The sequence below is a fragment of the Paenibacillus sp. KS1 genome, assembly GCF_001680695.1.
In the GTDB taxonomy this organism is placed as follows: domain Bacteria; phylum Bacillota; class Bacilli; order Paenibacillales; family Paenibacillaceae; genus Paenibacillus_B; species Paenibacillus_B suaedae.
In genome coordinates, this window is sequence record NZ_MAIS01000008.1 from 57,672 (window position 1) to 100,652 (window position 42,981).

Sequence of the window (42,981 nt, forward strand, 5' to 3'; positions counted from 1 at the left end):
CTGCGAGACTTATGAATATACACAAGGCACCGTACCTTGTCCCATCGTTGCATTAGGGGGACAAGACGACGAATTTCTGTCCGAACAATCGCTGACATCCTGGCGCAGCTTGACCAATTCCGATTTTTCAAGCAAGCTGCTCCCGGGAGGGCACTTTTTCTTGCACTCTCATCCGGAGCAACTATTGTCGGCAATTCGAAAAGAAATCGAATGCGTCAATACCGGATCTATTTACGCAAGTAAAACATGAATGGAGGAACATGGGGAGTCTGCTGAATTTTTTCAGCAGACTCCCCTTTTTATCCCCGCTGGTTTATCACCTATAAAATTGGAAGAAAGAAAAAGTCGTTTTCTGTCCCAACGATAAGCATACGACTTTTAACCTTCGGTACACGACGTGCCACTGCATATATAGAGGATGCTGAATAAAAATCGTACATAAGATGAACTCTACACATGCGTCATCCAATTTCTAGGTGTTCAGGTCGAAGCCCAGAAATATTGATTTTAACAAACAACAGTTATTTGGAGGCTTGAAAATGATCTTATTCGTGACCCGCTCCATGATATTCCTTCTCCTCCTTACCTATTTTTCTGATAGCAGCATGATTGTCCATGCTGACTACAAGGCGCCATCTGCTGAAATGAACATAAGTGTACGGACAAGCCCCTCCGCAACATATGAACATAAATTGGATTTGAAAAATAAGGAAGCCATTCGTTTATATCAGGATAGCAAGGAAGAACAAATAGAATATCGCCCTGTACTCTCCGACATTTATGTAACGATTACAAAAAATAATGGAACTAAGAATTTCCGTATGGATCAATCCGGTTCCTTATGGAACGAGGCTGAATCAACACGTCTTATCCTTACACCTAAAGCGACCAAGCAGTTACTGGTACATGCAAATTTTCTAAGAAAACATCATTATGGGACGATTGTTCCTTGGAGTGAAGCGAAAGCCTTGCTTCCTAGAAAAAGTACTTTCTCAATTATTGATTTGGAGAAAGGGTTGAAATTCCATGTTCAGCGTCGTGCGGGAAGCAGGCATGCCGATGTACAGCCGCTAACCAAAGAGGATACGAAGACGATGAAGCAGATGTATGATAATCATTGGAGCTGGAATCGGAAAGCGATAATCGTCGTTACTGATGACAATAGGAAAATCGCTGCTTCTATGAACGGGATGCCACATGGCGGCGATGGAATCCCAGACAATGGATTTTCCGGACACTTCTGCGTACACTTTCTTGGCAGCAGTACGCATCGATCCATGCAGCCAGACTTATTGCATCAGGTGATGGTTTACACGGCGGCTGGAAAAAGAGAGGCGTTTTTACATAGCTTGTCGCCCGAGATGCTCTCGGAACTATTTATTGGAGCATTGTCTCAGCGAGATAATAATTTACTTATAGCAGTGTCTGAAGGTGCACATTCTGAAACGGTAAACTACTTTCTTAAGCAGATGGAGAACGGAACGACATATCGGATGATGAAAAGAAAAGAAATTCCCGATCCAGACAACAGGCATCGATTAACTACAGTCTTAGAACTACCTGTTTTCATGAAACAGAAGAACATGTCGGAAAAAAGCGTAGCCATTCGATTTGAATTTGCAAGGGAATCGGTTCTTTCTCCATGGAAAATAAGGAATGTGAGCCCCAGAAAGAAATGAAGAGAGCGAACTGCGCTCTCTTCAACTGTACTGATTTTTTTATGCAATCTAACCGTTCGATTTTAATACTAATTAACCATGTAAGCGGATCAGGTCTATACATATCATAAATTTCATTTGTTCAGTTCTCCAGTTCGAGTGGCATGCTTTTTCCGTATGATACGAATCGTACTTAGTATAATGAGTGATACAATAATGCTGCCGATTTGCATCATGCCGATAGCGAATAGACCGGTGAGTCCAGGTTCTGATTCTTGGTAGGTTAAGATTGGTGGCACTCTATATTGATTCGGCCAGATGACAAACCGCAAAATTTCTAAATATGTAAGGTGAAAACCAATTGACGCCCAGAGGCTTCCGGTCCATAAACGAAGTAACTGCAAGCCTATTCCAAAACAAAAAATGATAACGATATATGAGATGTCAAGCGATACTCCGGGTGTAAGTCCTACGAACGCTTGAATTAGGGCAACCGCTGTCGTGAGGCATACAAATAGCATTGTTTGAAGGAATACGGACAGCCAAGCTGGAAATCGATGCCGTAAGACGTCATACAGAAACCCTCTTAACCCTAGCTCTTCTGGCAAAGCTTCATAGAAAACGGCAAAACAAACATTGATGAGCAGCGCAGCAACCCACTGATCAGGGGTGTGCCATTTTTCTATGACAATCAACCCTTGAGAACTGGCAATAATGAGAGTCAATGCAGCCAAAGCAATTGCCAAGAGAGCCCCCGTAATAAAGTGATATCCCCTTTTCCAGGAATATACCGGCGTCTTGGGTTTCACACCAGTCATTCGATAGAGACGCTGATATAAATACAAAATAATAGGAACAATGAGCCCGCTCATTACAAGACCTTTAACCACATATTGAGCATACATTGATGGGCCGAACAACTGTACAGTAACATCACCGGAAGATGAAGCTAGAAACAGAGCACCGACTAATGTTGCCCATCCGGCGAACAATAAACCTAACCATTTCATATTCTGATTTTCTCTCTTTATCATTACATTACAGTCCTTTCATTCCTAACATAAGTCGATTTATTTTCTGAAAAAAATACTCTTCATCGCGCCTATTAGCGCGGGCAGCAGTAAGGTTACGATTAAAAATGCAGTAATGACATTATTTATCGGTAAGTTATACGGAGTGAACCATTCTGTAAAAAGTTTAGAGTTCAAAATTCTGCCCATGATCGTTCCTGGATTGATTTCTCTGTTCGGGTTCCATGAAAATCGATCACAGGCAATAAAATAGAGTTGCGCAACAAGAAATCCCACAAGGGGCATTACCCAGCCTTTTATTCGACTAGGACGACCTTTTTGAGTATGCATCCTGTCCTATCTCCCTTTTTCGTATATCTTTTGATCATGCAACAGTTACGAACTCTTATAATTCCTTTTTCGTAAACAGAGCTGCAGCTATAAAGTAGGAAGCAATGAACAGCAATAAGATGCCGATCAGGATCAAATACAAGATTGGGTTACTATGTAATCCGTGCTCGTTGATCATTTGCATAAATATTGCCGTAGGCTGTGCCAGTGCAATTAGGATTAATGTGAACACCCCTTGAATAATAGACGTTCCTTTCTTACTAAGCGTATAAAACAGCGGCAAATAAATGGAAGCAAGGGCTAGCGTGATGGCTGCTGGTCCTAGTATATCCATGACCGTTAATTCTGGTTTGTTAAATGCCGGGAATACAGTTGTAACGAACAAGTGAATGCCATAAGATGCTAGGACACTGACAAGGCTAATAATAATGCCCGTTATGTATTTCGCTTTTACGATATTTTTACGGCTAATCGGCAGCGTGACCAGAAAATTGTGGTTATGATTCTTTATATCGATCAGCGTAGCGTGACTAAGCGTAGCGAAAGCCGTATAAATACCCACAAGGTGAACAGAGGATGAATGCCTTGGTATAAAAACAACACTGAATACAACAAAATACATGAGAGGTGTCCACAGCGAGCTCTTCAAAGCGATGAAATCTTTCCGAAGCAAGTTAAGCATGTACGCGTCCCCCCTTGGTTGTGAAATACACGATGTCTTCTAATGATGGTTTGTTGAGAACCGCATAATTTCCGAATAAATGTTCAGCTTCCTGCCGATTATCTACTAAGCCCTCAAAACCAACGGCTGTCTCACGAATTCCGATAAATTTTTTTCGAACATCGGAATCTAGCAGTTGGGAGTCACCTTTCACGATTACGTATCTATCGAGTACATCATCTTTCGCTTCATTGAATACGAGCTTTCCGCGATTGATGAAAGCAATGTAGTCGGCAATGCGATCCAAGTCTGTCGTGATATGAGTTGAGAAAATAATCGAATTTCGCTCGTTCTGCATCATGTCCGCAAGAATATCGAGCATTTCCCTTCTAAACACAGGATCTAGCCCGGAGGTTGGCTCATCCATGATGAGGAGCTCTGCCTCATGTGAAAAAGCAACGGCAAGGGCAAACTTCACTTTCATCCCCTTGGATAATTGTTCAATCTTCTTATTCGGGGACAGCTCGAACCGTTCCAGATAGTTGTTAAACTTCTGATCGTTCCATTTCTTATAGAAAGGCGCGATCACCTTCTTCATGTCACGAATCGTAAGGTGATCATAATAGAAGCAATCGTCTGACACGATGCCGATGCGCTGCTTGATGTCCACTTCTTGTGCAGGCATATCGCAGCCTAGTATCTTTACGCTCCCGGAGTCAGGGCGAGTCATGCCGAGCATCATTTTGATTAAGGTGCTCTTCCCAACTCCATTCGGACCTATGAGCCCGGTAATGTAGCCCTGCTTCACATCCAAAGATACCTGATCAATTGTAAATTCAGGATATGTTTTCGTTAAATTACGTATCTCGATTACATTCATGGTGTGTGCTCCTCCTCGAACAATAGCTTCATATGATCGATCACATCTTGTTGACTCATGCTTAATTCCTTACTTTCACGAATGATCTCTATCATTTTTTCTTCTAATTGTTTCATACGCTGCTCCCGAATGAAGTCTTTATTGGCACCTGATACGAACGATCCCTTCCCTACCACGGAGTCGATCAGTTTCTCTTTCTCCAGCTCTTCATACACACGCTTGGTTGTGATGACGCTGACCTGCAAATCCTTAGCCAGCTGCCGAATGGAAGGAAGACTGTCACCTGCACACAATTCCCCGCTCAGAATGCTCTGTCTGATTTGGTTCAATATTTGCATGTATATCGGATCGCTCGAGGCGTTGGAAATAATAATTTTCAGCTTGTATCACCTCATTGCTGTTAATATCCATATAGTGTACATATACAATATATACACTGTTGCAGTAAGTGTCAATAGAGTATTTAGTGTATATATATATTATATACATTCGTTACCCTGCAAACAGAAGGGATGCCTCGAAGGAATTAATCGACTATTTAGAAAAGAATGTGGTGAAATAATAAAACGGCCGAGCGTCAATATCGACTGCTCGGCCGTTTTTGCTGTGAAAGGCATAATTTTTCGAGTTCAGTTGTTCAATGCAGGAAATTGGTCACCCTACGATGAATTTGTTCCGCTTTGCTACGCTCCTTGGTTATCGTTGATGAGTGATTTCGCTACTGTGTCCCAGCGCCACGGTACAGATTGCCCTGTCAGGTGAACACCACCAAGCCACATATCGATGCCGTTCAGAGCTACCCGGTCTGCTTGACCTTCCAGAACTTGTTTCCCCTCTTTCGTTAACGCCACCGTACGTTCACGGAATGAAGGCGGTGTGCCTTGGAAGTTCGGGAAGGTCTCTACTCCCTCAACATGCAGAAGCGGATGGGTACCGCTAGTCAGCTTGTCCAACACATGCCAGTATTGCAAATCCCCCATTCCAAGTTCATGCAGCCTATTGCAGACATGCTTAAATAATTCATACGGAGAAGCAATGCCACAATCAATCTGCTCCAATGTGAATTGCTCGACAATGCCGAGCCCATTGTGGACAGATGGGAAAAGGGCAAGATGCTGCTGGAATGCTGCATTCGCATAGGGCAATGCCGACGTATCCTCTCGCAGAAGCTGTACGAGCTTGCTAGGATCAGGAGACGTATAAGCCTCCCATAATGCTGACCCTAGATCGAGCTGTTCACGACCGACAGTTTGCCACGTCCCTGATAGTGACGCCAACTGCTCTTCATTTAATTGGCCGAGCCCACGGAATAATTCAATGCCTGGGAATGACCCAACGCATAGCAAACTTAGTTTCGTATGTCCAAGCGGCCGCTGTGCAAACCAATGGAGCAAGTAGCAGAGCATTGTCTGGTCAAATAAATCATGCTCGAACCATAATACCACCTCTTCATATTCGGAAAAGCGAGTGATCTGCTGTTCTTGTTCGCCAGAGAGACGTGTGAATTCTGCTGCGGGAATGCCGAGCGCCTGCTCCAAGTATTGAGCCCGTACTCGCCTATTGGAGGCTTCTGTGGGATTGGCGAAGTTCGGTCCTTCCGAATAAACTTCCCTCCACACGAGAATATCCCCTTCTGGTATAACCTTACGCAATGTGTTCGCTACGTGATCTCCGTTTACAATATGCAGCATATGTTGTCCCCCTTCATATAAGCCGTTGCATACATGGGCAAAATCAGCAACTGGCAGGATTCCTTTTAGTTTGCGTCGTGCGTCGAATAACCGTTTTTTCAATACAGGGATGGAAATGCCTAAGTACGCAGAGATTTCCTGTAATGAATAGCCGTAAAAATAAAACAACTGGACCGCCACACGCATATTCGATGACAAGGACGATACGGATTCATGAAGCAGCAGTCTCAGTTCTTTTTGCTCGACAATGTCGGGGATGCTCTTCCCGCTTTCGGCTAAGCCGATCATATCATCCAACGGGACAGACGGATGACGTTTGCGCCGAAGAATGCGGTTTGCTTGGCGAACGACAATCACCTTGAACCAACCCGGGAATGCTTCGGTTTCATGCAGCTTATCGAGGTTAATGAATGCTTCCGCGAATGCTTCCTGCACGGCATCTTCCGCCAACTGAACATCTTGCAGCCGTTCATAGGCTACAGCATAAGCCATTGAAGTGAACTGTCGGACGATGGGATCGAACGCTTCGCGGTCTCCTTGCTTCGCTGCCTCTATCCAATGGTGCACGCCCCCAACTCCTTTCTATCTATCCATCTATACACTAGTGCCATGTAACGACCAAAAGGTTACTTCAAATGAGATATATCCATCATAAATTCATGAAACTATGGTTCATTCCCTACTCGTATATGTTCGTACGTAATGAAAGCAAAACATTATAATCCCGATTGTAAAAGAAAGAAGACTACCGTTTCAAGAGTGAATGGCAGCCACTGGGAAACGTCAGCTGAGGAACGAAAAAGTAGAAGTCCCAAAATTAAAAATCCGCCTATCCTCAGACAGGCGGGAACTATAGACTTTCGTAGTCATCTTTAACTTCTTTAAGCGAAGCATTTTAAACCCTGATGATCAAGGGATAAAAACTATCTAAGTCAGCTAATTAAGTCAGCTAATAATGCTGTGTTCTCTTCTCAGACACTTTTGTTTCAAAAGCAGTGCATGACGTATAACAGTTCTGCAGAGTCTTGCTCGTTGCAATGAAGATTCTTCAGCGAAAAAATCATCATTTGAGCTCAACTCCAGCAGGGCTGCTTTGGCCGCATCCAAAGCAAGTTCTTCCTCTTGCAGCAGATAATGCGCTACTTGATACCCGTACGTCTCCACCCCTCTTAAAACATGTACTTTATGCCCAAAGCTCACCGTTCGATTCATCGGGCTGTACCTCTTTTCTAAATAGCCGTCTCTCGAATATTCAGGTTATTTAGCCGCAGGAGTCCCAACTCTTTATCACGTTCAGATTCAGGTCCTTCGTAGGTTACTTGACCCACGTAGCGTGTTTTTCCATTGGATGCATCCACAATCACTACGAGATGTGTTGAGCCTTTCTTCATCAAGATGCTGACTCGATTATTAGTTTGAACAACCGTTTGTATCCTATCAGCGCCAAGCTCAGAAGCTTCGATTTTAACATAATCTCGCTCTTCAAGACCTGTGCTTAAGTTATAACGTGATAACTGAATTGCATTTTCATCGAAATTTGCGTAGACCAACGAATTGCTCTCTAGATAATAGGGCTTGTTAGAATTAATTTTCTGCTTTGGGTCTAGCTGCTTTGGGTCTGGCAAGGCAGACAGCTTGCCTGTTCGATATGAATAAACATAGAGATGAACGGCAATGGGATCAGAAGAATACGTATAATCTCCTCTCGATGTGACCTTATTCTCTTGAACTTGAAAGACTGTATATTCATTCGGAGCAATGTAATTACTTAATAAGCTGACCTCAATTTCTATATCTTTATTTGCGCTATTCTTCTTCCAATGGGTTACTTGCTTACCCTCTATGAGTGTGCCGCTCTTCATGTCCAGCACATAGTCAAAATATTGCGACGATTCATCCCTCTTATCCTGCATGATTAGTACATGAAGCTGATCATTGATGCGTTGTACATCATTGACATAGATATAATCAAATGTACTGTCAGTAGGAATTTCTGTGACATACTGCTGCTCCTCATTCGTCTTCAGATTCAACAGGTCAACATGCAGCTGATATTGCTTCTGTGGGGACTGACCTTGAACGATATTTCCTTTGGCATAAATCAACCATTCAGCATCCTTATAAAATCCATTAGGAACACTCTTGCCCCGCATAAATTGACGATGATCCCGAATGAGCTGCCCCATGCCTTCTGAAAAATCCCTCCATGATCGTACGGAAAAGATCTGATCGCGAAACGTCTCCCGACTCCGATATTTGCTTCCTTCCATATTAATGGATAATGATTCTGATCCTATTCCTCCGTAATTACCGGAAAGCTCGATACCCGCTCCCTCCTTCCGGTCGCCTTGAACCGTTACAAGCTTGTATGCCGGCAGATGATCCGCCGCACCGTAAGTATAATAGGTACACAATATCCCTAACGTACAAAGTCCGAGAATGATCGAAAATAAGTAACGTTTCATCTTAATCCTCCTTTACACCGTGATCTTCTTGCGAAGAAGCCAGAATCCGAGCCAGCCGGAGATCACGGCAACGAGCAAGCAGACACCAAGCTGCATTCCGTATATTTCATTCGAATACCAATATTCATCCATGCGTAGGAAAGACACTGGATACACAGCCGAAACTACACAACCTGCGAAATACGCAATTGCGTATAGAACACCGATCCTCCGATAGCTTCGCTCAAGTAGAACCGCAGTAAAGATAACCATTACAGCAACGATGCCTAAACCATAGTAATATATAAATTGCTCAAACTGTGTGGGCAGTAGCATTTTTAATGCATCATTCATCGAAATCGCTTCGACGAATGTCGAATCCGTCCGCAGTTCTGCCGGAACCATCGCCTTGAAGATCATATTCTCACCGACGAGCAGCACCAATTGAAATGCAATCATACTAAATACAAACATAATAATAGCTGTAAGCTTCGATACGTATAGCAGCCATCTCTTCGATGGAAGCATCAGCAGCCGATAGATGAACGTCGATCGCCCGAACCAATCCCGATACCAGATAAGGAGGGTATATAACACCAGAACCGTTATGCTAAGCAAAATCGGAAGAATGAACCATTCCTTTGTTTTGATGATAACCCATGGGAAGGTTAGGATCTCGGGTATACCCATGCCAACATAACCCAGTCCTTTTTCCGCTTTGATCGATAATGTACCCTTGATTGTCAGAATGAATGAACTGAACTGACAGACCATCGTCACCACCATTAAGGATGCCAAAATATATCGGAATCGATGGATTTCCATATGAACCAATTTCAAATAACGATTCACCCCATATACACCTCCCTCATCACGTCAATAACGGATTTCCCTTCTGTCGTACGCATTTCCTCGCAGTCAAACGCAAGATGAACCGTCCCATTCTGCAGCAGAACCGCCTTATCGATCAAATGCTCCATATCATCTATTTCATGTGTCGTCAGCAGCACGCCCCGGTCCTCGATAAGATCCGACGAGAATACTTCAGCAATGATCTCGCGACTAAACATATCAATGCCTGAGAATGGTTCATCCATTAAGATATAATCCGTATCTTGCGATAAACCAAGCAGCAGACTATATTTCGCAGCAGTCCCTTTGGACAGATTACCTACGCGCTCCGACCGATCCAACTTGAAAAAATTCAATAATTCCTTCGCTCGCGCCTCATTCCAATTCCGGTAGAAATCTTTCATAAATTGCATCCCGTCGGACAGCTTCATTCCCATTGGTACTGTCGGATGATCGGGTACAAAAGCTACCTTCTCATATATCGCTGGCCCAACAGGGTTGCCATCAATGCGAATCATGCCGCTCTTTGGCGGGGTAAGTCCCATAATTGATTTCAGAATCGTGGATTTCCCAGCTCCATTGATTCCGATCAGGCATGTAATCTGCCCTTTGTCAGCTGTGAAGGATATACCGTTCAGCACCTTGCGCCAACGATAGCGCTTATGCAAATCGACAACCTCAATCATCAGAGTTCCTCCCCTTCTTCCTGATTCGTACGCGCACGTTCCTCTACATACTTTGCCCGGACAAGATCCAGCAGTTCATCGACAGGCACATCAATTCTCCGTACCGACACCACAAAAGCCTCTACTGCACCTTCTATAAGTTCCGAACGAATTGCTCGCAAAATATCCGCATCCTCCGTAATCCGACTCGGTGAGTTCCCTTCCGTTATAATCAACCGCTGCTCCTCCATTTCCTTGTAGGCTTTTTGCGCCGTATTTGGGTTTATTTTGAGCAATGCTCCGAGCTCTCTGCGGGAAGGAATAACCTGCCCTGCCTTTAATCTGCCTGTTGCGATCCGCTCCTTGAAATGCCTTACGACTTGCAAATAGACAGGGTCACGGTTATTAAAGACCACACTCGTCCACCCTTCATTCATCTCTATGATCACCCCTCGCATTTATCGCCAAGTGTGTGTACTATGTGGTTCATACACTTCATGGGTGTATTATGCCCTTAATACACAACAACTGTCAATAGTAGGATTTTTTTTGTTTTCACTATCAAAACCTCGTATATAAAAAAGAAGCCAACTCCTTCGTCTCGGAATGGGCCTTGTTGATAGGTTTATTATTTCGAAAAAGAATCGTGGTTGGCGAACTCATCACTCAAAATATGATGAATTCAATCTGTCTTCAAAATGAAACGTATAGTTATTGTCGATCCGAATATACCCGAGTATGCAATTATGTCTGTCTCTCCGGAACACAGAGGAGTAATTCTGGTTATCTCTGTTCCCTTCAGCCACTGCAATCGCCTTCTCTTCACAAGCGAGTACGACTCCAATATGATCGTGCGGCTTTTCGGACAACAGCTTCTCATAGATGACGATATCCCCTCGCTCCGGTGTGAATCCTTCTTGTCCATCACGGTAGAAAAATCCGGTCTCAGGCAGCTGAGACCACTCCAGCCATGCACCTACCCCAGCCAATCGATAAATGCCATTGGGATATCGTATCGGCAAGGCGAATCCAGCTTGTCTACAGCAGTAGTATACAAATGCAGCACACCAGCTAGCTCTGATGTCTTGATAGATGTTCGTATCTGGCCAATACTTGCAGATCTCTCTGTAGTACTTATCTCCTGGCACACCAATAATGTTCTGTCCTGCGAGCGATTCAGCGATGTCAGCCAGCATTTGACGTTTGTCTGTGAAATTGCTTGTTTTAGGAAATTCCGTGCTCGTATTATTATGAGGTGTCTCGTAGGAATATGGAATCGCCAATTCGCCTAATACCTGCTGAAGTCTGTGTGAATCTCTCGAATCAACTTGGCTGTTCGGGGTTTGGAAGTATTTTTGCAGTACAATCGCATCTTTTATGACTTCTTCGTATGCTCCATGACGTTGATGTCGATCATCATGATAATAGATGGCACTTAGAATGGTTGCTTGCTCTTCTTGAGAGAACAATTTAAGGTCACGGATCATTGGCCTCACGGCCTCTAAGCTGTTGGGGCCAGGGAATTCTTCGACACCGGTTTTGTAGAAATAATAATGGTGAAGCACACCCGCGATTGCGGCGAGTTCCGATTGCAGCCCTCTCTTTCTAGCAAGCATAGAAGCGAATGCAGATACGCCATACAGGCGTACAGCTGCATCCTGTTTCTGGACGGAACTGTCCATCGATTGCAGCAATCCATGGACGAGTACCTGAATGCTTTCGAAACGTGACACCGCATAATCATTGATTTGATGGCTATTCATCTACCGTTACCTCCCTATTCTTTTCATGCCGATCAGGACTGTTCTGATCGACACTCCATAAATTACGGGAAATTTTGTATAAAGTATAGACTTATAATTCGTCGTCAGTTACAATACTATTATGGATGTCGAAGACACCCTAGTTGTATTTATATATGCCAAAAATAGACATACAAACTGCTTTGCCATTGGCATCGCAGTTTTTTTATTTGCTGTTCCTTTCTAGTTGAAATGATCAATTATTTAGTAGTCCACGATGAAAGCTCATCCCCTTCCCTAATTGTTAGCACGAACCTACCCTCTTTTCGATTTGTTGCCAATGCTCGTCTCTCATTTTCGTATTTGGTACCTGAAAGATAGAAAGGAGAATCGTCCTACTCTATTTGAAAAAATATTTCGTCTTTTAAAAATATATTGAAAATTTTAATCGAAAGATAATATAATAGTTACCAATCCCCATATTATGGAATGGTGGTGATAAAGAAGGAAGCGCAAATGTGGATGCCAATTGTGTTTTGAAAGCGGTGTCATCTTGTCTTAGTGATTATCATTTTGGGAGGGAAATAATTGAAACGACTTCAAACAATCCAATGGAAAAAGCTATCGCTCACACTCACTGTCGCCTCATTGGCGGCCGCAGGATTTGCGCCTGCGTTGCCTGCTGCATACAACAGTGTACCGTCTGTCTATGCAGAGCAAGTCAAGTCGAATTCGCAGCAGCTGCAACAAGCCTTCGAATCTGCAGCGAAAGAGTTCGGAGTGCCTGTGAACATTCTGATGTCCGTCTCCTACAACCTTACACGGTGGGAGCATCATAATGGCGAACCAAGCACATCTGGTGGCTTCGGCGTTATGCATTTGACCGACATACCGATGCCGAAGCAGCAGCCAGAGGAACAGAATGCAACCGCTGACCAAGGCAGCACATCGGATTCGCTTGATGATCCAAGCCATCATACTCTTGCTGCAGCATCTCAACTCCTGAAGGTAAATCCAATCTTTCTGAAGAAGGATCCAGTAGAGAACATTCGAGGCGGAGCTGCGCTGCTGGCAAAATATGCGAAGGACATTGCAGGCAAACTGCCGGTAACAGAATCCGATTGGTATGGTGCTGTTGCCAAATATAGCGGCTCTCAAGAATTGTATTATGCACAGGATTTCGCCGATCAAGTGTTCCACACGATACAGCAAGGGATCGCACGGCAAACTCCGGAAGGTCAGGCGCTGCGCCTCACATCCAAGGAAGTAAAGCCAAACCCAGCCACTTTACAGAGTCTGCAACTGCATTCAACCATTTCAAGCAGCGCTGATTGCCCTTCCCAACTTCCTTGCAGGTCTATTCCTGCAGCCTATCAGCAGAACGGGGATGACCCGTCAGACTATTCCAACTATGATCTTGCAGACCGTCCTAAATTCGGGCCAGATATCCGTTTTATTGTCATTCATGATACGGAAGAAACATATCGAGACACCATTGGTATCTTCGCAAATCCGAAAAAGAGCGTGGCCGCCCACTATGTTGTTCGCTCATTTGATGGCGATGTAACACAAATGGTCAACAACAAAGACGTGCCATGGCATGCAGGCAACTATTATTTCAATATGCACTCCATCGGCATCGAGCATGAAGGCTATGCAATGGAAGGAGCAACCTGGTACTCCGAACGGCTTTATCGTTCTTCTGCCGCACTCGTCAAGTATTTGGGAGAGAAGTATGATATTCCACTGGATCGAGCGCATATCATTGGGCACAACGAAATTCCGGGGCTTACTCCGAAGCGAACACCGGCAATGCATCAGGATCCCGGTCCATTCTGGGATTGGGAGCATTATATGGAGCTGGTTGGAGCACCGCTTGGCACCATGCGTAGTCTCAAGGACATCGTGACAATCAAGCCTAATTTTAAGAGTAATTTACCTGAAGTTCAGGATGCTCCTCTCCAGCCGACGAACTTCGTTTATCTGTATAAGGAGCCGGAGTTTGATGCGGATTTGATTGATGACCCAGCCCTTGCCGTTCAAAACAAAAAAGACGGATTGAGCATAGGCGCTAAGGCTACGACAGGGCAAACCTTCTCGCTCGCAGGTGAGCTGGGGAACTGGACAGCAATCTGGTACGGTGGACAGAAGGCATGGTTCTATAATCCGGCAGGAAGCAATGCGGTAGCGGGTTCAGGAGAGCTCATTACTCCAAAAGCGGGCGCAGCTTCTATACCCGTTTATGGTGCGGCCTATCCAGAAGCGGCAGCATACCCTGCCGATGTAAAGCCGAACGAACTCGTACCGCTGCAGTACACAATTGCACAGGGACAATCGTATGTTGCCGTCGAGAAAGTCAATGGCGATTATTACGAAGCCCCAGTATTCACGAAGGATCCTTATGCGACGAATAAGCACATTAAAGGCAAAGAGGCATTCTATCGCATCTTCTTCAATCACCGCTTCGCCTTTGTGAAAGCTTCTGATGTCGAGAAGGTGCGGTAACAGGCTCTCATATCATTATTGGTACTCAGAAATATCCCCAAGTTCCTGTCAATTAAAAATGACAAGGACTTGGGGACACAAAATAAACTGACCCATTTATTCAGAATACGGATAGATAATCTGATGACCTGATTCATCTAAGAAAGTTTGGGAATCAGGTATCACAATTTTATTTGCTACAACCTCATCATCACCGTCACACGCTCGGTCTTCGTTTCGACACCCGTTTCGTTCCTTGCTTCCCCTCCTCTTGGGTAGCTGCCCATTTTATAGGGGCAAGTGCCCTTTCCCCAATCTCAGCATATTGTGAATTATGCCTTGCGGTAGCTTCCAAGCGAGCTTTGCCAGAAGAGGATTCACGATGCAATGCCCCTCAAAAGATTAGGAGGAAAACTATGTTATACCATCAACCTTACGTTCAGAACCCGGCCGACGTGCAGAATTCCAATCCGTCCGAGCAAGCATTTGAGCAGCAATCGAATAATCAAATAAGACCTCGCGACGACGGTTATCAAACGTTACACTATCCTTGGTGCCATATTCCTTATCATCACGGATACCACCCCGGGATGTGTCACTATTGTGGTAACGAGCATCAAGCTGTAATGGCTCATCCCTGTGAGAATATGCACTCACCTGCGAAGTTTCAGCCCCAGAAGCATGAGCAGCACCCCGATATGGTTCACCCCTGGGAGCATGAACACTGTTCTTGCATGATGCATCCCTGCATGCATCATCCATGGGATCCGTATATGGATGACCACCTCCATCCTTATCTGTATTCAGGGTGGGACTGTTGCGAGTTCGATCACCATCATGATTGGTTTCATCCATGGGATCATACCCACATGCATTGCCATCATCCGTGGGATAACTATCATTGCTAAGAGAAGTCCAGTCACCCTTTCTTCAAAGGGTGGTTTCATCGCTGAGGACATGACCGCTCGCGTCAATGTCATTAGCGATGATTTTTTTTAACGGCTCAAGCTGCCCACCAATCGCAATCGTTGACGGTAGGGACCGACCGGTATAAAAATCAGTCCCGTTTCATCTCGGGAAGCCGTCCTGTAAAGCGCATCGCTGGAATTGGCGTCAAACCCGAGAAGGGGACGCCCTCCCATCCCGAGAGCGGATGCTGCCAGCAATAATCGGTGCACGAGCATCCCGGCCTCCATTTGCTGTATGCGGTATCCCCGCTTGCCGAGCTGCGATTGAAAGAAACTCCTCTTCCCTGCCACATGAAAGCTGAGCGGTACTTGAAACAAATTGATATTGGGAAGTGACATTCCCTCCTGCATCCGTTGCCGGTGATCTCCAAGGCAAACCGACTGCAGCGCATGCGCGGCGCTATCGTACCGATAAGCGCCATCCGGAACGTCTTCGACCCCGTAGAAGCAGCCGTAAAGACATACACGGGGTTCCGGCCTCTCCTGCGGGCCATCCAGGTCGTTGCGATACGTGAAGGAAGCCGTCGCTTCCTGAAGCAGAGATGCAAGCCGCGAAATACCGATCGGCTTCCAGACAAATTCCGTCTCAGGTGAGAAACGGTTGCGACAAACCGCCGCCAAATCATATGATAAGCGGTCTGCAGGCGGCAGAGGCAGTGCGGGCGCTTGATTTGGAATTGCTTGCTCATCCTGCCGGATCTGTTGAAACAATCGCGCCGAATCAAATCGGGACGCATCGCTCATCCGGAGCAGCATCGGATAATCCGCGTTCCTCCGCGACTTTACATCGTGATCATGATTAACCGGCGACAACTCCCGGCACAGCTCGGAGGCGGGCACGATGTCCATATCCTCGTTCCCACTTTCCATCCATCGGATCGCCGGGTTCACCGATAACGGGATTACCGCATACACGCTCTCCTCTTGTTCTGATAGTCCGAGCAGATGATTGATGGCTTGATCGAGAAATTGAAAATGCACGCCAGACGAAAATCCGAATCGTTTCGCGATTTCGAGCAGCTGTCCGATCAAAATACCGGCATCCAGTCCCTGAAGCCGGTAGGCGAAATTATTGTATTTATAAAAATTTTTCCAGTATACCGTAGATACGAACGCGGCTCCGAAGCAGCCGTTCGCGTCGCATCGATTTCCGAGCGACCTCGTCAAATAGTCATCGAAATTCCCTGTGCGCAGCAACGCCAACCGATGATGCGCCGCATCGTAATGATATACGCCTGCAGGCAACTCGCCAAGCTTAAGATAGAGATACAGTTCACTCGGATAGAGCCCGCCTCCGGAAGGAACGAAGCGCCGGCACATCTGCAAGACGCCTCCCGATTCTTCCGACGTATCCCGTTCCATGACGGATTGGGTCAATTGCGTAAGCCCGTATACATAGTAGAGGAAATGTCCAATATTGCGAAGGGTAGGCACATCGGGTGTATCCATTCCTTCGAGCGTTATCGGTACTTCCCTAGATAGTGGAAACATCGGCAAGTCACGATAAAGCTTGTAAGGAAGCGGCGCGTACTCCCAATCCGTCTCCCAATCCAAGGGCTTGACCTTATCCGGATCATATTGCAAACGGTTAAGAAAAACGTCCAGATTCATTAGACTCATCGCTTTCCTCCCTGGTTTAATCCGTGCCGTTCCTTATCCGTATTTATGGGAACGGGTGCGGATATGGATTAAGCTGCTCGGGTGACAAAGGCTCCGGCGAATAAGACAGCTCTGCAGGAATCCTGAGCACTCTATCCAGTCCCGTCAAACGGATGAGATGCTGCCCGAACGTCATCGGCAGCATGCCGGGAATGAGTACTTTCACGCAATGCAGTCCGTTGCGAAGCGTCTCCGGAGTCGTCTGGTCGACCACGATCACTTCGAGATTCAATTGGCGAAAAACAAGCAGCATGGCCTTCAGATCATCAGTCAGATCGGCGTTCCAGCTCGTCGGTTCAAATGCTTCCTCGAACGTTTGCATCGGACGATCGTCGTTCAGCAGAAAATCGAGCCTTTCCTCTGCCTGTTTCAACCCGTACAGCATGGAATGATCCTCCATCTGAACAACCTGGTACGGATCGTGAAGCATCCGTTCGTACTGCTCACGGTTTTCCTCGAATTTCTCGCTAACCGTGAGCAGCATGCCTGCCAGCTCGTGGATCGCGCTCTTTGCCGCACGGATCGGATCCGGATGGGCGCCCGCGGCGCAAATGAGGTTCACGCCCCGCTCTTTTTTATTCTTCGCGAGCGCCCACACGCTTGGTATTCCGTGCTCCATTGTCGATTTATACAAATACAGTTCATAGCCCGACACTGTCTCCAAACGCTCCGTCATCCAATTCAATTCCCGATCCTGAACAGAACGTAGATCCAGTCGAGGCAGGGGCAGACGAGCATACCAAGTCATGAGGAAAGAGTCGCGCTCCACCACTTCCAGCATCCCGTAGAAGATCGCCTCCTCCAGACTGCCGCCCAGCGCACAGCCATTGGAGGTTTCGTAGACGAATCCATGACCGCAGTCCGAGCTATAGTAAGCCAGCAGCTCCGGTACGAGAATCGGACGCTCCTGCAGAAACGAATAGCCCCATACCCAATCGATCGGCCTTTCGGGGTCGAATGACTTGAGCGGGAAGTCGGAGCGTTCGTACTGCTCCTTGGCATGCACGCCTACGCGGAGAGGATCGAGCGCCTGGTGCTGTACATTGCGGAAACTATCATGAACGACGGATCGTTTTCCACGAGGCGACAGACCGCAATAACGCTCTAGTCCCTCCAGGATGGCTGTCATTTCGCTATCCGCATAGGAGTGAGTCCGACCAGCGCAAGCCTCATCTCCGCCAAACAAGGGCAAATTGATGCTCGCATCAGCGAAAGGCGACACTAGGTCCACCATTTTTCCATTCAAAAAACCGGTCCTGGCATCCAGGTATTCTTTGGCTAAAACATCTTTCAGCTCATTCATCGAACGGCTGCGATACGTTTCGGTGCCGATTTTCAGGCTTGGCTTCAGCGCAATGCGGGCCAGCTCCTCATCGTCTTCTGGCAATCGGCCGCAAATTGGACATAGCGGAACGGGCAGGAAGAAGTGCAATGAGCTTTTCAACGTACGCAGATCGATCAAGTACATCCTGCTTTCCGTCTCCGGCTGCCCGCCCATCAGCATCTTCACGGCTTCAGCCGCAACAAGGCGCGCCACCTGCAATAATCCCGTGCGAGACGCCCAAGCATCCCGGGCGATTCCCCCATGAGATGCCAACTTCTGCTGCAGTTTCCACGATTCCCTACGGTCACTTCCCGCCATCAGGAGCCGGTTATCCGCGCATTGTGAGCATCCTTGCCTCTCTGGACGAACCAGTGGACCGACAATCCCCTCTCCGAATCCAACAAATCCGCGCAGCCAAGGCGTTCCCGACTGTCGGAACCGATCTTCTGCCGCAGAATGAACGGAAGGATCCCAAGCATCGTTCAACACCAGCGCCAAGTCTCCCGTTGCTGTTTCTCCAGACTCTATGTTCTTCTGCCGGATCAGTCGATAGCGGTCATCGGCAGACAATTGCTTGATTACCAAATCCGCGAGCTGTCCTTCCCCGATGACCGTCACAATCGCGCTCAATGCGTCTCCTCCTCTCGCAACGACACGCCAAACACGCCTGCCAGCTCTTCTTTCATGAATGGTTCTATCGACAAATCAACGATCGCGATCCGCTTACGGTTCCAGTGCAGAATCTGCCGTACGGACTGCATCATCATGCCGTATTCCGATTCATCGAAACCGGGGATCGTCAGACTCTGCGCCAAGGCATCTTCCACCATGACCGAAGAGCGTTCTAGGATTTGGCCTTGGATGTCCGCCGGATCGTTTTGGATTTTCATCAGCGCCTGTCTGAGCGCTTCTCGCAGTGCCATCGTGCGGTTGACTCCGACCCCGCCGTACCAGTAACCGTTCATACCGACCCAGATGACTGGGAAACCCGCCGCTTCTTGTCCCAATCCGATTACCGGGGTATCCTGCATCGTAGTCAATGTGCGCAAGCAATAGCGGCAAAATTCGTCTTCAACCTCGCTTAGTTTGATTGGATTAACGGAGGGTATGCTGGATTCGGAACGACTTTTCAGCTCCTCGAATAGACACTTCCGCAGTCCGCGAAGAACCGCTTCCGCAACTGTCTCTCCTGCTCCGATCCCTACATATTCATGGGGCTGCGACTCGATCGGGCTTGCGGAATCCGGATGCGTAGGACTGGCCTTCAGAACACCGGTCATTCGCGACACATACGCCTCGATGCCTGCCAAGCCTGCTTCCTTCCTTGCTTCATGATGCGTCATTCCCGAACAGACGATCTGCGGGAGAAGCTCGGCGGGGCCTTCCGTCAGCGGGTCGACTGCCTGGACGCGACACTGCGAGAGCGGAAGCTGCTTCGAGTCCCCTTCCTCCCAAAGGTGAAGAATGCCGGTCTCCGTCGAAGTCAAGCGATAGAAATAGGAGAAAAGTCGGTCTGATTCCTGCCGCTCCGTACATGGATCGATTGGAAGGTCGAATGGATCCGTTGGCTCGGCCTGACGAAGACCTGTGACTAGCGGATGAGGAAGTAACGAATGCCACTCGCCAACTAATGTTTCCGGATTCAGCAGAAACAGCTTTCCGTTCAATTCCGAAGCCGTCCCCGTAACGGTCTTAAACCATTCGAATACGAGCACATTCGCTAGCATGGCTTCCGGCGTGGTAGAGACCGTGGTCGGCCGATCCGCATCGCCAAGGGCGGTTCGGTGTATCCTGCGCCATGCGGATTCGAAGCAGACATCCGAATCCGGGTGCACCAACGGCCCTGCTATGCCCAACTGTGGCAAATAGATGGCGGGCAGCAGCACCTTCTTCGCGTCCCTGCAGGCCGCATGCAATGCTCTAAGCTCTCTGGGATCGTCACCCTGAGCGACATATAGAACGGAATCCGCCAACTGCACGACTTCTTGCCAATCGAGGAAGCCGTCATTAGACGGAAAGATCTCCTCCACCTCGATCTCACTGTCAGATAGACGCGCAGTCGCCGTCAGTTCGGAGATCCGCTGCCGATCCGTGGTCGCCTGGTTCGTGATCAGCATACGAAACCGGGGCAATCCGGATTCCAACATGGCAGCAACGAGCGAGACAAATATCGGGCCGGAACCGACCGCAATCGGATTAGCCTGGCGATAGGTTTGAAAGCGGTGAGCGCCCGAACCGCCCAAGCTATCCAGAAATTCGATCTGTGCAGCATATTTCCGTTCTACCGCTTCGGGTAGGCCGTGCGGTAGGTCTTGGCTGGAATCTCGGACAAAACCGTTATTGAGCAGCACTTCCGCGATTTCATAAACCCGTACCCTGTACGGTTCCGGCAGCCCGTCTGTCAGTTCCGACATGGAATAATCCCCACTCAACATGGGCATTAATTTTTCGATCCACTGATCAACCATGTCGCCTTCCATTCGGAACGAACCTGTATTGTTGCGAAAGTAGACGCCTCCATTCGAATCTGGAAGAAAGAAGGTATCCCCTTTCACTTTCAGACGCATAGAAGGATTCAAGTTTTTATTCCTCCTTAAGGTTTTGCCGGAGGCAAAACCGCATTGTATGCAGGCCTTCGGTTTTCCGCCATTTATAAGTTATGTAGAGCGTTTTGTCCGTCATGCCAGAAACTAAAAAAGGAACAGCCCCTGCAGGGCGAGACACTGCAGGGGCATACCGTTTGCGTATCGCCAAGGGAGCTTTTAGGTACTCAGCGGCAGCGAGCGCAGCTTCCGCAACGTGCGCAGCTACTGCAGCGGGCGCAATTGAAGCAGTTACTGCAACGTGCGCAGTTGAAGCAGTTGCTACAGCGAAAACAGTTGCTGCATGAACAAAACCCTACACAAAAAAAGCAAAAGCCAACACATAAGCGGGAATCCCCTGCTCCGTTCTGATTTTGCCCCGACGCAGACGTCATTCCCGTCGAATTGAACTTGCCGACATTCAAATTTTGCAGATCCTTCTGGAAATCGTTCATTTTATACCCTCCTTATCATTCATTTCACTGTACATGCATGAGACAGTTGTTAATCGAATATGTTTAGAGCTGGATCCGACCGGCATGCTGCCCATCATCCATCTCGACTAGATAATTTATGAAATTGGTTCCGCTAGTGTTCCTATGACATCTGCCCACTAAAATATGGTTATGTAAAGCCCCCTAATCCCCGAGCTCCACTATGAGCTTTTGGGATTTCGATCCTTCGGATTGGGCGTGATTCATAGATTCCCTCTTCGCTGGCATCGATTAAGGGAAACCATATAAAAAAGCCTAATTTCTCGTTTACAACACGGAGAAATTAGGCCTTTGCTAATTTATTCGTCGCCAAAGTGATTTTTACTAGTAACCTTATAGATCTTGAGAGTGAAGCAAGTACAGTTGTTTTGCTAAGAAAACTGGCGTGTAAGGCATGTCGTTGCGCAGCCAGCCCACAATGGTTCCAATTAAGGCAGAGGAGCCATGCCAAATGGCAATATCTTTTTGAATGGCTGTTCGATTATTCGAAGAGTCTGTCTCCTTATTCTCGAACTTCGCCGTAATGATCTCGGTAAGCATTTTTAATAGCCGATCGGTAAAAATAGGGGTTCTCCTCGACCCTAAAGTAATCTTATAAAATGGTGCATTTTCAGCAATATGCTCAAGCATCCCTACTAGCTTCAACCAATCGTTTTCTTCAGGACTACTAGGATGGTCAGGATTACTATTCATGGCACGCTGAAGATCTTCAATCATCTCGTCGGCCATCTTGTTCAGCATGTCCGGGATATCGCGATAATGAAGATAAAAGGTAACGCGGCTGATGGTCGCACGCTCCGCAATACCGCTGATGGACATTTTCTCAATCTCCATCTCCTGCAGCATATCAACAAAGGCATCTTTTATTAACTGCCTTGTACGGCGAATTCTTGGGTCTGTTTGAGGTCTGGAATTGTCCGGCATTCAGTTCATTCCTTTCCGATTCACAAGATAATAAACAATTTATAAATAATTTGCAGTAAATCTCCATCTTACTTTACACTTTGCAAGCCAAATGATAACTAATTTACATTTTGTGAAAATGCGTTGATTGATCGCCCTAACCTGTATAACTATAATCTATTTTATACAATGTTAATTATCTTACACATTGTAAATTAAGTCTATAGAGAAACGAAAGGTAGGAGTAAGTTGAGTAAACGCATGGAAACAACTAACGGTTCCGTAAAGAAGGGCACGATTATGTTTATCATGATCTTGGGCGCCTTTCTTACAACGCTAAATCAGACAGTCATGAGCGTAGCCATCCCGGAATTGATGGTTGACTTTACTATCGCGGCTTCCACGGCGCAATGGCTGACAACCGGCTATATGCTGGTAAACGGTATTCTAATCCCAATTACTGCTTATCTCATGCTGAGATTTACGACTCGACAGCTGTTTCAAGCTTCGATGGTAATCTTTCTTGTAGGTACAATTGTGTCCGCATTTGCAGCAAGCTTTCCCCTTCTCCTAACGGGGCGGATGATTCAGGCAGCAGGTGCCGGCATTATCATGCCGCTGCTTATGAATGTCATTTTGGTGCTCTTCCCTCCCGAAAAAAGGGGAGCAGCCATGGGAACGATGGGACTTGCCATTATATTTGCCCCAGCGATTGGGCCTACACTAGCCGGCTATATTTTGCAAAACTATAAATGGCAAACGATGTTCTACGGCATGATCCCGCTAGCCTTGCTCGTCATCATCTGCGGTCATATTTATTTGAAAAATGTGTCGGAGAAAGTCCGCACGAAAATCGATGTGCTAAGTGTTGTCCAGTCCACCATTGCATTTGGCACGCTGTTATATGGTTTCAGTGCTGCAGGAAGTCAAGGTTGGGAAAGTGCCCAGGTGCTGTTGTCTATTGCCGTCGGCATCGTGACCCTTGGTCTTTTTGTATGGAGGCAGCTCATTTCCCAGAGCCCACTGCTGGATCTTCGAGCCTTCAAGTACAATATGTTCACGCTCACAACCATCATTAACATCATGATCACCATGGTGATGTACGCAGATATGATGCTGCTTCCGCTGTACCTACAGAATGCACGAGGTTATTCAGCACTGGAATCTGGACTGCTCATGCTCCCAGGTGCGCTTGCGATGGGGCTGCTGATGCCTGTTGCTGGGCGGCTATATGATCGATACGGAGCAAAATGGCTTGCCATAACGGGGATGATCATAACGATTGCGGCCACTTCCGGTTTCGTCCAGTTGTCCGACTCAACTAGTTATAGCTATTTAATTCTGATGTCAACTATCCGTAGAATCGGAATGGCGCTGCTGCTGATGCCTATTCAGACAGCAGGTCTGAATCAACTGCCTTCTAGATTACACGCACACGGTACCGCAATATCCAACACGGTTAAACAAGTAGCGGGTGCTGTAGGGACTTCTCTTCTGGTCACTGTTATGACGGATCAGACCAAATCGCATCTTGCGGATATGATGGCCGCAGGTGGGACAACTGGTGCAGCTCAAAAGGATATGATCGTAGAAGCCTCTATCTTAGGGATCAACGATGCTTACGTTGTCATAATCGGAATTGGGGTTGTTGGTTTAATTCTCTCATTCTTTATCAAACGTACTTCTCGAACCCAAGAGAAAGCTCCAGAAGCTGTTTTGAAAAAAGTCGTTGTAAAAGAGGCCTGAGAAGAATACTAAGTAACTCGCTCATCATCGCTCTTCTGCCTAGCGAACCTTAAAGCATAGGTCTGCTAGTCGTGGCCTTCCACCAATTATATGTTAGGTTAATATCTATTAACTTGAACATAAACCTTATTATTCAAATTGGGAGGGAGTAACATGCAGAAAGAAATTATCCTTTCAGCTAAAATTACCCGGTTTCGATCAGCTGTCGAAGAGTTCAGCCCCTTTGAATGGTACAGACATCATTTGGAACATGAGCCGATTCACTACAACGAAGCTACGAATACTTGGAACGTGTTTCGGTATGAAGATGTCAAAAGAGTTTTGAGCGATTACGAGTATTTTTCTAGTGAGAGAGTCAGGACGACAATCAGCGTCGGGGCCGACAATGAGGTAGGCAGTACTCCTGAACGAATCAATTTGAGCTCGGATCCCCCGCTGCACCGCAAAAGCCGCAGTCTGTTATCCGCGGCCTTTACACCTAGAAGCTTAAGCTTGTGGGAGCCGCGAATCCATCAAGTGGTTGGTAAGCTGATTAAGGATATGGGAGACGAGCCGATCATTGATATCGTCAGGAGCTTTACCAGCGCGCTGCCGACGATCGTTATTGCAGATTTGCTTGGTGTCCCATCGGAGGATCGCTTCCTCTTCAAGGAATGGGTGGATCATCTGTTCCTTCCGTTCCCGATCGACAACATTGAGGATATACAAGAATTGAAACGGGCAGCGGCGCAGAATTATTACAACTATCTCTACCCGCATGTGGCTGCCAAACGAACTCATCTCACCGACGATATTATCTCGGACTTGATTCGGGCAGAAGTCGACGGCGATCGATTAACAGATGATGAGATTGTCCGTATGACCATGTTCATTTTAGGAGCCGGCATTGAAACGACAAGTCATTTACTAGCGAACACGTACTATTCGTTTTTGTATGATAACGGTCAGATCTATGCTGAGATACAGGCCAATCGTGAACTTCTTCCGAATACAGTCGAAGAAATGCTTCGTTACCGCTTCCATGTTACCAGGATGGATCGGACGGTGAAACAGGATAATAAAGTGCTTGGCGTAGAACTCAAAAAAGGCGATGTCGTCGTCGCCTGGATGAGCGCAGCCAATTTGGACAAGGCGGTGTTTGCGGATCCGTTTACACTGAACATTCACCGTCCAAATAACAAACAGCATTTAACCTTTGGAAACGGTCCTCACTTCTGCCTCGGTGCTCCACTCGCACGGCTGGAGGCAAACATTGGTCTGAGGTTGTTTATGGATCATTTCCAACGTATTGAGCCGGTTCCCGGATTCAAATTGGAGGAAAATCTGACGCCTTTTGCCGCTGGGCAGACGCTGACTCATTTACCAATGCGTGTACAACGCTGGTAGCCGATTCAGCGATTAGATATCGGATTATTCTATCGGCGCAGTCTGTTGATCTTGAGTTCGACTGCGAATGCCTAATTCGAATTGTTCTATACCATATTCACAAAAAAACGCCAATCGATGTGAAACTATCGATTGGCGTTTTGATGCTGCGAGATCGGCTCAATTTCAACACGTAATGTGAGGCTCATCAATCGGCTGTTCAGGCATCTTAAAACTGGATGATGCCCCGTTCAACCGCTACAGCGACTGCTTGAGATCGGGAATTCACTCCTAGCTTGTTATAGATGCTCGTCAGATGAGCTTTGACCGTACGTTCGGAAATGCCCATATCGCCGGCTATTTCTTTGCTGCGATAACCCCGCGCAATGGCCTGAAGGACGATTCGTTCCTTCTCGGATAGCACCGTTTGTTCTGTGGACGGATCTCGCTCATCATGGCCTCTATTCCTTGCCGCGAATACTCTTTCCATAATTTCAGGCTGCAGCAGCGTATCGCCACGAACCGCGGATTCGATCGTTCGGAATAAATGATCTCTGCCGGTATCTTTCAGGAGGTATCCTTTTGCCCCCAATTCCAGCCCGCTTATCATCAGCTCATCTTCATTATAAGTCGTCAATATAACGACGGGGATATCGAAGTTCCTTTCTTTTAGCTCCTTCATCGTCTCCAATCCGCTCATTTGAGGCATATTTAAGTCCATCAAAATGACATCGGGCGTAAGAGATTCCAATAGTCGGAGAGTCTCCAATCCGTTCTCTGCTTCTCCTACGACTTGAAAATTATCGTTCGTCTCGATCATAAACTTGAGCCCTTCTCTTACTACAAGATGGTCGTCGACGATAAGTACGTTGTAAGTCATAAGCTCTCTCCTTTTTTCTCAGGTGTATCTATCTGAATCAGCGTTCCGCGAGGAATATTATTCGTAATAATAAGTGTTCCACCTAAGATGCGAACTCGCTCTTTTATGCCGATTAATCCATAATGTCCAGTTAAGGAATTCTTTTGACTCCAAGCAATTCCTATCCCGTCGTCTTTGATTTCCAACTTCATGTTCCTGTCCTCTATTCGAACATATAGCCACACATGATTGGCTTCCGCATGTCGGGCAACGTTCGTTAAACACTCGCCTATAATGTAAAGTCCATGCTCCATCATCAACTTAGGTATGCTTCCCTTCATGTTCATATCAAGAAGCACTTGAATGCCGGTGGCATTCTTAAACCGTTCTACCTCGTTGCGAATCGCATCCGAGAAGTCGACGGTTGCAAACGTTTTGGAACGAAGATTATCAATCGCCAACCTTGCTTCCGATAACGTTTTCTTCGCATGAACCATGGAATGTTGAACGATTTCTTGTGCTCTTTGGGAGTTGCCTTTCGTCAAATGTGCATCGACAGCATCCAGCTGCATAATAATACCCGCTAGACCTTGGGCCAGCGTATCATGCAAATCCCGAGCCATTCGTTGACGTTCATTAGCCAATGTCAATTCCTCAACCTTGCGATGTGCGCGCTCTAGATCTTCAAGAAAGGCTTGGGTACGGAACCGAGCATGAACCTGCTCTAAAAATAAATCGGCAAACGAAACGAGAATGACGTTCATCATCGCATACAAGATCGTCATTAAAACCATTGATTCGGATTGCCCCATCATGTAGAGAGTCGATAGAAATAATACATAATACACAACAGACAGCATTACTATTTTACTTCTGTCATCATAGACACCAACGCTTTGACCCGTCAACACTGGATACATCCCAAGCAAGACCATAAAAAGGGCCTGATCCATAATAAGCGCACATCCCATAATAATTAGGCCTTGAATCATAAAATAGACCCAAGGATATTTTGCCGTAAGAGATGAGAAGTGCCAAATTAATGAGGCGTGGAGCAGCATCAATCCCGAAAAGAAGGATAAAGAAATAAACGAAGGCCCGTGTAATATCTGTACAAACATAGATATGAAATAAATGAAAAAAACCCAAGTCATGCTCGGGACTCTGGCATTAAACATGGCATCGGGTAATTCGTTATATCGATTTATGTGCGACCTCTGCTTGAACTCGTTTCCCGTTTCCATGTGTCCTCCCCTTTCGTTCTATCCAGTATTTCAACTTTTTCCGGTTTTCGATTATATTTTCTATTATACCCTATTGTAAACATGAAAAAATCGTACATAAGGGCAGATCCCCTCATGTACGATTAGGCAATGATGTAGTACTACCAGATATCTATTCGATCTTATTAGACGATTTCTTTCTTTAGCTCCGATACTTTCTCAATAGACTCGCCTTCAACATCGATATTCGGCAGTATGCGTCCAAGCCATTTCGGCAGGTACCAAGCGGAGCGGCCCATTAGGGTCATGACCGCAGGTACGATTGTCAGCCTTACAATAAATGCATCGAACAAGATGCCGAACGCTAATGCTAAGCCCATTGATTTAATCATGGTATCCTCAACGAAGATAAAGCTTGCAAACACGGCAATCATGATAAGACCGGCTGCCGTTACAACGCTTCCGCTATTTTTAAGACCAGACAATACGGCATTTTTCGCATTTCCTGAATGGTTATATTCTTCGCGCATGCGGCTGACTAGAAATACTTCATAGTCCATGGCTAATCCGAATAGAATGCCTGCAGTCAAGATAGGCAGGAAGTTTAATACAGGACCGGCTACAGGAATATCGAACAGCTTAGCCAGATTGCCATCCTGAACGACAAATACGACGAATCCAAGCGTTGCTGTAAGCGTAAGAAGATAACCGATGACGGCTTTAATTGGAACCAAGATGGATCGGAATACCATCATGAGTAGAATTAAAGCAAGTCCCACAATCAGAGCAGCAAATTTAGGCAAAGCCTCATTTAATTTTTCGGTGATATCAATATTTACTGCCGTTGAACCTGTAACCATAACCTCAACTTGATCCTGTTGCTTAAATTCAGCCGCCTTATCGCGGATCAAATGAACCAAGTCAGTTGTTTTTTCATCTTTCGGTTCGGTATCAGGGATTATCGTTATCATGGCTACTTTACCCGTTGCATTCGGAACGGGTGGCGTTGCCATTGCCACATTTGGCAGCTCGCTTAGTTCCTTCCCTACCTTCGCGAATGTCGCTTGCACGTTGTCTGTTGTCTCCGTCTTAAGAATAATAGCGAGCGGTCCGTTCATACCAGGCCCAAACCCTTCTGCTATTAAATCATACCCGCGGCGTTCCGTTGTGTCGATCGATTTAGAGCCTTTATCCGGTAGACCTGTTTGCAAATGCAGTGCAGGCAGGCTTATTGCTCCTAACAGCAAAATACCTGCAAGCGCGATCGGTAATGGATATTTCGTAACGATTCGTCCCCAACGACTCGAGTGCTCATTGTCTTTAGGAGGATTCTGAATGGAAGAAGCTTTCGACTTCGGACGAATCCGCTCACCTGCAATTCCTAGAAGTGCAGGAACGACGAGGACGGAAATAAGTACGGCCACAAGTACCGTGAATGCACCTGCCACGCCCATGACCGTAATGAATGGAATACCCGTTACAGATAATCCGGCAAGCGCTATGATAACTGTCAATCCGGCGAAAATAACAGCGCTGCCTGCGGTAGCATTTGCATGCGCAATGGACTCCTCCACGTTTTTGCCTTCAACAAGATTTTGTCTGTATCTCGAAATAATGAATAAACCATAGTCGATTCCGACTGCTAACCCAAGCATGATGGCGAGAATCAAAGAAAATGATGCCATTTCAATAAAATTAGAGGCAATGATGATGGACATGACCCCTATCACGAGTCCAATGATTGCTGTCAGTATAGGCAACCCAGCAGCGAGCAAGGATGTGAATGTTATCGCCAGAATCATAAATGCGGAAATAATGCCAATGATCTCGGACGTCCCGCCAATTTCAAGCTCGGAGAATTCGACGGTTCCGCCGAGTTCAGCCTGCAAGCCCTCGTTACGCGCCTGCTCCACACTTTTCAATACGAGCTCTTTAGATGCATCTGTGACTTGCAAGGCCTCGGATTTGTACGTAATAACCGCATATCCGATTTCTTTTTTATAACTGATCGTACCTGCCTCGTATGGGCTGACGATCGAAGCAATCTCGGAATCTTTCGAAATAGACTTTAGCGACTTGGCGATTATGTTTTGCGTGGATTTCGATGCAAGCGTTTGACCTTCAGGGGCTTTGAAAATCACTTGAATTGTGCCACCTTCAGGGCCAGTTCCTTGCGAAAACTCCTTTTTCAATACTTTCATTGCTTCCTCGGATTTGGTGCCAGGAATGGTTATGTCACCGTTTAAATGAATTCCCATACCGAGACCAATTGATACGGCGATGATAAGTACTGCTATACTTCCAAACAAGACTTTCTTTCTGTTACGAGCAGCTGATATACCAAGCTTATACAAGAATACTGCCATGTGTAATCACCTTCCTCTACTAGCATGAATATCTGTCATTATAGCGATCAAACAGACATTTGAAATCGTACATGCGGGCAGAGTCAGAATGTACTTTTGGGCATGTCCTTTCGTGAATCGATGCTCAATAGAAGGCCTCATGGCGTATAAGAGCATAAAAAAACCGCGGTTAACGCGGTAAAATGTCTATAACTTTTTTTCTATATATACATCATGATTACGCAATGTCCGGATTAGCGATCCCGGGTAACGATATACTTCAATAGATGCTTCAAAAAAGGAATTTGACGAGGCAGCTCGTGTAGTGCTTCTGCAGCTAGACAATAGTGTCCCCACATCATCTTCCTCGCTTCATTCACACCTAGGATGGACACAAAATTCGAATTATTGTTCTCCTTATCTTGCCCTACCGGTTTACCAAGCACTTGCATATCCCCTTCTTTATCAAGCAAATCATCCTTAATTTGAAAGGCAATGCCTGCGTGATACGCGAATTTCTTGAGTATCGCAACCTCAGCTGCAGGAGTCTTGGCCAGAATCGCAGGCATGACCAGCGATGCCTCAAAGGCGACCCCTGTTTTGTAGAAGCAGATTGCATTCAATTGCTCTAACGTCAGCTGCATTCCTTTTGACTGCAAGTCCATGGCCTGACCTCTGCACAATTCCTCTGTCTTGCATGCCGAATACCGAATTAAGTCCAGAACAGTAGCTGCATCGAAATTATCTAGGGATGATTGCTCTTGAATCGATCTCTGAATGAGCAATAGAGCCGTAAGTTCCGCGGTGGCGCTATTATATAGCTGGTGCAGCGTTGGTTTGCCTCTGCGCGTATCTGCATTGTCTTGAGACGGAAGATCGTCGAAGATTAAGGAAGCCGTATGCATATATTCCAGTGATCGCAGCAGCGGCACGATTGATGACGGCTCCAGACCATATTCGTTCACGCCCATTACCCAAGTCAAAATAGGCCGCAAGCGTTTCCCGTCTCCTTCGAGACTGTAATTGGCTGCGTCATAGAGCGAATCTTCAATCGGAAGCGAGCTAGGCTTGGTGATATGAAGTATGCTGTTAATCTCTTGTCGAATGGTTGCAATTGAACTATGGAAATGTTCCTTCTCCTTCCGATTGTTCGCCAGTTGAATAACAAGCTGATCGCGAAGCAGTTTATCTAAGAAATCCACGTTGTCCGCCTTCTGCACCATCTGTTGTACAAGAGAATGGAAGGCCGGTTCATCGAAGTTGAATATCTCCATGATTTCTTCATACTTAGCAGCGCCTACTCGCTCCCTGCAGCGCTTCAAGCCATTGATTGCCCGATCCAATATGACCTCGCGCGTCGCGGCATCAGAATGATGGACATGATGGATCATATAAGAGATCACTGACCAGTACAATTCGAACGGATTAAGCAGATCAGGCCGTTGTTGATGATACTTCAAATAATACGTATAGGGCGTTACGGCTCCGTCCTGCATGTCGTCGAACATATCCGCGAAGTCATCCGCCAGCTGATTATAGATTCCGTAATAGAATGTCCGGTGTTCGAACCCGCGATCCTCTGGTGCACGGATAACCGAACGGACGATTAGTCGGGAAGATGAGGATTTTAAGATGATTGGGATATAGATCTCTTCATTCGTATAATTTGCATTTGCTAGATCCTTGACACGATCAATGTCCTGAGAATGAAAAAACACATAGGATTGCTCAAAAAAGGTGTTCTCAGACTGTGAAGTTTGGTAACCCTTAATATAGGTGAACGCCTCGCTCAGCTCAGAGTGGATATAGCGGAACATGTCTGTGTGCATCCCTGTCCATGCTCCGAGCTCTGGAACGATGCCAGTAATCAGAGCCTCACGAATCATATGTGAATATTGTACTTGTTCTTCTGCCGTTAATGCTCCAGAATCCAGAAGGTCGTCAATGAACGGGTAGGTGAGACCATAGCTATATCCCAGTCTGATTGCATCACCGAGTCGCTTGGTGCGGTCTGCTAGGGGGGCATTATCATCAATCTCTTCCTTCATATTCAGAACTACCCCGAGAATAATCTTAATCAGCTTGCGCTGGGCATGCTCTGCATTCATCTCTTTCGGAATATGAGAGGATACAGCACTCAGCTTGTTGATGACCCAGATGACGTCCTCTTCAATGCCTTCCTTCTGGGCCCAGCGATATAATTCTGGCAAGCTCATTAACTCTGGTTGTTTTCCCCCACTTGCTGAAGTGGATTGAATTAGCCGTTGCTTGATGTCAGCAGCGACACGTTTCATTTGGTACTGTGTGTCAGAGGAGTCCAGCGCCTTGCCTAGATCCCTCATATACATATAGGATACGCTTCGATCCAAGTAATCATCTAACTTGCCGGTATGATTCAGCCACTGAATATACTTGTAATGCTCCTTCGTTGATGGCCTTTTTTTGCTTTTCGAAAATAGGGATAGCCATGAATGACGAGGAAGATGGTTCTTTTTCCACAATTGAATATCTTTGGTTAACTTGGCTACGTAAGTCTTCTTCGCTGTTTGTTCATAGAGTATTGAAAAATATTGAGCTGCCTTCTGTTCAGCATGCCGATACACAGCATTGGCATGATCGATAAGTGCTTCATTCATCAGGTGCCTTCCCTCGACTTCGATAAGATTGTTCTTTATGCATGCTTCAACGATTAATAACATTATACGTACAAGAATATTATGGGTTACGTATTTTGCTCGAGTACTCTCCAACACGAAGAAGCTGCCTACGCAGAACGAGCAGCTACGTGGAAACTTATGAATGTTATTGCTTGCGAGCCAGCCACAACGACGATAATGTATTCTCGAATCATCGCGTTCGGCCAAATAGTACAGCGCTCATACAGCACGTCCTAAACTTAAAGAGAGCACCCCAAGCAGGCGTAATGTTGCTTGGAGTACATCTTGAACATCCCTTACTTGACATAAACATTGCTTACTAGTACATCCGTAATTACTTTGGTCGGTATGATAAATTCAACCACGCCCATATAGCCTGGTGCAACATCATATTTATTGAAGGAAATGACGAGTTTTCCATTATTGTTTATATAGAAGCTCTGATCATGAGTTATGGTTTTGAAGCCCATTTCACCATCTAACCAATAGGTCTTATCGGAATCCGACTTCATTTGCTGTTTCATCTGTTCTTTAATATTTTCGCTGATAAGCTGTATATAGCTATTATCTTTAAATAAACCTGGTAAAGTAATTAATAGTTGATTTTGTTTGTCTATCGTATTGTACGTAAATGTAGTAGATGATGTACCGACTGTATTTGCAACATATCTGCCAATGGCAAGTATCTGATTGTTGTCAGTTTTGACCTCATAGCCGCTTTCCACACCTACGTGTCCCCCGCCGCTATTCTTTACTTCTTCCATTTCAGCCTTAAAATCATTGTACAGTTTTTTATTTTCTTCAAGATATTTATTGTTTAGGGCAGTTTCTAGTACTTTATTATCCATATTCGTGATGGCAGGCACCTTGATATTGGCTTTGGCCGTCTCTTCATTCACAGTAAATTCAGTAAACGTGAGCACCTTGACGAGCGAACCAACCAAGGGCACATTCGATATGGCTTTTGCAAAGGCAGGGCTAGTGTTGATCCCAGCTATCATCAGAATAGCTGCAGCTGCGCCTGCTCCAATCAGTTTCTTCTTCCAGTTCACTCGTTTCCGTTTCTTCTCCCCTTGTTTTATCGCATTCTTTACAACAGAATCTAATTCTCTAGGGATGGGTATATCTTTATATTTTCTTTTTAGATGGTCAAGTTGCTCGCTCATTTCTTTACCTCCTCTAACAATTCATTACTCAAATTAATTCGGAGTTTGCGGAGTCCTTGATATAACCGTGTTTTTATCGTATTGACGTTTTCATTCATGACTTCCGAAATTTTTTCTATTTTCATATCTTCAAAATATCGAAGTACAATGACAGTTCGGTATGCAGGAGGCAATTCATCCAATGCGTTTTCGAGATCAATGTCGTGGTAGACATCTTCACCTGCTGGGGTGTGTAATTCCAATGTCTTATCATCTACAATCTGTATTTTTTTTTGCCTTCTTAGGAAATCGATCGCTGTATTGACCAATATTCTGTAAAACCAGCTCTTTATGGAGCCTTCGGATTTCAAGGATTCTGATGATGACAGAGCTTTATGAATGGAATCCTGGATAATATCCAGTGCGTTTTCAGCATTTTTAACGTAACTGTAAGCCAATCGATATATATCCTCTTTATGTTCCGTAATGAAACGAATAAGTAACTTTTCGAACTTGTGATTCATGCAGAGATTCTCCCTTTGATATGCGCATATCTTTTTGTTGCTATAGAATAAGACGAAGACAGCAACTCAAAAAGTTTGTACTTGAGTCAGTGAAAAGTAGATCTAAAATTTTCAAATTTTTTCGAGCTCATGGGGCAACTTTTATTTAATCACAAAAGTTAGATCATTCTGTGATGTAAATATAGGTACTGTCGTCATCGTTCAACATTTTACGTTGTTAATGAAATCAAAAAACTCGATCTCCTCTTCAAAAGGAAAATCGAGTTTTCGTGTCCTGCAGGTTCATTGATATTTATATCTAATTTGAAGATGTATTGATAACCTTTTTATTTCTCTTAGATGTATGAACTAAAAAACCTATTTAATCAGCTCGAAAGATTTATTCAGGTTTAGATCTTGATAGAGTTGATCGAACATTTTGCCATCTTTGGACTTCGGATCAAATGGATTGGATTGTGGCGTTGTAGATACATATACCATACCGTCGGCCTCCGCAATTACACTCCCTACAGGCGGGCCATCTTCATTGGAGAGGCGGCTCCAATCAGTCTTGGTAAAAACGGAGATCATCATCATTATTTCCGAATCTTTGTTATCTTTCGTCACGTATTCGAACTGCACGACATGCTTTGCGAATGGCATGACTTTATCTGCCTCTGCGCCTGAAATTGGGTTTACCTTGTAATGTCCATTCCATGAAGCAGGCAGTTTAACGCTGAATTTTGCCTGAGAATTCTCGTATAGCGCTTGATTATCCGCCATAACATCTTTGAGGTTAAGGTTTTCACCAGTTAAGATAAGATGATCCACGAATCCGCCATTTCCGCCTTGAGGGGCCGTTACGATAATATCGTTCACTTTATTGCCCGTATAGTCGCCAATAATCAAATTCGGTTCTCTTCCGATTTCTCGATACATTTTTCCGTCCGATCCTTTGAATATCCAATCGTATTTCACGTATTTTTTGGTTTTTCCGTCCTGAATGATAATGGACAAGTCTCTCGCATAAGTATCCAGTTTTCCATTTAACTTTTCTTTTGTCCCGACCAATATCACGTTGTCTTGAATGTTATCCCCAGTAATTTCGGATTGCTTATAATCAAGGACATACGTATTTTCCTTTAGTTTTAGTTCTGGGATTCTACATTTTTGGCCAATCTCTACTTTTGATGACTGATTATTTTTTGTCGGTTGAGTTACTGCTTTTGGAGTTGAGGATGCCTGTTTTGCAAATATTACTTGCGGTGTTGCGATACTGACAGCACAAATGAGACCCGCCATCGCTAATAAAGGAATTTTCTTTGTTTGTTGGTTTTTCATTATGTTACCTCCATGTATTCTTGCTTGCTGTACATAAGAAAGACGAATAAGCTATCTGAAAAAGTTTGATTTCCATAAAAAGAACAAGGGGGAATGCTGGATTGTATATGGTGAAGTGTGTTAATGGAACGAAATCATCGGTATAGAAAAACGCCGCTATACTTCGAGGCGGAAGCTAGCGGCGTTATTGTACTCATGAACCTATGACGATCTTGAATCTTGTTATCATTGCTAAAAATTATAATTATGATGCTACTTATCGATGGTCAGAGTTTCAGCTTTCCTCCATGGCATTTCGAATATCATAGTCCGTCGGATCGATATCAAGCTCCATATTCAGTGCCATTTTGGCAAGTTGGCTACCCAAATAAGGCCCTGCCGTCAAACCAGATGATCCTAGCCCATTGGCTGCAATAAGCCCCTCCCAGCCGGGAACAGCGCCGATAACGGGAAGGAAGCCTGGTGTGAAAGGGCGGAATCCGACTCTAATCTCCTCCATTGTGCTGTCCGCTAACTGTGGTGCTAAATGCAATCCTTTATTCAGAACCTCTTGTACTCCCCCTGCTGTTACTCTCGTATCATAACCTTCGACATCATTTTCATGTGTGGCTCCAATCACGATCTTCTGTTGGTCAAAGGTAAGCAGATATTGATCAGAAGGCGGAATAATTAATGGCCAGCCGCCGGTGTCGTGTTCCCCCTGAACTCGCAAGTGCATGATTTGCGCCTTCTGATAGCTTACCTGAAAATCAAGTCCTAATGGCTGAAAAAGTGGGTTAGCCCATGCTCCTGCACATACAATTACAAGCTCAGATGTGTAGCTCTGTTCACCTACGGTTACACCTGTAACACGATTCGACTCATATTGAAGCGTAGCATCACCATTTATAAAGACAGCGCCATTTCTTTGAGCGGATCGGAGCAGAGCATCACGAAGTGCACGACCGTCTACTCGAGCGGCACCACTTATATGTACGGATCGATATCCCTCAGCCAACAGAGGAAATCGTTCCTGCGTTTCTGATTCATCAAGCTGTGTGATCTCCCCGATTTCTGGTGCATCTGCTTTACGTACGTATGCGCGCTCTTCCATTTTGATGAGTTTCTCAACATCTTCATGTATACAGAGAGCTCCCACTTGCGCATAACCCGTATCCGTCTCCCCTTCGCTCTGGAGATCCTGGATTAACTGCGGATAGAAATGGGCTCCGGCCTTCGCTAATCGGTACCAAGCTTTATTGCGTCGCTGTGACAGCCATGGACATATAATCCCTGCTGCAGCGTCTGTAGCTTGTCCTTGATCCTTACGGTCTACAATCAGGACATCCGCTCCGAACTTAGCCAACTGGTAAGCGGTCGATGCCCCAAGAATTCCTGCTCCTACAACGATGACTTTTTTCATACTTGATTTCCTTTCCTCATTTCCTGAGTCTATTATAACGAACTTTTCCTGAAAGAATAACATAAGCGTTAGGTTCCAGTTTCTGTTTTCAGCGAAGAACCAATTCCTGAGCTGTAAGTTCAACAAAGAAGAGCTTGATGGTTCAAGCTCTTCCTGACACTTTAGCTTATTTCTTGTTTATTTACATACACGTTCATTCAATACTTGCAAGCAACTGAACGGTTCCTTGAAATCATTGATATGTTCGAGAATAGCTTGGAGAATGTGAAACCGTAAGTTTCAAACTTACTTAGTCTATTACTGCTGACATAATCTTCTTAATCAGTGACCATCTATCCCGAGGATTGGTGGTGAATACAGATGCAATGGCGATGACTAGATCTTGATCTGGAACGCAGCAAATAACGTTGCCGCCATCGCCTAGTGCCATGTAAGCAAGTGCCCCATCCTCTTCACGCAGCCACCATAGATAACCGTAATGATTTGGATTCATCGCTGTTGATGCAGCAATCCATGAGCTGGATAGGATTTGATGATTGTCCCACATACCACGGTTCAAATATAGAACACCGAACCGAGCCATATCACGGGGACTTAATGTAAGTCCCCACCCTCCTGTAGAGTTGCCGTCCGGGTCTTGCACCCACCCTCTTACCTTCTTCCCGAATAAATGATCAAAGTCATATTCCTTCATCTCATAATCAGGGATTATCCTCATGCCGATGGGTGCGAATAATCGTTCGTTGGCAAACGATTGAGCATTCTGTCCAGTGCTACGCGTAATAATGGCCGATAGTAAATGTGCCCCTGCTGTTGAATATTTAAAAGTCCCAATACTTCCATTCTGCCCTAACATATCTAGCGTATAAATCATCCAGTTAGGCTGCATACACATCTTGTCCAGCGGCTCCCGCCAGTCCTCAAATGCATAAGGAGCTGTCATCGTAAGAAGATGGCGAAGGGTGATTTCTTGCATCAGCCTGTCAGCCTTATCAGGCACATATTCAGGAAAGAAATCAATCACCCTCTGGTCTATATGTTGAATGTAGCCTGCATCTATAGCAATTCCAATCAGCGCGGAGAGCACACTTTTCGTCACCGAGGCTACATGGTGCGTATCATCTGGGCCGAAGCTATTAAAATACCTTTCGTAAGCAATGTATCCATGTCTCGCTATGACCATCCCGTTTATATTGCTATACTCTGATTGTATGATAGGTTCAAGCCTTGATAGCTTATTAGCGTCCATTCGCAAGACAGATGGAACTTCAACTTGCCATTCTGTAGTTGTTAAGTCATTTCTATTCATATCGCAACTCCTTCGAGAGTACTGTCCTAGTTAATTTGTTTAACCTAATTAAGGATGATGGCAGTCTCAGGTTCTATCTTTTCTTGACAGGAAAATATACCTCAGTAACCATTGCCTCAGGCTCAGCGGCTTGATTTGGATCCGTTACATAGACTTCATAGGGGGAGTTTACTAGTGCATAACCTTCTTTTTCTACCCACTCCCTTAACTTGGCATATACCGAGGTTAATTCCGCATATGGCCCCCTCACGACAGACTTTGCACATAGTCCTTCCGGCAAATCTCTTGTCCCCTTAACCGCTTCCCGAATCGGAATAGCAAACTCTGTATCGTTGCCTGCAGGGTTGTATTCTGGACTGTGATAAATCGTCATTGGTGTGCCCGTCATTGTGAGATGATCGGCGGCAATTTTTTCATAGAGCGCACCAAAATACTTGCCATATCCAGCAGCGTAGTCAACGCTGCTCATCATCCGACGCATATACAAAATATTCATAGGCTGAGTCTCAACAAGTTGCACTTCAATATGATCAAGGTACGACATGATCGATACGCCCTCTTCTAAATTTGAAATATCATGATTCATTTCTGCAAGCGTAAGTTCTAATGCTTGGATTTTGAGTTGTAATTCCTCTCGCTTGCGGTTCAGGGAATCGCACAACTTTTCTTCCGAATCATTCTCCTCCCACACGAGCATGTCTTTAATCTCCTCCAACGGGAAGTGATAAGATTTCAAACGGTTAATGAAAAGCATTTTTGTAAGCTGCTTAATGGAATAATATCGATATCCATTTTCAGGGTTAATCTCACTAGGATTAATTAATCCGATTTCACCATAATATCGAAGTGTTTTGGTCGATACTCCGCATATTTTCGAGAATTCTCCGATTGACAACAAGTGATGCCCTCCGTTCTTTGATCATTTATCCAGTCATCAGTTTGGATCGTATATCGTTCTGTGTTCAACTCCACTGTACCTCTTCCCCTAAGGGCAAAGTCAACTCCTAGCGTTCATGTCTCCCCATCTAGGTTACAGATGTTCATAAATAATATAAAGCTGAAAATGACATGCTAAATGTGATGAAACGCTCAGTTCAACTTAGGGTGCTTTGTATACATCCTAGCGACAAGAACATATAAGAACAGATTCCATCGTGGAGGATTGCGCATCATGCAAAAAAAATCAACCATTGTCATGATTCTCTTGCTCTCTATGCTGCTTATAATTTCAGGCTGTGGGAATGCAAGCAAGAAGCCCGAGACAAATGCGGGCGAGAACAAAAATGTACAAAAAGAGAAGGATAAAGGGGAAAAAGATGCCACATCAGGTGCTTCAGTGGCAAAGTATACCCCGCTTGAGGAATTGAAGGAAAGCTACGATATTGTTATCGTTGGCGCGGGCGGTGCTGGCATGACTGCCGCGCTTGAGGCGAAGGCAGCGGGGATGAATCCTGTCATTCTTGAGAAAATGCCGGTTGCAGGCGGCAATACAAGCAAAGCATCTTCGGGTATGAATGCATCAGAAACGAAGTTCCAGAAGGAACAAGGCATTTCGGATAAAAATGACTTGTTCTATGAAGAGACGCTCAAAGGCGGACATAACACAAACAACAAAGATATGCTTCACTTCTTCGTAGACAATTCGGCCAAAGCAATCGACTGGCTCGATTCTATAGGGATCACGCTCAACAATATAACCATTACCGGGGGCATGAGCGAGAAGCGTACCCACCGTCCCAAAGACGGTTCAGCCGTGGGCCAGTATCTCGTGACTGGATTGCTTAAAAATGTACAAGAAAAAGGCATTCCGGTTTTTGTAAATGCGGATGTTAAAGAAATTACAAGTTCAAATGGCAAAGCAACGGGAGTGAAGGTTGGATTCAGCCAGCATGGAGAAAAAACGATTGCAGCAAAATCGGTTGTCATTACAGCTGGTGGTTTTGGAGCCAACATGAATCGCATTGCTGAAGTTCGTCCCGACCTGAAAGGCTATGTCACAACGAACCAACCGGGAAGCACAGGTGATGGCATCTCTATGGTTGAGAAAATGGGCGGAACTACGGTTGATTTGAAGCAAATTCAGGTGCATCCTACTGTACAGCAGGAAAACTCCTACCTGATTGGTGAAGTTGTGCGCGGCGAAGGTGCGATTCTCGTTTCGAGCAAAGGGAAGCGATTCGTTAACGAGATGGCTGCTCGAGACAGTGTAACGGCTGCAATTACAAAGCTGCCAGAGAAAAACGCGTTCCTTATATTTGACGCGGGTGTCCGCTCACGAGCAAAAGCCATCGAACAGTACGAAAAGATGGGTTTTGTCAAAACAAAAGACTCGATCAAGGCGCTGGCAGAAGAAATTAAGGTACCGGCTGAAGAGTTGCAAAAAACGCTCGATACGTGGAACAGTGCGGTGAAAAATAAGAAAGACGCGGAGTTCGACAGAAAAACGGGGATGGATCATGAATTGTCAGCTGCCCCATTCTATGCGATCAAAATCGGCCCAGGGATTCACTACACCATGGGTGGCGTAAAAATCAACACGAATACAGAAGTGCTGGACAAGGACGGCAAGCCTATCCCAGGATTGTTCGCTGCAGGTGAAGTGACAGGTGGATTGCATGGCGAGAATCGAATTGGAGGCAACTCCGTTGCGGAAATTATTATCTTCGGTCGCCAAGCCGGTACGAAGTCAGCTGAATATGCAAAATCGATCAAGTAAGCGATAAAGCTTTTATGAGGAATATCAAATTAGCCTACCCAAGGATTGAATAGTAAATTGCTGCATCACAGAATGACCCCACCGACGCATTGGCGTTCTGGCGGGGTCATTGTCATTTTAGATGATGTGTATCTGTACCCCATTAAAATAGCTTGTAGCCTTAGTCCCCGATGATATGCAATATATTCATATTGCCGCGCTCTCTATTTGATTCGGGGTGTAGATAGCAATTCCTGTACGGTCTTGATTCGCAACCGGGATCATCGCTTGCGCTAGGACTTTCGCTTCAATTGCCAATCGGCTAGAAATTGGCCGCCGTTCATTTCTTACTCTTGCGATTTTCTACATCAATACCTGCACGTTGTAGTTTATCCTCTGCTTCCTCTTCAATGAGTTCTTTCAACTGAGTCAATACAGGGCTAAAGTCGGTATGCTTCCCCATCATAAAGCTCATCTCGTATTCGATTTCAATCCATGTGCTTATATCCGCCTCATTATGTTGGATTTGAGCTTCCAGTTTATCCAAAGCATTTGCAACCTTGGCTTCATACGTTTGCTTATGTTCAAATTCGATCCACAGGTCATATACGTCTCGCCCTAGATCCCCTTTCAATGTTTCCCGAATTCGTTGTATGGCTTTCATTTCATTTTGAGCCTTTTGTTCTCGCAATTGTTCGTTGTTCATCGTATCGAATGCAGGGATATCTTTCGCTTCTGCTTCCACTAATTCATGAATAATGATCATTTTCAGCATTTTGGCGGTATCGATCTCTTGATCTAAATACGGCTCAATCAGCATGGCCATGAGCGATACTCTCCACGTGTGCTCCGCCACGCTCTCCTGTCTGCCGTTTGACAGCCAGCTGTGCCGCAGTTCAGACTTTAACTTCTCACCAAGATTAACCACGTTAAGTATATTCATCAATTGAGTCCTCATCGATTGTCTCTCCATCATTTCTTCGCTCCCGTTGCGTCATTGTCTTCTCTGTATTATGCTATGAATCTCTTAAGTGTAATAAAAAGATCCTATTCTTTCAAACAGGATCGAAGCGAGTCATGTTTATTTGTTAATATGATTAAATAAATGAGTCTTTACTCTTCAAGGAAAGAAAAAGGATTTACGCCCCCGCTGCTGAATATAGGTATTCTGCATTGTTTCGATACAAGGGAATTGACTTTTCCATCGATTTGCGCCTAAAATCACAATATTGAACATTAGAACAGATTGAAGGGATTTATATGCCATACATTCGATTTAAAGCTTTTCCAGATGCCTTCGTGGAAGAGATTACACCAAACATTGTAGAGGAGTTTGCCTCGATTGTTCGCGTGGAGCCGGAGAAGGTCAAGATTGAAGTACTGAATGTTCATATTATAACGAACACTCCGCTTTCGGTCGAGATTATGATGTTCCAACGGGACAAGGAAACACATGACGCCGTTGCCGCCAGCATCGACCATATGTTGCGAGAGCGAGGATATCCAGGCGTTCACATTTTCTTCATCATCCTCGATCCGCACTATTATTATAAAGAAGGCAAGCCTTTAAGATGATGACGGGTTTCATGTCGATTATTTTCCATTTCATTTACACACACTAGTGTATAGATGATGATTGCAGGAGGTATCGGCATGAACGCACAACGCGCACAAGAGATCGCAGGCTCTCCAATGCTGGCTAACGTAACCTACAACGGTAGACAAGTTTATATTCAGCATGTAGATTCCGACAACGAATCTGCTCGAATTTATCCACTTGACGATCCAGAGCAGGAGCAGGATGTTCCGCTCGCAAACTTGATTGAGCATCTGGGTTAAATAGAACTCGACGGATTGCCAGCTGCATGACAAAAAGTGCCTTCGTCAAGAGGGCACTTTTTGTCATGTCGTTCCAATACATTTCCATCGTAAATGAGAATAAAGAATGCATTTTGTAAAGCCAATCAAGGGATAGCGTCACATAGCCATCAAGCTAAGATTTTGAAATAACCCCAAAACGAAA

General features: G+C 45.4%; 37 protein-coding genes (1 of these 37 cut by a window edge). 9 read left to right on the forward strand and 28 right to left on the reverse strand.

What is annotated here, in order from left to right:
* Nucleotides 1–250: the 3' portion of a non-ribosomal peptide synthetase gene (locus tag BBG47_RS04685; protein ID WP_065290736.1), read on the forward strand. Its footprint begins 5,195 nt before the window's first position; the window shows 250 of its 5,445 coding nt (coding positions 5,196–5,445); the start codon falls outside the window, past its left edge; the stop codon is at nucleotides 248–250.
* Nucleotides 251–539: 289 nt separating this feature from the next.
* Nucleotides 540–1,679 carry a hypothetical protein gene (locus tag BBG47_RS04690; RefSeq protein ID WP_065290737.1) on the forward strand — a complete coding sequence of 380 codons (1,140 nt, stop codon included), beginning with the start codon at nucleotides 540–542 and terminating at the stop codon, nucleotides 1,677–1,679.
* Nucleotides 1,680–1,792: 113 nt separating this feature from the next.
* On the opposite strand, the gene BBG47_RS04695 is transcribed toward BBG47_RS04690, so the two are convergent.
* The 12 genes from BBG47_RS04695 to BBG47_RS04750 form a co-directional block, all read right to left on the reverse strand.
* Nucleotides 1,793–2,668: a CPBP family intramembrane glutamic endopeptidase gene (locus BBG47_RS04695; protein WP_254659744.1), complete on the reverse strand. Its 876-nt coding sequence runs from the start codon at nucleotides 2,666–2,668 to the stop codon at nucleotides 1,793–1,795.
* A 60-nt stretch (nucleotides 2,669–2,728) separates the two neighbouring features.
* Nucleotides 2,729–3,019 carry a YfzA family protein gene (locus BBG47_RS04700; RefSeq protein ID WP_065290739.1) on the reverse strand — a complete coding sequence of 97 codons (291 nt, stop codon included), beginning with the start codon at nucleotides 3,017–3,019 and terminating at the stop codon, nucleotides 2,729–2,731.
* Nucleotides 3,020–3,074: 55 nt separating this feature from the next.
* Complete coding sequence (locus BBG47_RS04705) at nucleotides 3,075–3,701, reverse strand: ABC-2 transporter permease (protein ID WP_065290740.1); 627 nt, start codon at nucleotides 3,699–3,701, stop codon at nucleotides 3,075–3,077.
* Entirely contained in the window at nucleotides 3,694–4,560 is an 867-nt protein-coding gene (locus tag BBG47_RS04710) for an ABC transporter ATP-binding protein (RefSeq protein WP_065290741.1), read from the reverse strand. The genes BBG47_RS04705 and BBG47_RS04710 overlap by 8 nt, the downstream gene beginning before the upstream one ends.
* Nucleotides 4,557–4,940, reverse strand: coding sequence for a GntR family transcriptional regulator (locus BBG47_RS04715; RefSeq protein ID WP_065290742.1), 384 nt, complete (start codon nucleotides 4,938–4,940; stop codon nucleotides 4,557–4,559). Before BBG47_RS04715 ends, BBG47_RS04710 begins: the two co-directional genes overlap by 4 nt.
* 303 nt (nucleotides 4,941–5,243) lie before the next feature.
* Nucleotides 5,244–6,818 (reverse strand): sigma-70 family RNA polymerase sigma factor, encoded by a 1,575-nt coding sequence (locus BBG47_RS04720; RefSeq protein WP_065290743.1) that lies wholly within the window; start codon nucleotides 6,816–6,818, stop codon nucleotides 5,244–5,246.
* 378 nt (nucleotides 6,819–7,196) lie between these two features.
* On the reverse strand, nucleotides 7,197–7,463 hold the full coding sequence (locus tag BBG47_RS04725; RefSeq protein WP_065290744.1) for a hypothetical protein: 267 nt from the start codon (nucleotides 7,461–7,463) through the stop codon (nucleotides 7,197–7,199).
* Between the two features lie 17 nt (nucleotides 7,464–7,480).
* Nucleotides 7,481–8,716, reverse strand: a complete 1,236-nt coding sequence (locus tag BBG47_RS04730; RefSeq protein ID WP_065290745.1) for a hypothetical protein — start codon at nucleotides 8,714–8,716, stop codon at nucleotides 7,481–7,483.
* Nucleotides 8,717–8,728: 12 nt separating this feature from the next.
* Nucleotides 8,729–9,547: a hypothetical protein gene (locus tag BBG47_RS04735; protein ID WP_065290746.1), complete on the reverse strand. Its 819-nt coding sequence runs from the start codon at nucleotides 9,545–9,547 to the stop codon at nucleotides 8,729–8,731.
* Entirely contained in the window at nucleotides 9,544–10,233 is a 690-nt protein-coding gene (locus tag BBG47_RS04740; RefSeq protein ID WP_065290747.1) for an ATP-binding cassette domain-containing protein, read from the reverse strand. The genes BBG47_RS04735 and BBG47_RS04740 overlap by 4 nt, the downstream gene beginning before the upstream one ends.
* Nucleotides 10,233–10,649 (reverse strand): GntR family transcriptional regulator, encoded by a 417-nt coding sequence (locus BBG47_RS04745; RefSeq protein WP_065290748.1) that lies wholly within the window; start codon nucleotides 10,647–10,649, stop codon nucleotides 10,233–10,235. The genes BBG47_RS04740 and BBG47_RS04745 overlap by 1 nt, the downstream gene beginning before the upstream one ends.
* 225 nt (nucleotides 10,650–10,874) lie before the next feature.
* Nucleotides 10,875–11,975, reverse strand: coding sequence for a CHAP domain-containing protein (locus tag BBG47_RS04750; RefSeq protein ID WP_065290749.1), 1,101 nt, complete (start codon nucleotides 11,973–11,975; stop codon nucleotides 10,875–10,877).
* Nucleotides 11,976–12,542: 567 nt separating this feature from the next.
* Between BBG47_RS04750 and BBG47_RS04755 the strand changes: the two genes are divergently transcribed.
* Nucleotides 12,543–14,459, forward strand: a complete 1,917-nt coding sequence (locus BBG47_RS04755) for an N-acetylmuramoyl-L-alanine amidase (protein WP_065290750.1) — start codon at nucleotides 12,543–12,545, stop codon at nucleotides 14,457–14,459.
* 393 nt (nucleotides 14,460–14,852) lie between these two features.
* On the opposite strand, the gene BBG47_RS04760 is transcribed toward BBG47_RS04755, so the two are convergent.
* The 4 genes from BBG47_RS04760 to BBG47_RS04775 form a co-directional block, all read right to left on the reverse strand.
* Nucleotides 14,853–15,293 (reverse strand): hypothetical protein, encoded by a 441-nt coding sequence (locus tag BBG47_RS04760; protein WP_065290751.1) that lies wholly within the window; start codon nucleotides 15,291–15,293, stop codon nucleotides 14,853–14,855.
* Nucleotides 15,294–15,433: 140 nt separating this feature from the next.
* Nucleotides 15,434–17,026: a SagB family peptide dehydrogenase gene (locus tag BBG47_RS04765; RefSeq protein ID WP_065290752.1), complete on the reverse strand. Its 1,593-nt coding sequence runs from the start codon at nucleotides 17,024–17,026 to the stop codon at nucleotides 15,434–15,436.
* 43 nt (nucleotides 17,027–17,069) lie between these two features.
* The gene (locus BBG47_RS04770; RefSeq protein WP_065290753.1) at nucleotides 17,070–19,019 is read right to left on the reverse strand and encodes a TOMM precursor leader peptide-binding protein; all 1,950 of its coding nucleotides are present in this window, start codon (nucleotides 19,017–19,019) and stop codon (nucleotides 17,070–17,072) included.
* A complete protein-coding gene (locus BBG47_RS04775) occupies nucleotides 19,016–20,968 on the reverse strand; it encodes a putative thiazole-containing bacteriocin maturation protein (protein ID WP_065290754.1) in 1,953 nt (650 codons plus the stop codon). Before BBG47_RS04775 ends, BBG47_RS04770 begins: the two co-directional genes overlap by 4 nt.
* Nucleotides 20,969–21,069: 101 nt before the next feature.
* On the opposite strand from BBG47_RS04775, the gene BBG47_RS29405 reads away from it, so the two are divergent.
* A complete protein-coding gene (locus BBG47_RS29405) occupies nucleotides 21,070–21,279 on the forward strand; it encodes a hypothetical protein (protein ID WP_139070675.1) in 210 nt (69 codons plus the stop codon).
* 519 nt (nucleotides 21,280–21,798) lie between these two features.
* Here the strand turns inward: BBG47_RS29405 and BBG47_RS04785 are convergent.
* Nucleotides 21,799–22,389, reverse strand: coding sequence for a TetR/AcrR family transcriptional regulator (locus BBG47_RS04785; protein ID WP_065290756.1), 591 nt, complete (start codon nucleotides 22,387–22,389; stop codon nucleotides 21,799–21,801).
* A 240-nt stretch (nucleotides 22,390–22,629) separates the two neighbouring features.
* Here BBG47_RS04785 and BBG47_RS04790 point away from each other — a divergent pair, with 240 nt between their 5' ends.
* Both BBG47_RS04790 and BBG47_RS04795 read left to right on the forward strand, forming a co-directional pair.
* Nucleotides 22,630–24,114, forward strand: a complete 1,485-nt coding sequence (locus tag BBG47_RS04790; protein WP_065290757.1) for a DHA2 family efflux MFS transporter permease subunit — start codon at nucleotides 22,630–22,632, stop codon at nucleotides 24,112–24,114.
* Nucleotides 24,115–24,267: 153 nt separating this feature from the next.
* Nucleotides 24,268–25,500: a cytochrome P450 gene (locus BBG47_RS04795; protein WP_065290758.1), complete on the forward strand. Its 1,233-nt coding sequence runs from the start codon at nucleotides 24,268–24,270 to the stop codon at nucleotides 25,498–25,500.
* Between the two features lie 208 nt (nucleotides 25,501–25,708).
* Here BBG47_RS04795 and BBG47_RS04800 read toward each other — a convergent pair whose 3' ends face one another.
* The 10 genes from BBG47_RS04800 to BBG47_RS04845 all read right to left on the reverse strand — a co-directional run bounded on the left by BBG47_RS04800 (nucleotide 25,709) and on the right by BBG47_RS04845 (nucleotide 39,161).
* On the reverse strand, nucleotides 25,709–26,359 hold the full coding sequence (locus BBG47_RS04800; RefSeq protein WP_065290759.1) for a response regulator: 651 nt from the start codon (nucleotides 26,357–26,359) through the stop codon (nucleotides 25,709–25,711).
* A complete protein-coding gene (locus tag BBG47_RS04805) occupies nucleotides 26,356–27,291 on the reverse strand; it encodes a sensor histidine kinase (RefSeq protein WP_175400480.1) in 936 nt (311 codons plus the stop codon). The genes BBG47_RS04800 and BBG47_RS04805 overlap by 4 nt, the downstream gene beginning before the upstream one ends.
* 455 nt (nucleotides 27,292–27,746) lie before the next feature.
* Complete coding sequence (locus BBG47_RS04810; protein ID WP_065290761.1) at nucleotides 27,747–29,927, reverse strand: MMPL family transporter; 2,181 nt, start codon at nucleotides 29,925–29,927, stop codon at nucleotides 27,747–27,749.
* Nucleotides 29,928–30,160: 233 nt separating this feature from the next.
* Nucleotides 30,161–32,542 (reverse strand): polyprenyl synthetase family protein, encoded by a 2,382-nt coding sequence (locus tag BBG47_RS04815; protein WP_065290762.1) that lies wholly within the window; start codon nucleotides 32,540–32,542, stop codon nucleotides 30,161–30,163.
* A 317-nt stretch (nucleotides 32,543–32,859) separates the two neighbouring features.
* Entirely contained in the window at nucleotides 32,860–33,729 is an 870-nt protein-coding gene (rsiV, locus tag BBG47_RS04820) for an anti-sigma-V factor RsiV (RefSeq protein ID WP_065290763.1), read from the reverse strand.
* The gene (locus BBG47_RS04825) at nucleotides 33,726–34,232 is read right to left on the reverse strand and encodes an RNA polymerase sigma factor SigV (protein WP_065290764.1); all 507 of its coding nucleotides are present in this window, start codon (nucleotides 34,230–34,232) and stop codon (nucleotides 33,726–33,728) included. The genes rsiV and BBG47_RS04825 overlap by 4 nt, the downstream gene beginning before the upstream one ends.
* 357 nt (nucleotides 34,233–34,589) lie before the next feature.
* Nucleotides 34,590–35,552: a hypothetical protein gene (locus BBG47_RS29815; protein ID WP_065290765.1), complete on the reverse strand. Its 963-nt coding sequence runs from the start codon at nucleotides 35,550–35,552 to the stop codon at nucleotides 34,590–34,592.
* Between the two features lie 274 nt (nucleotides 35,553–35,826).
* Nucleotides 35,827–36,954, reverse strand: a complete 1,128-nt coding sequence (locus tag BBG47_RS04835) for an NAD(P)/FAD-dependent oxidoreductase (RefSeq protein WP_065290766.1) — start codon at nucleotides 36,952–36,954, stop codon at nucleotides 35,827–35,829.
* 289 nt (nucleotides 36,955–37,243) lie between these two features.
* Nucleotides 37,244–38,263, reverse strand: coding sequence for a serine hydrolase domain-containing protein (locus BBG47_RS04840; RefSeq protein ID WP_065290767.1), 1,020 nt, complete (start codon nucleotides 38,261–38,263; stop codon nucleotides 37,244–37,246).
* 73 nt (nucleotides 38,264–38,336) lie between these two features.
* Complete coding sequence (locus BBG47_RS04845) at nucleotides 38,337–39,161, reverse strand: MerR family transcriptional regulator (RefSeq protein WP_065290768.1); 825 nt, start codon at nucleotides 39,159–39,161, stop codon at nucleotides 38,337–38,339.
* Between the two features lie 273 nt (nucleotides 39,162–39,434).
* On the opposite strand from BBG47_RS04845, the gene BBG47_RS04850 reads away from it, so the two are divergent.
* The gene (locus BBG47_RS04850) at nucleotides 39,435–40,979 is read left to right on the forward strand and encodes a flavocytochrome c (RefSeq protein WP_065290769.1); all 1,545 of its coding nucleotides are present in this window, start codon (nucleotides 39,435–39,437) and stop codon (nucleotides 40,977–40,979) included.
* Between the two features lie 319 nt (nucleotides 40,980–41,298).
* Here BBG47_RS04850 and BBG47_RS04855 read toward each other — a convergent pair whose 3' ends face one another.
* The gene (locus BBG47_RS04855) at nucleotides 41,299–41,901 is read right to left on the reverse strand and encodes an HD domain-containing protein (RefSeq protein WP_065290770.1); all 603 of its coding nucleotides are present in this window, start codon (nucleotides 41,899–41,901) and stop codon (nucleotides 41,299–41,301) included.
* A gap of 317 nt (nucleotides 41,902–42,218) precedes the next feature.
* Between BBG47_RS04855 and BBG47_RS04860 the strand changes: the two genes are divergently transcribed.
* Both BBG47_RS04860 and BBG47_RS04865 read left to right on the forward strand, forming a co-directional pair.
* A complete protein-coding gene (locus BBG47_RS04860) occupies nucleotides 42,219–42,533 on the forward strand; it encodes a DUF1904 family protein (RefSeq protein WP_065290771.1) in 315 nt (104 codons plus the stop codon).
* A gap of 78 nt (nucleotides 42,534–42,611) precedes the next feature.
* Nucleotides 42,612–42,797 (forward strand): small acid-soluble spore protein H, encoded by a 186-nt coding sequence (locus BBG47_RS04865; RefSeq protein ID WP_065290772.1) that lies wholly within the window; start codon nucleotides 42,612–42,614, stop codon nucleotides 42,795–42,797.
* Nucleotides 42,798–42,981 lie beyond the last annotated feature (184 nt).

Coding starts and splice junctions, on each gene's coding strand:
- BBG47_RS04700 (WP_065290739.1), bottom strand. CDS start 3,019: ATGCATACTCAAAAAGGTCGTCCTAGTCGAATAAAAGGCTGGGTAATG.
- BBG47_RS04815 (WP_065290762.1), bottom strand. CDS start 32,542: ATGAATGAAGCACTTATCGATCATGCCAATGCTGTGTATCGGCATGCT.
- BBG47_RS04760 (WP_065290751.1), bottom strand. CDS start 15,293: ATGGATGAAACCAATCATGATGGTGATCGAACTCGCAACAGTCCCACC.
- BBG47_RS04805 (WP_175400480.1), bottom strand. CDS start 27,291: ATGGATCAGGCCCTTTTTATGGTCTTGCTTGGGATGTATCCAGTGTTG.
- BBG47_RS04855 (WP_065290770.1), bottom strand. CDS start 41,901: ATGAATATACTTAACGTGGTTAATCTTGGTGAGAAGTTAAAGTCTGAA.
- BBG47_RS04745 (WP_065290748.1), bottom strand. CDS start 10,649: ATGAATGAAGGGTGGACGAGTGTGGTCTTTAATAACCGTGACCCTGTC.
- BBG47_RS04785 (WP_065290756.1), bottom strand. CDS start 22,389: ATGCCGGACAATTCCAGACCTCAAACAGACCCAAGAATTCGCCGTACA.
- BBG47_RS29405 (WP_139070675.1), top strand. CDS start 21,070: ATGCCAGAAACTAAAAAAGGAACAGCCCCTGCAGGGCGAGACACTGCA.
- BBG47_RS04765 (WP_065290752.1), bottom strand. CDS start 17,026: ATGAGTCTAATGAATCTGGACGTTTTTCTTAACCGTTTGCAATATGAT.
- BBG47_RS04740 (WP_065290747.1), bottom strand. CDS start 10,233: ATGATTGAGGTTGTCGATTTGCATAAGCGCTATCGTTGGCGCAAGGTG.
- BBG47_RS04865 (WP_065290772.1), top strand. CDS start 42,612: ATGAACGCACAACGCGCACAAGAGATCGCAGGCTCTCCAATGCTGGCT.
- BBG47_RS04860 (WP_065290771.1), top strand. CDS start 42,219: ATGCCATACATTCGATTTAAAGCTTTTCCAGATGCCTTCGTGGAAGAG.
- BBG47_RS04725 (WP_065290744.1), bottom strand. CDS start 7,463: ATGAATCGAACGGTGAGCTTTGGGCATAAAGTACATGTTTTAAGAGGG.
- BBG47_RS04810 (WP_065290761.1), bottom strand. CDS start 29,927: ATGGCAGTATTCTTGTATAAGCTTGGTATATCAGCTGCTCGTAACAGA.
- BBG47_RS29815 (WP_065290765.1), bottom strand. CDS start 35,552: ATGAAAAACCAACAAACAAAGAAAATTCCTTTATTAGCGATGGCGGGT.
- BBG47_RS04800 (WP_065290759.1), bottom strand. CDS start 26,359: ATGACTTACAACGTACTTATCGTCGACGACCATCTTGTAGTAAGAGAA.
- BBG47_RS04750 (WP_065290749.1), bottom strand. CDS start 11,975: ATGAATAGCCATCAAATCAATGATTATGCGGTGTCACGTTTCGAAAGC.
- BBG47_RS04835 (WP_065290766.1), bottom strand. CDS start 36,954: ATGAAAAAAGTCATCGTTGTAGGAGCAGGAATTCTTGGGGCATCGACC.
- BBG47_RS04695 (WP_254659744.1), bottom strand. CDS start 2,668: ATGAAATGGTTAGGTTTATTGTTCGCCGGATGGGCAACATTAGTCGGT.
- BBG47_RS04795 (WP_065290758.1), top strand. CDS start 24,268: ATGCAGAAAGAAATTATCCTTTCAGCTAAAATTACCCGGTTTCGATCA.
- BBG47_RS04705 (WP_065290740.1), bottom strand. CDS start 3,701: ATGCTTAACTTGCTTCGGAAAGATTTCATCGCTTTGAAGAGCTCGCTG.
- BBG47_RS04850 (WP_065290769.1), top strand. CDS start 39,435: ATGCAAAAAAAATCAACCATTGTCATGATTCTCTTGCTCTCTATGCTG.
- BBG47_RS04825 (WP_065290764.1), bottom strand. CDS start 34,232: ATGAATCACAAGTTCGAAAAGTTACTTATTCGTTTCATTACGGAACAT.
- BBG47_RS04690 (WP_065290737.1), top strand. CDS start 540: ATGATCTTATTCGTGACCCGCTCCATGATATTCCTTCTCCTCCTTACC.
- BBG47_RS04730 (WP_065290745.1), bottom strand. CDS start 8,716: ATGAAACGTTACTTATTTTCGATCATTCTCGGACTTTGTACGTTAGGG.
- BBG47_RS04790 (WP_065290757.1), top strand. CDS start 22,630: ATGGAAACAACTAACGGTTCCGTAAAGAAGGGCACGATTATGTTTATC.
- BBG47_RS04710 (WP_065290741.1), bottom strand. CDS start 4,560: ATGAATGTAATCGAGATACGTAATTTAACGAAAACATATCCTGAATTT.
- BBG47_RS04840 (WP_065290767.1), bottom strand. CDS start 38,263: ATGAATAGAAATGACTTAACAACTACAGAATGGCAAGTTGAAGTTCCA.
- rsiV (WP_065290763.1), bottom strand. CDS start 33,729: ATGAGCGAGCAACTTGACCATCTAAAAAGAAAATATAAAGATATACCC.